Genomic DNA, 56894 nt, shown 5'->3' on the forward strand with positions numbered 1-56894 from the left:
AATTCCTTGATGCGCCGGTAGAATTCGTCAGCTCTGCATGCGGGAAGGTGATTGGCGCCGGGGCCGACTTCAACGACTACTGGTGTCAAAACCTTTGCAACACGGTGCGGTTCGACCGGGCGGTGACCGCGGCTAGCGAACGCGGCGTCGACGCGTTCGTCGAACTGTCGGCGCACCCGTCGCTGCTGGCTGCCCTGGCCGACTTGGTCGACGAGTCGGCCGTGATCGTTGGCTCTGGGCGCCGCGACGAGCCCATTGCCGGCCAGCTTTCCGCCAACATCGCCGCGATGGCGGTCGCCGACCGCGGATACCGGTGGGGCGATTTGGCCGGTGTCGACGACCTCCCGCCACTGTCCGGATTCCCGAACGCGCCGATGAAGGCGATACACCTGTGGGCCAAGCGAGAACCGCTGCCGCCGGTTCCAGGATCGGTGGTGACCGTGGCCGCTGAACGCTGGCAGTCGCGGCGCACGCCGCGGCCGAGCAACGTGAGGCGGCGGCGCATCGCGATTCTTAAGCCCGCGATAACCGACACACCCTTACCTCGTCGTCTCGCCGACGCTGTTGCGGCTCACCAAGATTGCGAGCTGGCAGGCGTCGACGATGCAGAGATCGTCGTCGCGATTGCCCCCGCTCTGCTCGGACATGACGTGCGGGCCGCGGCGGCCGAGATCACCGCGCGCCCCGACATGGTGCTGCCCGACTACGCCAGCGCCGTCGGGCGAAGCGGCCGCAGTGTCTGGCTGGTCACTGTCGCCGGCGAGCAGGTCGAACCGGGCGATCCGGTCGGTCTGCCGGCGCAGGCGGCATTGGCTGCCATGCACCGCAGTGTCGGGTTCGAGTATCCCGACCACAGGTTCGCGCATCTGGACCTGCCGTCGCCTGATATCGACGCTGACACTGCGCGGGCCTGCGTCGACCTGGTGCTCAGCGACGCCGTCGAGGTGGCCGTGCGCGGCAGCCGCTGCTATGCCCGAACGCTGGTCGAGTGTCGTGATTCGGTTTCGGAGCGCGCGCTCGGTACGGCGGCGCTGGACAATGTGGTGATCACCGGCGGCAGCGGAGTCATTGGTCGCCGGTATGCCCGCCACTGCATCGAGCATGGCGCGCGAAGGCTGACCTTGTTGAGCCGCAAGGGCTTAAGCTCCGCTCAGCTCGACTGCTTGGCCGATGGCTACGCCGCGGAAGTGCACGCCCCGAGGTGCGACATCACCAATCGCGACGCGCTGTCCGCTGTTGCTGCCGAATACGCCGGTGACGGCGCGTCGCTGCTGGTCCACGCCGCCGGTGCAGCCAGTTTCGCGCCGCACGACCAGATCACGAGCGCAGATCTGGATCAGGTTTTCGCCGCGCGAATAACCGGGCTGGCCTCGATGGTGGAGTTGTGGCCGTTACGCCCGAACTCACGAGTCCTGTTGTGTTCCTCGGTATCTGGAGTTTGGGGTGGCCATTCGCACGTCGCGTACGCCGGGTCCAATCGAATGCTCGACGTGCTCGCCGGTCAATTGCGGGCCACTGGCCTGGATTGCACGGCGATGCGGTGGGGATTGTGGCGGGGCACCGAGATCGGCGGTGCCGACGAAATCGCCCGTGTCGAGCGGTCCGGTCTGGTCGCGATGGATCCCGACGCGGCGATCACCGCAAGCCTGCGCCACCGCGGCGACGATCCGATCATCCTGGCCGCCGACTTCGACCGGTTGCGGGTGTTCTTTGAAACACGGGGCATGCCAATGCCGTTCACCGCACCAAGCCAGGAAGCGCAGCCGGTGGCCGACAGCGATGGACCCGAAGACAGGCCGGTCGCCGAGGTGGTGCGCGCGGAGCTGGCCGCGGCGTTGAGCCTGCCCGAGCCAGCTTCTGTCGACTTGGGCGCGGCGCTGATCGACCTGGGGGTGGATTCGCTGCTGGCACTCGACCTGCGCAAGCGGCTGCGCCGCCGCACCGGCCGCTCGGTTCCGCTGGCCAGGCTCCTCGGCGGCATCACCGGCACCGAGCTGATCGACGCTTTGCAGCCAGGGTCACAGCCCAAGCCGCCACCGGCGGCTGCAGAAGTGATAGAGACCGGAAAGGGTTGAGACGACGCGTGACTGACACCGATAGCCGGCTCGAGGAGCAGCGCCTGGAGTTGCTGCGGCGCAAGCTGGCCGAGAAAGGCCTGCTGTCCGAACCGGGCACGGCCACTGACGGCGGACGCCCTGCCATGTCCGACGGCCAGCGCCGGATGTGGTTCGTGCAGTCGGTCGACCCTACAGGTGCACTGCTCAACGTCTGCGTGTCCTACCGTATCACCGGCGCGGTGGACGTGGCTCGGTTACATCGCGCGGTAGATGCCGTCGCGATGCGGCACCCGCTGCTGCGCACCACCTACCACACCGCAGACGACGGCGAGGCGTACCCGATCACCCACGAGGATCTGCGGCCCGGCTGGGCGCTGCACGACCTGTCCGGGCTCGGCGATCAGGCCCGGCGGTTGCGACTGGAAGTGTTGGCGCAGCGGGAGTTTCGCCGCCCGTTCGACTTGACGGCAGAAGCGCCGCTGCGCATCACCCTGGTGCGTCTCGGGCCCGACGAGCTGATGCTGCTGCTGACTGCGCACCACATTGCCTGGGACGACGGATCGTGGGTCCCGTTCTTCACCGACTTGACACGAGCCTACGTTGACCCGGAGGCACTGGACGGCACGGTGTCGGTGCCGCGTGAGCGCGCCGGCAACCTGGACGAGGACCTCGCCTACTGGCGGGCGCTGATGTCGGATCTGCCGGAGCCGCTTGAACTTCCGGGACCTCACGGTTCGGCGGTGCCTACTACCTGGCGCTCCCAGCTGGCAGCGACACGATTGTCACGGGCGACAGTTGACCGGGTGAGTGCGCTGGCCCGTGCGAGCGGCGCTACGCCGTATATGGTGCTGCTCGCCGGGTTCACCGCACTGGTGCACCGCTACACCCACGCCACCGACTTTTTGATCGCCGCCCCGGTGCTGAACCGTGGGGCGGGGACCGAAGGCGTGATCGGCTATTTCGGCAACACCGTGGTGTTGCGGGCGCAGCCGCAGTCTCGGCAGACCTTCCGCGAATTGCTGGATCAAACCCGCGAAACGGCGGCGGGTGCGTTCGCCCACCAGCGGGTGAACCTCGACTGGCTGGTACGCGAATCCAACCCCGATCGCCGCCACGGCGCCGAGCGGATGACCCGGGTGGGGTTTGGCATGCGGGAAGCCGACGGCGGAGCTTTCTGCCTGCCCGGCGTGCGATGCGAGCGCGCTGATCTGCGCGGCCAATTCAGTCAGTTGCCGTTGAACTTCATGGTCGAAATGGACGATGATGGCGCGCTCGTCGAAGCCGAGTATCTGGTGGAGGTGCTCGATGGCGGGCTGGTGCACCAGCTGCTGAACCACTACACGGTCCTGCTCGAGAGTGCACTGGCCCACCCCGACGCCGCATTATTTCAGCTCGCACTCTTGGGTGAAGCCGACGCCGGCTGGCTGCGCCGCGTCTCGGGTGGCGAGAATTTCAGCACGGCCCCAACCACGTTGCCCGCGTTAGTCAGCCAGCGCGCCTCGATGAAACCCGATGCCGTAGCGGTGGTGTACGAGGGACGCCAATACAGCTACAACGAAATCAACCAGCAAGCAAACCGGGTGGCGCACTGGCTAATCGAACAGGGCATCGGCACCGAGGACCGAGTCGCGGTGCTGCTGGACAAATCTCCCGAGCTGGTCATCACGGCGCTGGGCGTCCTCAAGGCCGGGGCGGTGTACCTGCCTGTCGATCCCACCTATCCCGACGACCGGCTCTCGTTCATCCTCGGCGACGCGGACGCCAAAATTGTGCTGCGCGAACCAGTCCCGGGCCTGTCGCAATACTCGCCGGAAAACCCCACCCGCCTGGTTCGGCCCTTGCATCCCGACAACACCGCCTACCTGATCTACACCTCGGGTTCGACCGGCTTGCCCAAGGGCGTACCGGTGCCGCACGCACCGATCGCCGAGTACTTCGTGTGGTTCGGCGACGAATATCAGGTCGACGAAACCGACCGGCTGCTGCAAGTCGCTTCACCTAGCTTCGACGTGTCCATCGGGGAAATTTTCGGCACCTTGATTTGCGGTGCGCGCCTGGTGATCCCCCGTCCGGACGGGCTGCGCGACGTTGGTTACCTCACGGATCTGCTGCACCGCGAGGGGATCACCTCGATGCACTTCGTGCCGTCGCTGCTTGGTCTGTTCCTGTCGCTGCCCGGCGTCTATCAATGGCGTACGCTGCGCCGCGTACCAATCGGCGGGGAAGCGCTGCCCGGCGAGATTGCGGACAAATTCCACGCCACCTTCGATGCATCGCTGTACAACTTCTACGGGCCCACCGAAACCGTGGTCAATGCCACCAGCTATCCGGTGGAGGGCGCGCAAGGCACCCGGATTGTGCCGATCGGCCGGCCCAAGATCAACACCCAGGTGCACCTGCTAGACAATGCGCTGCAGCCGGTGCCCGTCGGGGTGATCGGCGAAATCTACATCGGCGGAACGCATGTGGCGCACGGTTACCATCGACGGCCAGCGCTGACCGCGGAACGCTTCGTGGCTGACCCGTTCAATCCCGGTGCCCGGTTGTATCGCTCCGGGGACTTGGCCCGCCGCAACGCAGACGGGGATATCGAGTTCGTCGGGCGCGCCGATGAGCAGGTCAAGATCCGCGGCTTCCGCATCGAGCTCGGTGAGGTCGCTGCCGCGATCACGGTCGACCCCAGCGTCGGGCAGGCCGTCGTGGTCGCCGCGGATCTGCCGCAGCTGGGCAAGAGCCTGGTCGGCTACGTCACCCCTGCCGACGGTGCCGGCACGGACAGCGTCGACGTCGAGCGCATCCGCGCCTGGGTGGCCGCCGCGCTGCCGGATTACATGACGCCGGCCGCCTATGTTGTGCTTGACGAAATCCCGATCACGACACACGGCAAGATCGATCGGGATTCCCTGCCGCAGCCACAGATCACGGCCACCGTCGACTACCGCGAGCCGACCACGCCGACTGAATCCCGGATCGCCGGCATGTTTTCCCGACTGCTCGGGCGCGAGCAGGTGGGAGTTGACGATTCGTTTTTCGACCTGGGCGGGCATTCATTGGTGGCCACCAAGCTGGTCGCCGCGATTCGTTCGGAATGCGGTGTGGAACTGGGTATCCGGGACGTCTTCGAGCTGGCGACGGTGGGCCAGCTGGCCGAACGCATCGACCAGTTGAAGTCCGGCGCGGTGACGCTCAGGCGGCCGAAGCTGGTTCGGACATCCCACGATGGACCGGCGCCGCTGTCGGCTTCTCAGTTGCGTACCTGGTTCGCCTATCGCATCGACGGACCCAGCGCGGCCAGCAACATTCCGTTCGTCGCCCGGCTGACCGGGCCCTGCGACGTGGACGCACTGGTCGCAGCGGTCAGCGACGTGGTGTGCCGCCACGAGATTCTGCGCACCACCTACACCGAGATCGACGGTGTCCCTTACCAAGTAGTCAACCCCACCCGTAAGTTTCCGGTGCGCCGGGCGGTCGGCAGTGGGGAGGAGTGGCTGCAGGCGGAGCTGGAAGCCGAGCGCAAGCATTGCTTCGACCTCGAACGGGAGTGGCCGTTGCGCGCCGCCGTACTGCGCACCGGTGAAACCCACGTACTGTCGCTGGTGGTGCACCACATCGCCATCGATCACTGGTCGGGCGGTGTGCTGTTCGCCGACCTGCTGACCGCCTACCGGGCCCGCCGCACCGGTCAAGCTCCGTCGTGGGCGCCGTTGCCCCTGCAGTACGCCGACTACGCGGTCTGGCAAGGCGCGCTGCTATCCGAGCCGACCGGCGCGCAGGCAAGTATCGCCGCGATCCAACGCGACTACTGGAAGCGCCAATTGGATGGGCTTCCCGAGGACACTGGGCTGCGGCCGGACTTGCCGCGACCGCCGGTCCCCGGTGATGCCGGTGACTCCGTCGGATTCACCGTCGACTCGCGAACCCGCGCCAAGCTCGTATCGCTGAGCCGCGAGCTCGGGATCACCGAGTTCATGCTGCTGCAGTCGGCTGTAGCGGTGGTGCTGCACAAAGCCGGTGGCGGCGTGGACATTCCGCTTGGTACGCCGGTGGCGGGGCGAACCGAAGCCGAACTGGATCAGCTGGTCGGCTTTCTCGTCAACATCCTGGTACTGCGCAATAACCTGGGTGGCAACCCGACGCTGCGCGAAGTGCTGCGCCGGGCCCGCGAGACGGCGTTGGCCGCATATGCACACCAGGATTTGCCGTTCGACCGGGTGGTCGACACGGTCAGCCCGGTGCGCTCGCTATCCCGTAACCCGTTGTTCCAGGTCGTTATTCACGTCCGCGATCAGCTCCCTGCTGCGCGCGTGGTCGACTCCGGTCCCGGCGGGAAGACGCTTTTCACGGCGCTGGAGCCTCCGTTCGACATGGCTCACGCCGACTTGAGCGTGAATTTCTTCACCAGCGGTTCCGGGCAGCACGGTTACACCGGTTTCATCCTCTACCGAACGGAGCTGTATCGGCGGGCCACCATCGAGCGGTTTGCCGGCTGGCTTACGCAAGTGGTCAACGCGTTTGCCGATAACGTCGATTCGACGTTGCGCGACGTACAGCTGATCGACGCCGCAGACCAGCGGCACATTCTGACCCAATGGAGCCGCGGCGCTGAACCGCCCGCCGATCGTCCGCTGACCATCCCCGAACTGCTCGAGCCCAGCCGGGAATTCGGTGCCGACCGCATCGCCTTGCGCTGCCGGGACGAACAGCTCGATTTCCCTGCGCTGCACCGCCGTTCAGACAACTTCGCGCAGCTGCTCGCCGATCACGGCGTGGGGCCGGGATCGTTGGTCGGCCTCTCGACGCGCCGCGGCATCGACATGGTGGTCGCGCTGGTGGGCATCATGAAGGCCGGGGCGGGCTTTTTCCCACTCGATCCCGCTTACCCCCGCGCGCGCAAGCAGTTCATGCTCGACGACGTCGAGCCGCGGGTCGTGGTGGTCACCGCCGAAGCTCTCGACACCATGCCGGACGTGCCCCAAGTGACGCTGATTTCGCTCGACGACCCGGCCGTCCAGCACGCGATGGCCGCCGATGGCCGGCCGCGCCGGCTACCGCTGCCAGATCCCGAGGACCCGATGTATCTGGTGTTCACGTCGGGATCGACCGGCAAGCCCAAGGGTGTGCTGGGCACTCACCGAGCGATGACGACCCGACTGAACTGGCAGCTATGGCATTACCCGGTGTCGGGCAACGACATTCGGCTGGCACAGGCGTCCATGACGTTCCTCGAAGGGTGCATGGAGACGTTGGCCGGAGTGGCCGCCGGGGCCACCACGATCCTGGCCGACGATGCCGAGCACCGCGACCCCGAAGCGCTCGCGGCTCTGATACGACGCCACGCGATAGCACAGGTGACCGCGGTGCCCAGCCTGGTTTCCACGCTGGTGGACGAATGGCCCGACGCACTGCGCTCGCTGACCCGGCTGGTGTGCGGCGGCGAGCCGATGACGGTGTCGCTGCAGGAGCGGTTACTGGCTAAATGCGGTGGGCCGCACGGGCCGGAGCTGCTGAACAACTTCGGCGCCACCGAGACTTCCGGCGCCTTGGTCCGCGGGCCGCTGACCCCGCCGGTGCCGATTCTGGGTAGACCGCTCCCGGATTCCCAGGTTTATCTGCTCGACGAAGGCCTCAAGGCGGTGCCCGTCGGCGTGGTCGGCGAACTGTACTACGCGGGCGGACAGCTGGTCCGCGGCTACTGGAGGCGACCCGCCCTGACCGCTTCTCGGTTCGTGGCCAACCCGTACGCCACCGAGCCGGGTGCCCGGTTCTACCGCAGCGGCGACCGGGCCCGCTGGACCCAAGACGGGCGATTGGAATTCGTGGGCCGCACCGACCACCAGGTGAAGGTGCGCGGATTTCGTGTCGAACTCGGTGAGGTCGAGGCCGCGCTCAAAGCGGCGGACGGGGTGGCCGCCGCGGCGGCGCGCACCTGGGAGGTGGACGGCAGCACGACGTTGGCCGGGTACGTGGTGCCCCACCAGCCGCCCGCCGACGAAATTGAGAAGTCGACGTTCGCCGCCACGGTGCGCGCGCATATGGCCTCGACCCTGCCCGGATACATGGTGCCGTCGTCGATCACCGTGCTCGACGCGATGCCCAAGACCGAATCGGGCAAATTGAACCGGCCCGGGCTTCCCAAGCCGGCGGTGAGCACGACAGGCCGAAGCGAACCTCCGCGCACCGAAACGGAATCCGCGATCGCCCGGGTGTTTGCCGAGGTGCTGTCGGTGTCCGAGATCGGGCGCTTCGACGACTTTTTCGCACTGGGCGGAGACAGCATCTTGTCAGTGCAGGTCGCGGCGCGGGCGCGCGGCGCCGGTCTGCCGGTCAGCCCCCGGATGGTATTCGAGAACCCGACGGTGCAGCAGCTGGCCGCGGTCGTAGAGATCGGGGCAGAGACGCCGGAAACGGCGGCACCCGAGACGGGCGATACCCGGTTCGAACCGATGAGCACCTCCGGGCTTTCGGCCAAGGATCTCGCGGCGGCGACCTCGTCCTGGGCCAGGGAGCGCAAGTCGTGACGGCGGTTCACGCCCAAACCGGCGCGGCGGAAATCGAGGACGTGCTGGCGCTGAGCCCACTGCAGCAAGGTTTCTTTTCACTGGCCAGGCTCGCCGGCGACGGCGTGGATCTCTACACCATGCAGTTCGTCGCCGACATCGAAGGCCCGCTCGACGTGGGGCGGCTGCGCCGTAGCGCCGAGGCGATGCTGGTGCGCCATCCGAACTTGCGGGCCTCATTCTGGGACCGCGATCTGCCGCATCCGGTACAGATCGTCCCGGCCGAGGCGACGCTGCCGTGGCGCGAACTGGACGCTGAGTCAACCGAATTCGATGCTATCGCGGAAAAAGAGCGACTGACCAACTTCGACCTCGCCGAAGGCCCGCTGATGCGGTTTCTGTTGCTTCGCTCGCTCGGGCAGGCCCAGCGGTTCCGGTTGATCCTTACCGTGCACCACATCCTGATGGATGCGTGGTCGTTGTCGGTGTTTTTCCGCGAGCTGATCGCGGCCTACCAGTGCGGGGGTGACACCAGCGGGCTGCCGACTCCGCGGCCCTACCGTGACTACATCGGATGGCTTGGAAGACAGGATATTTCGGATACCACCCAGCGCTGGATCGACTACGTCGCGCCACTGCGAAGTCCGACCATCCTGGCTGAGGCCGGCTATTCGCGGCTGGGCACGGTGATCCCGCAACGCACTGCGCTGTCACTGGATCGGGCGGCTACGACGCGATTGACCGGTTGGGCCCGCGAGCACGGCCTGACCCTGAACACCGTGCTGCAGTTCGCGTGGTCGGTGGTGTTGGGCCGGCTCACCGACCGGCGCGATGTCGCGTTCGGCACCGTCGTCTCCGGCCGTCCGCAAGAGCTGGCCGGTGTCGAGACGATGGTCGGGCTGTTCATCAACACCGTGCCGGTGGTCGTGGAACTCCGGCCAGGGGCATCGGTTCTCGAGCACTGCCGGGTGTTGCAGCAGCACAGCGCCGCCATGCGCGATCTCGGCTTCCTCGGACTGTCCCAGTTGCAGCGCGCGGCCGGCCGGGGAGCACTATTTGACACGCTGCTGGTGTTCGAAAACGTCGCCATCGGGCCGACCGCGGAGACCGTGGTCAGTGGGGACGGTGTCCGGTTCCGGCCGGTGGGCGCCGAAAGCCTGGCGCACTATCCGCTGACCATCGTCAGCTGCCCGCCCGACGACCGGTTGATGCTGATGCTCGAGGCGGTGCCGGAAGCGCTACCGCATCTGTCGGTGGCCGATATCGGCGAACGGATTCTCGGCGTCCTGCGCCAGCTGCCGGAGTCGGGAGGTCGCGCCGCGGATCGTCTCGACGCGCTGTTGCCTGCTGAACGGCGCCGGCTCGCCGTGGTCGAGCCGGTCGTCGCGGACGCCGAATCGTCGACCGTCGCAGCGGCTTTCCTGCGTCAGGCCGACGCCACACCCGACGCGGTGGCGCTGTCGTTCGCGGAGGGCGCGCTGACCTACGCGGCCTTGCGTGATGCGAGTGCGCGGCTGGCCCACGTGTTGGCCGAGCGCGGAGTCGGCCCGGAAGACCTTGTCGCACTGGCGCTTCCACGCTCGCCGGCTTCGGTGATCGCGATCTTGGCGGTGCTGCAGGCCGGGGCGGGATATGTGCCGGTGGACCTCGACCTGCCCGAGCAGCGCATCGCGTCGATTCTGCGGCAGTCGGCGCCGCGGCTCACCGTGACCGTCACGCAGACCGCTGCAAGTGTCGGCGGGTATCCAGACCACGGCGAATTGCTGGTACTCGACGATCCCGCCGTGGCTCACCACATCGCCGGCCACGATGCCGACCCGCTGCCCGAGCGGGCCGACCCCGACAACGCCGCCTACGTCATCTTCACCTCCGGTTCGACCGGTGAGCCCAAAGGCGTCATCGGCACCCATCGCGCCCTGCTGTCCTATTTCGCCGACCACCGCGAACGCGTATACCGCCGGGCCACAGAGACTTTGGGTCGCCCGCTGCGGATCGCCCACGCCTGGTCGCTGAGCTTCGACGCGTCATGGCAGCCGCTGGTCGGGCTGCTCGACGGCCACGCCGTGCACCTTTTCGGAGCCGCCGATATGCGCGACGCCGCCCGGCTCGTCGACGGCATCGACCGCTGGCGCATCGACATGATCGACACCTCTCCGTCGATGTTCGGCCAGCTGGCCGCGGCCGGGCTGCTAGAGCTGCGAGCCGCCGAATGTCCCGGCCGGCCGCGGCTGGCCGTGCTCGCGCTCGGTGGGGAGGCCATCGCCGCCGACGACTGGGCGCGGCTGCGCGCACTGTCCGGAACCGCGGTGCACAACTGCTACGGCCCCACCGAGACCACCGTCGAATCGGTGGTGGCCGAGGTCGCCGATTCGCCGGTGCCCAACATCGGTACGGCGGTTCGCGGTGCAAGGGCCTACGTGCTCGACTCGGCGTTGCGGCCGGTGCCCGACGGCGCCGCGGGGGAACTGTATCTGGCCGGAAACCAGCTCACCCGTGGCTACTTGGGGCGCCCGGGCGCTACGGCGGCAGCGTTCGTCGCAGACCCCTTTGGCGCCGGTGAGCGGATGTATCGCACCGGCGATCTGGTGCGGCGGTTGGCGTCGGGCCAGTTGGCCTACCTCGGCCGCGGCGACGACCAGGTGAAGGTGCGCGGCTACCGCATCGAAGTCGCCGAAGTGGTGTCCGCGCTCTCGGCAAGCCCGGGTGTGGCCGGCGCCGCGGTGATTCCGGTGCGCGGCGCCACCGGCACCCGGCTGCTGGGTTTTGTCACCGCCGATGGTGATGCCGTGGATGTCGCGGCGGTGCGGGCCCATATCGCGCGGCGGCTGCCCGCCTATATGGTGCCGGCGCGGATCATCGCCGTGGACGCAATGCCGTTGACCCCGCACGGCAAGCTCGACACCGAGGCGTTGCTGGCCGCTGCCGGCGACCCGCCCGAACCGGGTGCCGGCGCGGGCCGCGCCCCGGCCACCGATACCGAGCGAACGCTGGCGGCCGCGCTGGCCGAGCTGTTCGACGGCGCCACACCCGGCGTGCAGCAGGACCTGTTCGAGTTCGGCATGGACAGCATCGTGGCGATATCGCTGGCCAACAAGACCCGCCACCTCGGGGTAACGCCGCGGATGGTGTTGGCCAATCCGACGATCGAACTGCTCGCGACGGCCGTGGACGCGGGCCACGTGACACCCCGCGCCGCGGCGGCCGACGACCCAAACCGATTCGGCGAGGTTGTCGCGCTGCCGATCGTGTCATGGATGTACGAGTACGGAAGCTTCCGTCGCTTCGTCCAGACCCCGCTCATCGCGTTGCCACCGAATATCACTGCGGCACAACTAGAATCGCTGCTTCAGGCGATGCTTGACCGCCACGACATGCTGCGTGCCCAGCTCGAAGTCAGCCACGACGGCTATCGGTTGACCACTCGGCCACCGGGCGTTGTGCGCGCCGCCGACATCCTCACCCGGGTCACCGGAGCGGTGGAGGCCACCCTGAACGTGCACGCACACAAGGTGATCAACCGTATCGATCCGTTCGCCGGGGCGATGGTTCGCGCGCTGTGGTGCGACGACCCGGCTGGCGGATGTCTGCTCTTGGTCATGCACCACCTGGTGACCGACGCGGTGTCGTGGTTTGTGCTCATGGCTGGGCTGGCGGCGGGCTGGAAGCAGTTGTGTAGTGGCGAAAAGCTGTTTTTGCCAGGCGAATACACCACCTATCGAGAATTCTCGCGGCTGCTGGCGGAGCGCAGCCGCCGCCCTGAAGTCGCGGCGCAGCGCGGCTTCTGGCTGGCGCAGCTGCGCGGCCCGGACCCCGCGCTGGGTTCCCGGCGGCCCGACCCACGCCGTGACACCTGGGCCTCGCTGCGCCTGACCACGGCGCGCAGCGAGGTCGCCGACACCCGGCTGATGCTGGACAAGGTCGCATCGGCGGGCGCGGGCATCGGTGTGCGGGAGTTTCTGCTGACCGCGCTGACGATGACGCTGACGTCATGGCGAGTAGGTCGCGGCGACCCGGTGGGCAACGGATTGGTGGTGGCGCTGGAAGGGCACGGACGCGAAGACGAGCTCGTCGATCCTGGTGGAGCGGTGGATACGTCGAACACCGCCGGCTGGTTCACTACTGTCTTTCCCGTCAGGCTCCGTCACCCCGGGCAACCCGTTGACATCGACACCGCACGCCGCGACCCGGCCGCCGCCCGTGACCTGCTTCGCGCGGTGGCCGATCAGGTCGCCGCGGTGCCCAACAACGGGCTGGACTACGGACTGCTGCGCTACCAGCGTCGCGACCCGGCACTGGTCGCCGCGCCGCACCCGCAGGTGCAACTCAACTATGTCGGCCGACTCGACCTCAGCCCCCAGCACCAGGGTGTCGCACCGTGGACACTGGTCACCGACCCGGCGCGTCACGCGTGGCTGACCCGAGCACCCGAACCAGAACTGCCGCTGCGCTACACCTTCGACGTGGTGCCAGTGGTACATCCCACCGCGGCGGGCCCGCAGCTGATGACCAGCTGGCGTTGGAGCGAACAGCTGAGCACCGAAGACGACGCCACCCAGTTGGCCGCGTTGTGGTGCGACGCGGTAGCCACCCTGGCGGGTGCGCTGTGAGCCGAACCGAGGAGGCACCATGACCACACTCGCGGTGCTCGGCGCCGGCGCCAAGGCGGTGGCCGTCGCCGCCAAAGCATCGGTGCTGCGCGACATGGGTGTCGGCACACCGGATGTGGTCGCCGTCGAACGCATCGAGGTCGCCGCCAACTGGCAGGCCAGCGGGGGGTGGACCGACGGCGCCCAACGGCTGGGCACCAGCCCGGAAAAAGATGTCGGCTTTCCCTACCGATCCTCGCTGGTGCCGCGCCGCAACGCCGAACTCGACGAGCGGATGACCCGCTACAGCTGGCAGTCCTACCTGATCACCACCGGTCAGTTCGCCGACTGGATCGACCGCGGCCGACCCGCACCCACGCACCGGCGGTGGGCCCGGTACTTGCGCTGGGTGGCCGAGCAAGTCGGTATGACAGTGGTGGAGGGCGAGGTCGAGCGGCTCTCCGTCGACGGGGACAGCTGGGCGCTGCACACGCACGAAACCACTGTACGGGCAGATGCTTTGATGATCACCGGACCAGGTCAAGCTGAAAAGTCTTTGCTGCCCGGTAATCCGCGAGTGCTCTCGATCGCCCAATTCTGGCACCGCGCAGCCGGACCGGACCGGATCTGCGCCGACCGGGTGGCGGTGATCGGTGGCGGCGAGACCGCAGCGTCGATCCTCAATGAGCTTTTCGGACACCGGGTTTCGACGATCACCGTGATCTCGCCGCAGGTGACACTGTTTACCCGGGGCGAAGGCTTTTTCGAGAACTCGCTGTTTTCCGACCCGACCGACTGGGGCTTGTTGACGCTGGAGGAGCGTCGCGACGCGGTGGCCCGCACCGACCGCGGTGTGTTCTCAGCGAGTGTGCAGGAGTCGCTGCTGGCCGACGATCGGATCAGGCACCTGCGTGGCCGGGTGGCTCACGCGGTGGGCCGGGAAGGGCAAATACGGTTGACCCTGAGCACCGATCGGGGCACCGAAAACCTGGAAACCGTACACGGTTTCGATCTGGTAATCGATGGGTCGGGCGCCGATCCGCTGTGGTTCTTGACGCTGTTCAGTCAGGACGCTCTTGATCTGCTGGAACTTGGGCTGGGTGGACCGCTGACGGGCGAGAGCCTGCAGGAAGCGATCGGGTACGATCTTGCTCTCACCGGAGTCACGCCAAAGCTGTTCCTGCCCAACCTTGCTGGTCTTACCCAGGGCCCCGGCTTTCCCAACCTTAGCTGCCTGGGGCTGCTATCCGACCGCGTGCTCGGTGCCACCATCGCCCTCCGCCGTCACAGGGCCGTCACCGCCGACCCCACCAGAAACCATGAGCACCAATCGATTCGATGACGACCACACCATGGGACGCGCCAGAGGTTAGGCAGACCGTCCGGCGGATGCAAAGCCGGGGAGACGCCAACCGCCTTGGCTGACGGCAGGCTAGGCCGCTGACGCAGCCTGCAGCAGCGTCATCGCCGAACTGCGGGACAGCACCCAGTTGCCCTGATTGACGAACATGATGTTCTCGGTGACCGGGGCCGCGAGTTTCGGACCGGAGACGGCCACATCGGCGGTGGCGGAGCCGGGGCCGGCGGGCTGGATATTCGAGATGCTGAACGACAACGGCAGCTGACCGCGTTTGGCCGCTTTTTGCAGCGCGTGATCGGCTGCGTGCGCCTCGACCGGGCTGATGCCGCCTTCGACCAAGCTGCTCTTACTCGCGAACGAAACATTAGGGTTGGCAAGGCTATTGAGAAGGCTCGACAACTGGTCAGCGCTTGGCAGGTTGGCGGTTTGGTCCTGTGGCATCGGTGTGCCGAAGACGACAGGCTGCACCGCTGGGTTCACCGGCGACGTGGTGGCTGCCAGGAAGGTCAGGCCGGCGGCTGCGGTGCCGATGGCGGCCATCGCTGTAACGCCGGTGACGAACTGCTTGACGGGCATGGTTGTCCTTGTCTGTGCTGGGGTCCCGTTGCCGGGCTGTTGTAGTTGTTAACGCTGATACCTGTGTCGTCTTGCGGGCCGTTTGTGTTACATGTGCAGCACGGGTCGGCGGCCGGTAACGCCATATCCGGGACACGCGCCGCATAGGATCAGCCGGCGCCGAGCACCAGACCGGCACAATGACACCGACGTGGACAACCAACGAGAAGGGACAGCCATGACCGTGAAACCGCTCGCCACCGGTGTGGCGACCATAGCTGCGATCACCGCCGCCGCCGCGGGCCTGACTTCCGTCGCCGACTCTGTCTCGTCCCAGCCGCAGCCCGTGGCCGTCAGCGCACCATTGCCGCTGGACCCGCCGCCGGCACCGAACCTGCCCAGCGCCGAACAGCTGACTGATCTCTGCAACCAAGTGACCAACCCGGGCGTGTCATACACGACCAAGATGAACCTCGTCGAAGGCGGCATCAGCCCGAGTGAAGGCCATGACGCCGACCACAAACTGAGAGAGGCGTACCGGCACGGGTACTTCCCGGAGAACTTCAACGTGGCGAACATTCAGCAGGCCGGTCCAAATGTCACCGCCGACGTGACCACGACCGGTCCGAAACTGGCGGCACCGGTTACGCAGAACTACACGTTCGTCAACCAGGGCGGCAACTGGATGATGTCGCACGACTCCGCAGTGGCGCTGCTGCAGACGGCCACAGCCGGAGTCGACTAACGGCCCACCGCGCCCAGGTCGAGCCTGGCCAGGCGGGCCGGGTCGGCGAGCACGTCGATCGCGGCAATCAGCCCCTCGCGCACGACGAAACCCATGACCGCGGTGGCCCGTCCCGCCACGAAGACCACCGCGCCGGCGGCGCCGTTGACGGTGGCCGGACGCACTTCCCGTTCGGGTAGCGCGTAACTTTGCGCCAGTCCAGCCACGGCGGAGGCCCCCCGCACCGAGCGGACCGCACCGGGACCGAAGTCGCCGCGCAACGCGACGTCGGGATACAGCACCGACACCAGGCGGTCGAAGTCGCCGGCGCGTCCGGCGGCGAAGAACGCGTCGACCACTTCACGCTGAGCCACCAGGTCCGCGTCCGGAGTCGGGCCCGCATCGTTGATGCGACGCCGTGCCCGGCTGGCGAGCTTGCGGGTGGCCTGCGGTGTCCGGTCCACGATCGGCGCGATCTGGTCGAACGGGATCGCGAAGACGTCGTGGAGCACGAACGCCAGCCGCTCAACCGGAGCCAGGGTGTTCAGCACCGCGAACAACGCCAGCCCCACCGCGTCGGCCAGCATCGCCTGATGTTCGGGATCGAATTCCCCGACCGCGTCCACGATCGGGTCGGGAACCTGGGCGACCAGCTCTTCGGCGCGACGGACCCGCCGAGCGCGCAGCGTATTCAGGCAGATCCGGGCCACGACCGTGGTCAGCCACGCGCCAAGATTCGCGATCTCGTCGGTACCCACCTGGTCACGGGTCAGCCGCAGCCAGGCTTCCTGCACCGCGTCCTCGGCGTCGTGAACCGAACCCAGCATCCGGTAGGCAAGAGCGCTCAATTGCGGGCGCGCCGCGTCGAATTGCGCCGCCAGCGACGCGTCTGCGGTCACTGCTCGCCGGTGTCCGGCAACGCGCAGACCATGCCCTCGGAGAAGCCCGACGAACCGATGCCCAGCGCCAGGTTGAACCGGGCCCGCAAATTCTCCAGGGCGATGACGTAGGTCAGTTCGACAAGTGCGGCGGTAGTGAAAAAGCTGCGCAGGGCGTCGACGAGCTCGTCACTGACTTCCACGGGTGTGCGGCTCATCGCCGCGGCGTAGTCGAGCACCAGCCGGTCCTGTTGCGAGAAACACGCGGCGGTCCGGTATGTCGGCAGCGCTAGCAGTTCCTCGTCGCTTAGGCCCCACCGGCGCGCGATCTGCGAACCGAGGTCGATGCAGTACTCGCAACGCACGGTGGTCGCGGCCTTCAGCTCGGCCAGTGCTCGATGCCGCCGGTCGAGCAGATCGAGCTTGGCCGACGCCTGCTCGAGTCTGCCGTAGGCGTTCAACAACCGCGGGACGTGGGCATACATGCGCAGCGGCTCGAGCATCGTCGCGGTTTGGCGGCCCGCCAGTTTGGTCAGGTGGCGCTTGGTGAAGAACAAGGCGATCTTCGTGGCTAGCCCGGCGTCACGGTCGGAAACTCCGGCAAGTCGCGGCATGGCATCCCTCCTTAATGGTGGTCTTACCTACCCCGACACCCGAGGGCGCCACACTGTGACCGCGTTATGCCCGCTGGCTCAGCGGCAGGTCCATATCGAGCAGGCGCGCGTGCAGCACGGTGCGATTGCGCAGCGCCGCACGCACGGCCCGGTGCAGACCGTCCTCGAGATAGACGATTCCCTTCCATTTCACCGCGTGCGGAAAAAGGTCACCGTAGAAGGTCGAGTCCTCCGACAACAACCGGTCCAACGCGAGCACCGTTGTGGTGGTGACTAATTCGTCGAGCCGGATTTGCCGTGGCGGTATCCGCGACCAGTCCCGGTAGGACAGGCCGTGATCCGGATACGGCTTGCCCTCCCGCACACCTTTGAAGATCATCTCGCGGCGACGCCCCGGCTCGACGTGGGCATGGTTGACAAGGTTAGCGCGGCAAGAATGCGGGCCGAAATGGCGAAGACCGTGAGGCGCTGGTCGTGGCCCTAAAATGGAGCCGTTCAGGGAAAGGTGATCGCGATGGGAAGTGCCGAGGAGCGTCGCTTTGAGGTGCTGCGCGCCATCGTCGCCGACTTCGTTGCCACCAAGGAGCCGATCGGCTCGAAGGCCCTGGTGGAGCGGCACAACCTTGGCGTGTCCAGCGCCACCGTCCGCAACGACATGGCCGTGCTCGAGGCCGAGGGCTACATCACCCAGCCGCACACCAGCTCAGGCCGGGTGCCGACGGAAAAGGGCTACCGCGAATTCGTCGACCGGCTCGAGGACGTCAAACCGCTGTCCGCGGCCGAGCGGCGGGCGATCCAGAAATTCCTGGAGTCCGGTGTCGACCTCGACGACGTGCTGCGCCGCGCGGTGCGGCTGCTCGCCCAGCTCACCCGCCAGGTGGCCATCGTGCAGTATCCGACGCTGTCGACGTCGACCGTGCGGCACCTGGAAGTGATCGCGCTGACCCCGGCGCGGCTGCTGATGGTCGTGATCACCGACACCGGCCGGGTCGACCAGCGCATCGTCGAACTCGGTGACGTCATCGACGAGCACCAATTGGCGCAGCTTCGCGACATGCTGGGCCAGGCGCTGGAGGGTAAGAAGCTGGCGGCGGCCTCGGCGGCGGTGGCCGAATTGGCCGAACACCTCGACGGCGCCGGCGGGCTGGGCGACGCGGTCGGGCGGGCCGCGACCGTGTTGGTGGAATCGCTGGTGGAGCACAACGAGGAACGGTTGCTGATGGGCGGCACCGCCAACCTGACCCGCAACACCGCCGACTTCGGCGGGTCCTTGCGGTCCATCCTGGAAGCCCTCGAGGAACAGGTGGTAGTGCTGCGGCTGCTCGCGGCCCAGCAGGAAGCCGGCAAGGTAACCGTGCGCATCGGTCACGAGACCGAGGCCGAGGAGATGGCCGCCACATCGGTGGTGTCGACCGCTTACGGCACCCATGACACGATCTACGGGGGCATGGGCGTGCTCGGTCCGACCCGAATGGACTATCCGGGAACTATCGCTACCGTTGCAGCAGTTGCTATGTACATCGGCGAAGTGCTGGGTGCCCGATGATCGCGCACCTGCTGCAGAATTTGTGGACAGCCGCGTAACGCGGCCCAAGAGCGGCTTGGGAAAGGTTAGGCGTGGCACGCGATTACTACGGTCTGCTCGGCGTGAGCAGGAACGCGAGCGATGCGGAGATCAAACGCGCGTATCGCAAGCTGGCGCGCGAACTGCACCCTGACGTCAACCCCGACGAGGAAGCCCAGGCGAAGTTCAAGGAAATCAGCGTCGCCTACGAGGTGCTGTCCGACCCGGAAAAGCGCCGCATCGTTGACATGGGTGGAGACCCGATGGAAAGCGCCGGGATGTCGGCCAACGGGTTCCCCGGCTTCGGTGGGTTGGGCGACGTGTTCGAAGCGTTCTTCGGCAGCGGTTTCGGCAGCGGCTTCGGCGGGGGTTCGGCGTCGCGAGGCCCGGCTGGACGGGTTCGGCCGGGCTCGGACTCGCTGCTGCGTATGCGCCTGGATCTCGAAGAGTGCGCAGCGGGTGTCACCAAGCAGGTCACCGTCGACACCGCGGTGCTGTGCGACCGCTGCCACGGGCGCGGCACCAACGGCAACTCCGGCCCGGTGCGCTGCGACACGTGCGGTGGGCAGGGAGAAGTCCAAACCGTTCAGCGTTCGCTGCTCGGCCAGGTGATGACGTCGCGGCCGTGTCCGACCTGCCGCGGTGTCGGGGAGGTCATCCTCGACCCGTGCTACCAGTGCGGCGGCGACGGCCGCGTGCGGGCGCGTCGAGAAATCAGCGTCAAGATACCCGCCGGTGTCGGCAACGGGATGCGGGTGCGCCTGGCCGCGCAGGGCGAGGTCGGACCGGGTGGTGGCCCGGCTGGCGACCTGTACGTCGAGGTGCACGAGCAACCGCACGACATCTTCCTCCGCGACGGCGACGACCTGCACTGCACGATCTCGGTCCCGATGGTCGATGCGGCGTTGGGCACCACGGTCACGATCGACGACATTCTCGACGGCCCCACCCAAGTCACCATTCCAGCGGGCACGCAGCCGGGCGCAACGATCAAACTGGCGGGCCACGGGATGCCGCACCTGCGGTCGGGCGTGCGGGGCGATCTGCATGTGCATGTCGAGGTGGTGGTGCCCACGCGGCTGGACAACCGCGAGACGCAGCTGCTTCGGGAGTTCAAGAGCCGCCGCAGCCACGACGTCGCCGAAGTGCGGTCGGCTCACGGCAGCACGGGCAGCGGACTGTTCAGCCGGCTGCGTGAAACGTTTACGGGCCGCTGACCTTCGGTGAGCCGCGCCTGTGGTGGCCACCCTGTTCTATGTCGACGCGCTGCCCGGCACCGGCGCGCTGGCCGAGGTGTGCGGTGACGAAGGATTTCATGCCGCCACGGTGCGACGGATCCGTTCCGGCGAACGGCTGGTGCTGGGGGACGGCGCTGGCGGCCTGGCCGACTGCGTGGTGGAGGAGACCAGCCGCAACCGGCTGCGAGCCCGGGTCCTGAGCCGCTGGACCGTGGCACCCGGACAGCCGCCGGTGACAGTGGTGCAGGCGCTGCCCAAGTCCGAGCGTTCAGAACTGGCGGTCGAGCTGGCCACCGAGGCCGGTGCCGACGCATTCCTGGCGTGGCAGGCTGCGCGCTGCGTGGCCCGCTGGGACGGCGCCCGGGCCGACAAGGGCCTGCGGCGCTGGCGCGCCGTCGCCCGCAGCGCTGCCCGGCAATCGCGGCGGGCATATATCCCGCCTGTCGACGGTGTGGTCTGCACCGCGGCGCTGACCCAGCGGATCCGCGCCGAAGTGGCCGCGGGGACGACCGTGCTGGCGTTGCATGAGTCGACCGCCGCTCAGCTCACCGATGTGCCACTGGCACAAGCTAGTTCGTTGATGCTCGTGGTGGGCCCCGAGGGTGGCATCGCCGACGACGAGATCGCCGCGTTGACTGACGCGGGCGCGGTCGCGGTTCGGCTGGGCCCGACGGTGCTGCGGACGTCGAGTGCAGCCGCCGTCGCACTCGGTGCCTTGGGCGTGCTGACGCCGCGGTGGGACCAGCCTGCGAATGGGTTGCGGTGAGGCTTGCTGCGCACCGAGATCGAAAGCAGCGCAGTATTTTTGTCTTTCTTGCCCGGACAAGCCGCGTGGATGGGACTCTCGAACCCAACGTGAACGGAGTGCCCGATGAGCGAGAACACCTATGATTTGAGCGCGATTTTCGACGAGCACGTTGCCCGAGAGTTCGTGACCAAGGACGTCGCCGCAACCATGGCGACGTGTCTGCGGACGCTTTTGTTAACCACGTGCCCACCATGATGGGTGGGGTCGGCATTGACGAGCTGACGAGCTTCTACGACAAGTATTTCATCGGCAACTGGCCCGCTGACGCCACGATCATCCCGGTGTGCCGTACCGTCCGCGCGGATCGCGTCGTCGACGAGATGATCATGTCCTTCACTCGTGACATCGCGGTGCCGGCGTTTCTTCCGAACGTGGCACCGACCGGGCGCACGGTGCTGTTGCCGGTGGTCGTTGTGATGGGCATTGACAAGGGCAAAGTCGCTTATGAGCGGATCTGCTGGGACCGGGCGTCGCTGTTGGTCCAGGTTGGTCTGCTCGACGAGACACAGTTGCCGGTTACCGGTGCTGTCCAGGCCCACAAGGTGCTCGACAAGGACTTGCCCGCCAACACGCTGCTGCGGTGCTGACCGCGGCTGACCGCTGAGCATTGGGGCGTGACGGTGCTCGGCGGTAGACTGGCAAACCGACACATCCGCAACGAAAACCCAGAAAGCAGGCATAAGACACCACGTGACGCCCCGCGAAACCAACGCTGCTGATCCCGCCTCCGCTCAGGTTCGCAGCAGCATCGACGTTCCGCCCGACCTCGTCGTGGGCCTGCTGGGTTCGGCCGACGAGAATCTGCGCGCACTGGAAGGCACACTGGCCGCCGATCTGCATGCGCGCGGCAATGCCATCACCCTCTCCGGCGAGCCCGCCGATGTGGCGCTCGCCGAACGAGTGATCGCCGAACTGGTCACGATCGTGGCCAGCGGCCAGCCGTTGACCCCGGAAGCGGTGCGCCACAGTGTGGCGATGCTGGTCGGCTCCGGCAGCGAGTCGCCGGCCGAAGTGCTCACCCTCGACATCTTGTCGCGGCGCGGCAAGACAATTCGACCCAAGACGCTCAACCAGAAACGCTACGTCGACGCGATCGACGCCAACACCATCGTGTTCGGGATCGGACCGGCCGGCACCGGCAAGACGTACCTGGCGATGGCCAAAGCGGTCAACGCGTTGCAGAGCAAACAAGTCACCCGGATCATCTTGACCCGGCCGGCCGTGGAAGCCGGTGAGCGCCTTGGCTTTCTGCCGGGCACCCTTAGCGAAAAGATAGACCCCTACCTACGGCCGCTCTACGACGCCCTTTACGACATGATGGATCCCGAGCTGATCCCAAAGCTGATGAGCGCCGGGGTAATTGAGGTCGCACCGCTGGCATACATGCGGGGCCGAGCACAACCGCTGTTCACCAAGGTGTTGACACCCAACGGTTTCCGCCCGATCGGCGACCTTCACGAGGGGGATTTCGTCGTCGGCTCAGACGGGCGCCCGACGGAGGTGCTGGGCGTCTATCCGCAGGGCTTCAAAGAGATTTACCGCATCCACGCCCAGGACGGTTCGTCGACACTGGCCTCCGGCGACCACCTGTGGTCGGTGTACACGCGCGAAGACCGGTCGCGTGGCAAGCCGCCACGGGTGCTGCAGACCAAGGAGATGATCGGCAACCTCCGCGCGGCGGACGAGCACCGCTACGAGCTGCCGCTGCTAAGCGCTCCGGTGCGCTTCACCGCCCGGCCCGTGCCGCTCGACCCGTACGCGCTGGGTCTGCTATTGGGCGATGGTGACAGCCGTCCAGGTGATCGACATGGGCTCGCGGGCGTCCGGTCGAGCACGGAGTTCGTCCCCGAGGACTACCTGTTCAATGCCCCCGATGTGCGGCTGGCCGTTCTGCAAGGCCTGCTCGATAGCGAGGGCGGGCGGGTCAGCCGGCAGGGACGCGCCTGCCGCGTCCAGTACACGACGGCCTGCGATCGGCTGCGTGACGACGTGGTGTTCCTGGTCCGCTCGCTCGGCGGCGTCGTCTGCCAGCACGCCGGGACTGCGCAGGGGCGAGAGCCCGGCCTCACCCGCGGCGCACACCATCGATCCGACGCGCACATCCTCGATATTCGTCTTCCGGAGGGCATTGCCCCGTTCCGGCTGGCCCGCAAGGCCGCGAAGTACGACGCCGCGGGTGGCCGACCGATGCGCTTCGTCGACCGTATTGAGCCCGCAGGAACCGAGGAAGCTGTGTGCATCCAGGTGGCGGCTGCCGATTCGCTGTATGTCACCGAGGATTTCCTGCTCACACACAACACTCTCAACGACGCGTTCATCATTCTCGACGAGGCACAGAACACCACGGCCGAGCAGATGAAGATGTTCCTGACCCGTCTCGGGTTCGGCTCGAAAGTCGTTGTTACCGGCGATATTACGCAGATCGACCTGCCGGGCGGCGCAAAATCGGGGCTGCGGGCGGCAGTCGATATCCTCGAGGGTATCGACGACATCGACATCGCCGAGCTCACCAGCGCCGACGTGGTCCGGCACCGTCTGGTTTCCGAAATCGTGGATGCCTACGCGAAACACGAGGAGCCTGGCCTGACCATGAACCGGGCTGCGCGGCGGGCGTCGGGTGCGCGTCATCGCCGGTGAGCGGTGAAGCCATGAGCATCGAGGTATCCAACGAGTCTGGCATCGACGTCTCGGAAGCCGAGCTGGTCAGCGTCGCGCGGTTCGTACTCGACAGGATGAACGTCAACCCGGCGGCCGAGTTGTCGATGGTGCTGCTGGACACCGCGGCGATGGCCGACCTGCACATGCGTTGGATGGACCTGCCCGGTCCGACCGATGTGATGAGCTTCCCGATGGACGAGCTCGAGCCCGGCGGACGCCCCGACGCCCCGGAGCCGGGACCGGGCATGCTGGGCGATATCGTGCTGTGTCCGGAGTTTGCGGCCGAGCAGGCCGCTGCTGCCGGGCATTCACTGGGTCACGAGTTGGCGTTGCTGACCATCCACGGCGTGCTGCACCTGCTGGGCTACGACCACGCCGAGCCGGACGAGGAAAAAGAGATGTTCGCCCTGCAGCAGCAGCTGCTGGAAGAATGGGTTGCCGATCAGGTCGAGGCCTACCATCAGGATCGGCAGAGTGAACGGGACCGCCGGCTGCTGGACAAGTCGCGGTATTTCGACCAACCGTGAGCGGGTTTGCTCCGCTGCTCGGCGCGATCGTGTTGATCGGTCTGGGCGGGCTGTTTGCCGCCATCGACGCCGCGATCAGCACCGTGTCGGTGGCGCGGGTGGAAGAACTGGTGCGCGACGAACGGCCCGGCGCGGTGCGGCTGGCCAGGGTGATGGCCAATCGGCCCAGCTACATCAATCTGGTAGTGCTGCTGCGGATCGTCTGCGAGATCACCGCGACCGCCCTGCTGGTCGTCTTCCTCCGGCACAATCTGAGCCTGGACTGGGGCCTGTTCGCCGCCGCGGCGATCATGGTGGTGACCAGCTTCATCGTCATCGGGGTCGGGCCGCGCACCCTGGGCCGCCAGCACGCGTACTCGATCTCGCTGGTCGCGGCCTTTCCGCTGCAAGTGATTTCGTGGCTGCTGATGCCGATCAGCCGCCTGCTGGTTGTGCTGGGTAATGCCCTGACCCCGGGCCGCGGGTTCCGCAACGGGCCGTTCGCCTCCGAGATCGAGTTGCGTGAGGTCGTCGACCTGGCTCAGCAGCGTGGTGTCGTCGCCGCCGACGAGCGCAGGATGATCCAGTCCGTCTTCGAACTCAGCGACACGCCGGCCCGCGAAGTGATGGTGCCCCGCACCGAGATGATCTGGATCGAAAGCGACAAGTCGGTTCGCCAGGCGATAACGCTGGCGGTGCGCAGCGGGCACTCGCGGATCCCGGTGATCGGCGAGAACGTCGACGACATCCTCGGTGTGGTGTATCTGAAAGACCTTGTCAAACAGACCGATTACTCGGCCAACGGTGGCCGCGGCACCCCCGTCACGCGGGTGATGCGCCCGGCAGTGTTCGTGCCGGATTCCAAGCCGCTGGATGGGCTGCTGCGGGAAATGCAGCGCGACCGCAACCACATGGCGCTGCTGGTCGACGAATACGGCGCGATCGCTGGGCTGGTGACCATCGAAGACGTGCTGGAGGAGATCGTCGGCGAGATCGCCGACGAGTACGACGAGGCTGAGACGGCGCCGGTAGAAGACTTGGGCAACAATCGGTTTCGAGTATCGGCGCGACTGCCGATCGAGGATCTCGGTGAGCTCTACGGCGTGGAGTTCGAGGAGGATCTCGACGTCGACACGGTCGGCGGCCTGCTTGCGCTGGAGCTGGGCCGGGTTCCGCTGCCTGGCTCGGAGGTGGTGTCGCACGGGCTGCGGCTGCACGCCGAAGGCGGCCCTGACCATCGTGGGCGGCTGCGGATCGGTACGGTCTTGCTCAGCCGCGCCGGCGACGATGCAGAGCGAAGCGATGAGGAGGAGCGGCGCAGTTGAGTTGAGCGGCGACGATGCAGAGCGAAGCGATGAGGAGGAGCGGCGCAGTTGAGTTGAGCCGGCGACGATGCAGAGCGAAGCGATGAGGAGGAGCGGCGCGCATGATTCCCGCAGACACCGACGGCCACCACGCTGGGGAGGCCAATGGCGACGGGTGAGCAGCTCGACGCCGAGGATGCGAAGCTGGTGATGCTGGCGCGGGCGGCGATGGCCCGAGCCGACGCCACCAGCGGCGCCGCGGTGCGTGATCTCGACGGCCGCAGCTACGCCGGTGCGCCAGTCGCCTTGTCGACGCTGCAACTGAGTGCTTTGCAGTCGGCGGTGGCCGCGGCGGTGTCCAGCGGCGCCACCGGGCTCGAGGCCGCGGTGCTGGTGGGGGTCCGCCGACGATGCCGGCGTCGCCGCGGTGCGCGAGCTGTCGCCGACGGCAGCGGTGATCGTCACCGACCGCGACGGTGTGGTGCTATGACGGCGCCGTGAGTGAATTCCGTTCCGGCTTCGTCTGTTTCGTCGGCCGACCCAACACCGGCAAGTCGACGCTGATGAACAGGCTGGTCGGCGCCAAGGTGGCGATCACCTCGACCCGCCCGCAGACCACCCGTCACACCATTCGCGGGATCGTGCATCGGGAGAACTTCCAGATCGTCCTGGTCGACACCCCGGGGCTGCATCGACCGCGCACCCTGTTGGGCAAGCGGCTCAACGACCTGGTCCGCGGCACCTACGCGGAGGTGGACGTCATCGGGCTGTGCATACCCGCCGACGAGGCGATCGGCCCGGGGGACAGGTGGATCGTCGACCAGATTCGCTCCATCGCGCCCAAGACCACGCTTGTGGTCGTCGTGACCAAGATCGACAAGGTATCCAAGGATCAGCTGGCCGCCCAGCTGGCCGCGGTCGGCGAGCTGGTGGGGTCTGGCACCGAGGTCGTCCCCGTTTCCGCAGTCACCGGCGCCCAGATCGACGTGCTGATCGACGTGCTGGCCGCCGCGCTGCCGCCCGGGCCGGCGTATTACCCCGACGGTGAGCTGACCGACGAACCCGAAGAAGTGCTGATGGCCGAGTTCATCCGGGAGGCCGCCCTGGAGGGTCTGGGCGACGAGCTGCCGCATTCGCTGGCGGTGGTGATCGACGAAGTCGCACCGCGGGAAGGCCGCGACGACCTGATCGACGTGCACGCAGTGCTCTACGTCGAGCGCGACAGCCAAAAGGGCATCGTCATCGGCAAGGGCGGCACCCGGCTGCGCGAAGTCGGCACCGCCGCGCGTACCCAAATCGAGAAGCTCCTTGGCACCAGGGTCTATCTCGACCTGCGCGTCAAGGTCGCCAAGAACTGGCAGCGCGACCCCAAACAGCTTGGTCGGCTTGGGTTTTGAGCGTAGTCTGAACGAATATGCGCGAGACGGTCGCGCTACTTGCCGCATTGGCTGCGACGGCTGTTGTCGCCGCCGCCCCGGCACACGCCGACCCGGAGGCCGAGTACTTGGACACGCTGGCCGGTCAAGGCTTCGACCTGACGGCCGTCAATACCCGCCGGCTTGTCAACTTCGGCAAGGTGGCCTGCGCCGACATTGGCACCGGCGGCGAAGAGCAAGCCGTGCGACACCTGGCGTCGTTTCCCGGCGCCAATCCGGCGCGGGTGCGGGCGGTGGTCAGCACTGCACACGAAAAGCTGTGTCCGGGCGCATGAGTCGTTCAGCGCATCGGGGGTCCGCTGGAGACCGGTGGGGTGTCGGTGCCCGTGTTCCACCACGCGTCCGGCTGCTTGGCGGCCCAGCCCATGACGGCCTCCAGCTCGGCGGCCAGCGACACCAGCAGCGGCTCGCTGTTCGCCGGCCCCATCAGCTGCACACCGATGGGTAGACCCGCGGAGGTGAATCCGGCCGGGACGTTGATCGACGGCCATCCCAGCAGATTCCACGGCCAGGTCACCGGGCATGCCTTGATCATGGTCCGGTCGGTGGCCAGGCCACCCAGGTTGTCGAAGGCGTGTACCGGCGGCGGCGGCTGGGCGGTGGTCGGGGCCAGCACCACGTCGACGATATGGAAAATCGAGCCGACTCGGCGCTGATCCGCGGCTTCGTGGGCGCGCGCGCGACGCAGCACCGCCCCGGACAGCAGCCGGCCCATCCGCATGTTGGACAGCGTGCGACGGTCGTAGTCCACGCCGTCCCCGAGCCGCTCGGCCCAGTCGAGCAGCCCGGCGGTGGACCGCGACAGGAAATTCACCGACAACCGCACGCCGTAATCGGGGTTACCGGTCATCACGGTGTGCCCGAGCAGCCTGAGCTGTTCGGCGACCGAGTCGAGTGCGGCCTTGATCTCGGGATGCAGTGTGGCCCGAAAACCCGTGAACGGGAACAAGGTTGACACCGCGATCTTCAGCGGGCCCGGCGCGGTCCCGACGTAGTCAGACACTGTCACCGGGGGCGGTTTATGCAGGTCGCCGTCGACGTTGCCCGACACGGCGTCCAGCACCAGCGCGGCGTCCTCGACGGTGCGGGCCAGCACACCGTTGACCGTGATCCCGTTGAACGCCTCAGGCAGCGGCCAGGTGGAGATCCGGCCGCGTTGCGGCTTGATGCCCACCAGGTGCGTCCACGCCGCGGGAATGCGAATGCTGCCCGCCCCGTCGGAGCCGATCGCCGCGGCAACCAGGCCCGCGGCCACCGCCGCTGCGCTGCCGCCCGAGGATCCGCCGGGCGTGTGCCTGCGCGACCACGGGTTGCGGGTGTGCCCGAACGCGGGTCCGCTGGTGAAGGGCCATTGGCCGAGCTCACAGGTGTTGGTTTTGCCGACGATGACCGCGCCCGCTGCCTTGAGCCGGCGTACCACCTCGGAATCGGCGACCGCCGGCGGGACGTATCCGGAGGTGCCGAAAGCGGTCGGTACCCCAGCGATGTCGACGTCGTCCTTCACTGCGATGGGAATGCCCAGCAGCGGCGCCTGCTCCCCGGCTGCGCGCCGCCGGTCGGCTTCGGCGGCGTCGGCCAGCGCCGACTCGGCGAGCACCACCCGAAATGCGTTCAACGTGGGCTGGCTGAGGTCGATCGCGTGCAGCGAACGACGCACCAGCTCTTCCGACGTCACCTCGTGGGTGGCCAGCTGGTAGAGCTGGTCGGTCAGGGTAGGGAAGCGGAAAAACGACGTGTCTGCCATCGCTGACCAGGGTATCGGCGTGCCGTAGCGGCCATGTCCCAGCGATGTCTCGGTGCGATGCCAAACTGGTGTGATGCGGCTCTACCGGGACCGGGCGGTGGTGCTGCGCCAGCATAAGCTCGGCGAAGCCGACCGCATCGTCACCCTGCTGACCCGCGACCACGGGCTGGTGCGCGCGGTGGCCAAGGGGGTGCGCCGCACCCGTAGCAAGTTCGGGGCGCGTCTGGAGCCGTTCTCGCACATCGATGTGCAGCTGTACCCCGGCCGCAATCTGGACATCGTCACCCAGGTGGTCTCGATCGACGCGTTTGCCACCGACATCGTCAGCGATTACGGCCGCTACACCTGTGCGTGCGCGATGCTGGAGACCGCCGAACGCCTCGCCGGTGAGGAGCGGGCCCCGGCCCCGGCGCTGCACCGCCTCACAGTGGGGGCGCTGCGGGCGGTGGCCGACGGGCGGCGGCCCCGCGAACTGGTGTTGGACGCCTATCTGCTGCGTGCCATGGGCATCGCTGGATGGGCGCCGGCGCTAGAAGAGTGTGCCCGCTGCGCCACGCCCGGTCCGCATCGGGCGTTTCACGTCGCCGCCGGCGGCGGCAGTGTCTGCGGTCACTGCCGCCCGGCTGGTTCCACCACTCCTCCGTTGGGAGTGCTGGAACTGATGTCGGCGCTGCGCGACGGGGACTGGGCGGCGGCGCTGGCTGCGCCGCAATCGCACCGCAGCCACGTCAGCGGGTTGGTGGCCGCCCACCTGCAATGGCACCTGGAACGACAACTGCGAACATTGCCGCTGGTGGAGCGGATCGACCGGGTCGACCGTGTGGTCACCGACCGTCGCGTCTCGCTGCTCAGGCAGGATGTGGCCCATGGCGAGGAACCGGGCCAACAGCTCAGCGCGGACGGCTGAGCAGGCGACCTTTCCCCAGCTGCCTCCGCCGCCGGCCGACTACCCGACGTTTCCGGACAAGTCGACGTGGCCGGTGGTCTTCCCGGAGCTGCCGCCCTCACCCGACGGCGGCCCGCGTCGGCCGCCGCAGCACCCGTCGAAGGCGGTCCCGCCACAGATTCCGGCCACGCAACTGCCGACCCATGTCGCGATCGTGATGGACGGCAACGGCCGGTGGGCTACTCGGCGTGGCCTGCCGCGTGTCGAAGGACACAAGATGGGCGAGGCCGTCGTCATCGATATCGCCTGCGGTGCAATAGAACTCGGTATCAAGTGGCTAAGTCTTTTCGCATTCTCGACCGAGAACTGGAAGCGGTCTGCCGAGGAGGTCCGGTTTCTGATGGGCTTCAACCGCGACGTGGTGCGGCGCCGCCGTGAGAGCTTGAACACGATGGGGGTGCGGATCCGATGGGTGGGGTCGCGACCGCGGTTGTGGCGCAGCGTCATCAAGGAACTCGAGATCGCCGAGCAGATGACCGCCGACAACGACGTCATCACTGTCAACTACTGCGTGAACTACGGGGGGCGCGCCGAAATCACCGAAGCTGCGCGGGGTATCGCGCGGGAAGCGGCCGCCGGCAAGCTGAATCCGGATCGGATCACCGAGGCGACGATTGCCCGTCACCTGCACCGGCCCGACATACCCGATGTCGACTTGTTGCTACGGACGTCGGGGGAGCAGCGGTCGAGCAATTTCATGCTGTGGCAGGCCGCCTACGCCGAATACGTCTTCTCCGACAAGCTGTGGCCCGACTATGATCGCCGCGACTTGTGGGCGGCCTGCGAGGAATACGCATCTCGCCATCGACGATTCGGGAGCGCCTGATGCCCTCATTGCAAGAGCGGCTGGCGTCGGTGCTTCGCGACGTGTTGCCCGTCGAGGAGGAGCCCGACGGCGCGCTGACGATCCGCCACGACGGCACCTTCGCGTCGTTGCGGGTAGTGACCATCGTCGAGGATCTCGACCTGGTGTCGCTGACTCAGGTTTTGGCGTGGGATCTTCCGTTGAGCAAGAAGATTCGCGACAGGGTGGCCGAGCACGCGCAGGGCGTCCAGTTGGGTTCGCTGACGGTGGTGGAAAAGGTCAGTGACACGTCCGCCAAACGCAACTCCGGTAAGACCGCCGATGTGATGTTGCGCTACAACTTCCCCGGCGCGGGCCTGACCGACGACGCGTTGCGCACCCTGATCCTGATGGTGCTCGACACCGGCGCCGAGATACGGCGCGCGCTAACCCGTTAATTCGCGCACTGCGAGCACGTGCCGAAGATCTCGATGGTGTGGCTTGGATCGGAAAAGCCGTGTGCAGCAGCGACTTCGGCGGCCCAGGTCTCCACTACGCGGTCGCCCACCTCGACGGTGGAGCCGCAGTTGCGGCACACCAGGTGGTGATGATGGTCGGTCGAGCAGCGGCGGTAGACCGATTCACCGGTGTCGCTGCGCAGGGTGTCGAGCAATCCCGCCGCCGCCATGGACTGCAGCGTGCGATAGACGGTGGTGAGGCCGATGTTTTCGCCGCGGCGGCGCAATTCGTCGTGCAGTTCCTGGGCGGAGCGGAAGTCGTCGAGGGTTTCCAGCAACGTCGCGATCGCGGCCCGCTGCCGGGTGGAGCGAACACCGGGGTTCATAGCCGCCGTTCCTCGCCGGCGTGCGCGACCGCGTCGATGACGATGTGGGCCAGGTGATGGTCGACCAGTCGATAGAGGACTTCGCGGCCCGACCGTTCACCGGCGACCACGCCCGCCGCCTTCAGGATTTTCAGATGCTGGCTCACCAGCGGTTGTGGTACGCCGAGTGCGTCGACCAGTTCGTGCACACAGCGCTGCGACTCGCGCAGCTGCAACACGATGGCGATGCGCACCGGTGCGGCCAAGGCGCGCAGCAGCTCACCGGTGGCCTCGAGGATTTCCCGCGGCGGCGGGGCGGGGCATGCCGAGAACTCCCGCTCGTGCTCGCCCACCAGCGCGGGCGCCGGCATGGAGGCGCCGTCGGCGACCGGTGACGTCGAGCGGGACATGGGATATCACTTTCAAGCAGTCCAGCGATGTTGGGAACCGTTGTCGGTTCGCTTTCCACTGTCACATGCATATTGATGCATGTCAAAGGCCGCGCGCGGCGGTCGCTACGATGACTGGTGCTCGCGGCTCACCACCGTCCGCGTTCCTCCCCACCCGAGACAGGAGTACACCAGCCCGTGGCGTCCGTCATCGACACCGTGGTCAACCTCGCCAAACGGCGCGGTCTGGTGTATCCGTGCGGCGAAATCTACGGCGGGGTCAAGTCAGCGTGGGACTACGGCCCCCTGGGCGTGGAGCTCAAGGAGAACATCAAGCGACAATGGTGGCGCTCGATGGTCACCAGCCGCGACGACGTCGTCGGTCTGGATTCCTCGATCATTCTGCCCCGCGAGGTGTGGGTGGCTTCCGGCCATGTCGACGTGTTCCACGACCCGTTGGTCGAGTCGCTGATCACCCACAAGCGCTACCGCGCCGACCATCTCATCGAGGCCTACGAGGCCAAGCATGGTCATCCGCCGCCGAACGGCCTGGCCGACATCCGCGACCCCGACACCGGCGAGCCCGGCCAGTGGACCGAGCCGCGCGAGTTCAACATGATGCTCAAGACCTATCTCGGGCCGATCGAAAGCGAAGAGGGCCTGCACTACCTGCGCCCGGAAACCGCACAGGGCATCTTCATCAACTTCGCCAACGTGGTCACCACTGCGCGCAAGAAGCCGCCGTTCGGAATCGCTCAGACCGGCAAGAGTTTTCGCAACGAGATCACGCCCGGCAACTTCATCTTCCGCACCCGCGAGTTCGAGCAGATGGAGATGGAGTTTTTCGTCGAACCGTCCACCGCGCCGGAATGGTTCGACTACTGGGTCGACAACCGGCGGCAGTGGTACATCGATCTCGGCATCAATCCGGACAACCTTCGGTTGTGGGAACACCCGAAAGACAAGCTGTCGCACTATTCGGCGCGCACCATCGACATCGAGTACAAGTTCGGCTTCGCCGGCAATCCGTGGGGGGAGCTGGAGGGTATCGCAAACCGCACCGACTTCGACTTGGCCACGCACTCAAAGCATTCCGGCGTCGACCTGTCGTACTACGACAACGTCACCGACACGCGTTACATCCCGTACGTGATCGAGCCGGCGGGCGGTCTGAGCCGGTCGTTCATGGCGTTTTTGATCGACGCCTACAGCGAAGACCTGGCGCCCAACGCGAAGGGGGGGATGGACAAACGCACGGTGCTGCGGCTCGATCCCCGGTTGGCGCCCGTCAAGGCCGCGGTGTTGCCGCTGTCACGGCACGCCGACCTGAGCCCCAAGGCCCGCGACCTGGCCGCAGAGTTGCGCAAGTGCTGGAACGTCGAATTCGATGACGCCGGCGCGATCGGACGGCGCTACCGGCGCCAAGACGAGATCGGCACGCCGTTTTGCGTGACGGTGGACTTCGAGACGCTCGAGGACCACGCGGTCACCGTGCGCGAGCGTGACGCCATGACGCAGGACCGCATCGCGATCGACGCGGTCGCCGACTACCTGGCGCCGCGGCTGCGGGCCTGTTAGCGGTCGCGGCAGCTCAGAATCGTCCGCCGCCGCCCATGAACCCGTCGTCGGAGGGCCCCGACGAACCGCCGAACGAGGTGGGGCTCCAACCGCCGTCCCAGCCGCCACCCCAGCCGCCCCAGCCGCCGCCGAAACCGCCGAAACCGCCGCGCATCGCGCCGCCCAGCAGGTCGCCGATGATGATCCCACCCATCATCGCGCCCAAGTCGCTGCCGCCGCTGTAGCGGCCGGCGTAGGCCTGCTGGGCGGACTCGACGTCGGCGTTGGCCAGCGATTGGGCCTGGTCCGCCAGTGTCGCGGCGGCGTTGGCGTGGGCGATCGCCTCGTTGACATCGGTGCACCGTTTGTCGTGTGCTGCCTGCAATTGCCGGTTCGCCTCCGCTAGCCGGGTACGCGCTTGCGGGCCGATGCTGCCGCGGCGGGTGTCGATGTAGTCGGAGACGGCGCGCACCCGTGCCTGCGCGGTGAACAACGCCTGCTCCAAGGCGCGGTTGAGGCGCTCGGCGCTGGCCCGCTCCTCGGCGACGACGGCCAGCAGCCGGTCCAGGTCGGCGTCGGCCTTGGTCAATTGGGTGAACGCGCCCAGGGGATCGGTGGTGCCGCTGGTGCGGGCGGCATCGACGGCCTTGACCGCGGCGTCACGCACCGTCGCCAGCTCAGCGGTGTGCGCGCCGTCGGCTTTCTGCAGGTAGGCGTTGGCCTGGGCGATCCCTGTTTGAATGTCAGCGATGACGGACGGCAGCTGTTCGGCGGCGCGACGGATGTCGTGTGACGCGTTGTCGATGGCGTCGAGCAGCGAACGGGCCTGGGCCAGAGCCGATTCCGCAGCTCGTACCGCATCGACCAGGGCACTCTGCTGTCCACTGACCGCCTGCGCCGCCAGTTGGCGCGCCCGGCTGATGTTTTGCTCGCCGAAGGCCAGTCGCTCTTTAGCTGCGTCGACGTTGCCTGACACCGAAGTCAGTGCAGCAGCGTCGAATTCGCCATGCAACTCGGCCAGCCGCTGTTCTGCTGGGCCGATGCGGGCGGTGAGCTCGACGACCTGCCGGGTCAATCCGTCGAGGCGGGCCGGCGCGTTGATCACCAAGTCGCGCAACTGCTCGAACGCCTGTCGCTGCGATTCCAGTTCCCGGTCAGCCTGCGCCGCCGACACGATCACATTGGTCAGCAGCTCGCGCCGCTGCGCGGGCGTCTCGGGTATCGCGTCGTCGAGTTGCTGGCGGACGTTGAACGCTTGGGTCAGTGCGGCTTTGGCGTTGTTCACCGCACGAGTGAACGGTTCAGTGCGCTCCTGGCCGAACTCGTCGACGGCCAGGGCCAATTCGTTGGCGCTGGTGCGCACCGCGTTGTCGACCTCGACCACCATCGACCGCGACAGATCGTCGAGCACATCCAGCGGCAACGCGGCAAGCGCATCGGGATCGGTTGGGTCGGCCCGCCGCGCCGCGGCCAACGCGGCCGCGCGGCGTCGCCGGCGCCGGTAGCGCATCACCACCACCAGCGCCAGCATCGCGACCGCGATGACGCCCAACGCGATCACCAGCGGCGCCCATGGCGACCACCCGGATGTTTGGTCGAGCCCGGTGGCCGCGGCCACCGCAGCGCCGCTCCAGTCGCCGCGATGCAGCGCGGGTTCGATCTGGGTGCGCCGCAGGTCGTCGATTCGGCTCGAGTCCAAGTTCTTCACCGTCGGCGGCACGAGGAAGGCATACGCGCGGTCGGCGGTGGCCACGGCCAGCAACGCGTCGTAGTCGCCGAGGTCGCTGGCGCGACGGGTGCTCTGCGCCCAGCTCACCGCGGCCTGCCCGGAGAAGGTGTCGACGTAGACCACCCACAGCCGGATGTGGCGATCGGAGTAGAGCTTGTCCACCGCGGCCTCGACGGCGCTACGGTCCGCGCCGGTCAGTGCGCCGGCGTCGTCGGTGACGTAGTCGGACAACCGGAATGGCGGTTGCGCGGCGGCTGCCGGGCCGAGCAGTAGCGCGCCAGCCAACGTCACCAGAATCACGGCGAACAGGCGAGCGATGCGCATGCTCGCCAATGTAGCCGGGCGACGGCGGTCGGCCCTGGCAGACTGTCGTTCGATGAATCAGCGGGATCCCTACGACGATTTCGACCGCCAGCGGCGGGTGGCCGAGGCGCCGAAGACCGCGGGGCTGCTGGGCACGCAAGACCAGCACCGTAGCGACTTCGCCCGCGACCGGGCCCGGGTATTGCACAGTGCCGCGCTGCGCCGGCTGGCCGACAAGACCCAGGTCGTCGGGCCGCGGGAAAGCGACACCCCGCGCACTCGGCTGACCCATTCGCTGGAAGTGGCGCAGATCGGCCGCGGGATGGCGATCGGACTGGGATGTGATGCCGACCTCGTCGACCTGGCCGGGTTGGCCCACGACATCGGCCATCCGCCCTACGGCCACAACGGCGAGCAGGCGCTCGACGAGGTCGCGGCCGACTGCGGGGGCTTCGAGGGCAATGCGCAAAACTTCCGGATCCTCACCAGCTTGGAGCCCAAAGTTCTTGACACTCAAGGCCGTAGCGCTGGGCTGAACCTGACTCGGGCCGCGTTGGACGCGGTCACCAAATATCCGTGGACGCGCACCCAAAGCCGCGGCAAGTTCGGTTTTTACGACGACGACCGCGACCCCGCGGCCTGGGTGCGCGACGGTGCACCGGCCGAGCGGGCCTGCCTGGAAGCCCAGGTGATGGACTGGGCCGACGACGTCGCATATTCGGTGCACGACGTCGAAGACGGCGTCATCTCCGGCCGCATCGACCTTCGTGTGCTCGCCGACGACGACGCCGCGGCTGCGCTGGCCGAGTTGGGTGAGACCGCGTATCCGCGGCTAAGCGCCGACGACTTGGTGGCCGCTGCGCAGCGGCTGTCCGGGCTGCCGGTCGTTGCTGCGGTCGGTAAGTATGACGCCACGCTGGCGGCGTCGGTTGCGCTCAAGCGGCTGACCAGCGAGCTGGTGGGCCGGTTCGTCTCCGCGGCGATCGCCGCGACCCGCGCGGCCGCCGGACCCGGGCCGCTCGCGCGGTATGCGGCCGACCTGCACGTGCCCGACCTGGTGCGCGCCGAAGTGGCGGTGTTGAAAACGCTGGCGCTGCAGTTCATCATGTCCGATCCGCGGCACCTGGACAGGCAGGCCCGCCAGCGCGAACGCATCCACCGGGTGGCGCAGTGGCTGTTGGCGGCGCGCCGCGGACCCTGGACCCGATCTTCGTCCCGGCGTTCAACACCGCCGCCGACGACCGCGCCCGGCTGCGGGTCATCGTCGACCAGATCGCGTCCTACACCGAAGGACGATTGGAGCGCATCGAGGCGCCGTAGCCGTCGCTGAACCGCGGCGCCGTCGGGCCGGCGAGGCTTATCCGGCGCCGATCACCCCGCACGCCATCCGCTTTTCGGCGTCCGGGGAGTGCTCGGCGCCGTGCAGCACGAGCGCGGTCTTGTTGCCCGCCAACAGGTCGTCTTTGGTAAACGCGTCGCTGGTGGTCACCAGCAGCGCCGCGCCGTCCTTGCGCACCTGTAGCGCAGGCAGATCCCCGCTGGCCGGTTCCCCGGTATGCCCGGGCGCCTGATAGTGCTCGCCGGCGGAAAAGAAATCGCCGGCCGGCCCCCCTCCCGGTGCCACGGAGTTGGGCTCGCACTTGCCCACCGAGTGGATGTGCATCATGTGGAAACCCGGCGTCAGGATTTCCGTGGCGACCGTTTTCACGGTGACGGTGGCGTACCCGTTGGCGAAATCGAAGCTCGCGGTGGCGACGGGCCGGCCGTCGGCCGTTTTCATTTGCGCGGTAAGCGTTTCGGTGCCGGGTGCCGCGCTGGTGGGCGAAGTCGCCGCCGACGCGGTGTGCACGGGCGGAGTGGTGCCGGGTTCACTGCTGGGGTGCTGGTTGGGGCTGCATGCAACCAGCGAGGCGACGGGCACGGTCAGCAAGGTGGTGGTCTTGGTCATGGATCGACCGTAGTCGGCAGGGCCGCGATCATGGCGCGCGGCCGCTCTACACTAAGCCGATGGCCGGGCGTATCTCCGATCGCGATATCGCCGCCATTCGCGACCGTGTCCGCATCGACGAGGTCGTCGGCGACTACGTCCAGCTGCGACGTGCCGGCGCCGACTCGCTGAAGGGCCTGTGCCCGTTCCACGACGAAAAGTCGCCGTCGTTTCATGTGCGGCCCAATCACGGGCATTTCCACTGCTTCGGCTGCGGGGAGGGCGGCGACGTCTATGCATTCGTCCAGAAAATCGAGCACGTCAGCTTTGTCGAGGCCGTCGAACTGCTGGCCGACCGGATCGGCTACACGATCACCTACACCGGCGCGGCGACCCGCGTCCAGCGCGATCGCGGCACCCGCAGCCGACTCGTCGCCGCCAACGCCGCGGCTGCAGCGTTCTACGCCGAGGCCCTGGAGTCCGAGGAGGCCGCCCCGGCCCGCCAGTACCTGGAGGAGCGCAACTTCGACGGCGACGCCGCCCACCGCTTCGGGTGTGGGTTCGCGCCCGCGGGGTGGGACTCGCTGACAAAGCACTTGCTGCGCAAGGGCTTTGACTTCAAGGAGCTGGAAGCCGCGGGACTGTCGCGGCAAGGGCGTCGCGGCCCCATCGACCGGTTCCACCGGCGATTGCTGTGGCCGATCCGCAGCACGGCGGGCGAGGTGATCGGGTTTGGCGCCCGCAGGTTGTTCGACGACGACCCGATGGAAGCCAAATACGTCAACACCCCGGAGACTTTGCTGTACAAAAAGTCGTCGGCGTTGTTCGGGATCGACCTGGCCAAGCGCGATATCGCCAAGTGCCATCAGGCTGTCGTGGTCGAGGGCTACACCGATGTGATGGCGATGCATCTGGCCGGAGTCACCACCGCGGTCGCGTCATGCGGCACCGCGTTCGGTGACGAGCACATGGCGATGCTTCGCCGATTGATGATGGACGACAACTTCTTTCGAGGCGAACTTATCTACGTGTTCGACGGCGACGAGGCGGGCCGGGCGGCGGCGCTGAAGGCGTTTGCGGGCGAGCAACACCTGGCGGGCCAGTCGTTTATCGCGGTGGCCGGCGACGGCATGGACCCCTGCGACCTTCGGTTGGCGCACGGTGACGGCGCGCTGCGAGATTTGGTGGCGCGGCGAACCCCGTTGTTCGAGTTCGCGATTCGCTCAGCACTGGCCGAATTCGACCTGGACAGTGCTGAGGGCCGCGTGGGTGCGTTGCGCCGTTGTGTGCCGATGGTCGCCCAGATCAAGGACCCCACACTGCGCGACGAGTACGCGCGCCAACTCGCCGGCTGGGTCGGTTGGGACGACGTCGCCCAGGTCGTCGGCCGGGTGCGTGATGAGGCGAAGCAGCGCCGCCGACCGCGCCGTCCGGCTTCGGCGCCGACCGAGACCGGCGTGGCTGAGCAGGCCGCCCTTCGTCCCGATCCGCGGGATCCGACGTTGTGGCCGCAGCGTGAGGCGCTCAAGTCGGCGCTGCAATATCCGGCGCTGGCCGGCCCGGTGTTCGATGCGCTGCCGGTGGAGAGCTTCACCCACGCCGGCTACGCGGCCGTCCGCGCGGCCATCGACGCCGCAGGCGGCACCGGCTGCGGCGTCACGGGTGCCGAGTGGATCGATGCGGTTCGCCGGCACGCCACATCGGCCGTGGTGGCCGGGCTGGTCAGCGAACTGGGCGTGGAGGCGATCCGTGTCGACGACGACGACAAGCTGCCGCGCTATATCGGCGGGGTGCTCGCCCGCTTGCAGGAGGTGTGGATCGGTCGGCAAATCGCCGAAGTCAAGTCGAAACTGCAGCGCATGTCGCCGGTCGAGCAAGGCGACGAATACCACGCCCTGTTCGGAGACCTGGTGGCGATGGAGGCCTACCGGCGCAGCCTGCTCGAGCAGGCCAGTGGCGACGACTTGAGCGCTTAGGTCGCGCTACCGCGCTGCTGCGGCTCGACGACGCTGGTGGTGTCGTCTATCTCGGTCAGCGTCACCATCCCGGCGTCGGGGGAGACCCGGTTGGCGATCTTGCGCCGCCCCGCTTCGATCATCGACTTGACCGCGGGGCTGCCGGTGATGGCGCGGTAGGTGCCGACGATCTGCTCGTAGCGGCGCCGACCGGCCTTTGCGCCCAGCACGTAGCCCAGTCCCAGCACGACGGCATACCGGATCAAAGCGGTCCTCCCGACGACGGTGCGATTGCATTCCATCCTGCCCTATCGGGGCGGGCCCGATCCGTCTGGTTGGGCGACAGTGGCTCAGTAAGTTAGAGTCATCCCCCGATCCGCGCGGATCGGGCAGTCCCCTGTAGCTCAACTGGCAGAGCGTTCGGCTGTTAACCGAAGGGTTGAAGGTTCGAGTCCTTCCGGGGAGCGACCGGCTGGGGTCCGCTAGGGTCGTCAACGTCAACCTCCGGTATTAGATCGGCGACCGGCACGCCTAGCCATCGGGCTACCACGGCAATTTCCACAGCAGTCCAGTTGGTCTTGCCGCGCAAGCGATTCGAGATTGAGCCTTGGTCCACGCCGAGGATTGCGCCGAGCTGCTTTTGGGTGCGCCGACTACGCCACATCAGCGCATGAACGCGCTCTCCAATGAGCTCGTTGCACTGTCTCATATGGTCGGCGGCCTGATTTGTTGCACCTGTCATAGTCGCCACCATACGCCATAAGCGACGTTAGCGACAATTGGTGTGTCGTGATTGACATCTTATGGCAATCGGCCATACCTTTTAGCGCATGGCCGATTGCCATATTCATGATGACAAAGCAACGAATCCCACCCTCACAGTGGCGCAAGTCGCAGCGCAGTTGAACACCAGCTCACGAACTGTTCAGCGTTGGATCAAAGCCGGCAAACTGCGTGCGATTCGGCTCCCTGGTGGCCGTAGCTACCGCATTTACCAGCGGGATATCGACGCAGCCCTCGAGATAGTCGGGATCAGCGCATGAGCGCGGTGGAGCTTTTCGCGTACGCCGACCACCAGGTCCGCGTCGTGCTCGTCGACGGCGAGCCGTGGTTCGTCCTCGCCGACCTCGCGCGTGTCCTAGAGATTGTCGATGTCAGCCGCCTTGCGTCGCGGCTTGACGATGAGGTGCGCCAGACGCACCCCATCTCCGACAGTCTCGGCCGGACGCAGCAGACGACCGTCGTCAATGAGCCGGGCATGTACGAGGTCGTGATCCGCTCCGACAAGCCCGAGGCGGTCGCGTTCCGGCGGTGGATCACCAGCGAGGTGCTACCCGCTATCCGCCGCACCGGCTCCTACTCGACATCACCTGCACCTGCACTCGAAGGCCCCGAGCTGCTGGCCCATGCGGTGATCGAGGCGCAGAAGATGCTCGCCGCGGCCGACAAGCGCATAGCCGAACTCGAGCCCAAGGCCGAGGTTGCTGACAAGCTGCTCGACGCCGAAGGCGACTTATCGGTGCGTGACGCCGCCCAGTCGTTGACGCGGGCCGGCATCAAGCTCGGGGAGCGGCGCCTGTTCGCCGAGCTGGACCGCCGCGGCTGGATCAGACGCGCTGTCGGCGACGGCCGCTACCGCGTCATGCAATCCGCCATCGACGCCGGATATATGTCTGTGCTCCCGCAGTCGCACTACCACCCGAAAACCGGCGTGCTCGTGCTCGACCCTCCGCAACCCCGAGTGACGCCGAAGGGGTTGCAGCGGCTGCTGTCTGACTACACCAGCCGAGTCGGGGTGGTCCAGTGATCGCCGATCTGCTAACTGCCGCGCTGGCGGCGGTGAGCGCGGTGGCTTGCCTTGTTGGTTTCGAGTGGCTGCGCAGGTCGGCATGAAACCGGCGGTGGATGTTGATTCGCTGGCGCTCAACGCGGCTGAGTGCCGAATCCTGGCCGCAGTGTTCGGGTTTGCCGACACCGCCGAGTTTCAGGTGTTCGCGCGCAAACAGCAGCGCAAACACGCGTCAAAGCAACTGAGGGGGCAGGTGGCGCGGTGAATGTCCTCGACTCGCTGATCTCGCAGTGGCGGCGATGCGGTGGTGACAAATGCCGGCTGGCGCGGCACGGCAAGTGCAAACGCTGCAAACGGGGAGCGCGGATCACAGCCGAACGCGCAAAGGAGGCGGCGTGAGGTTCAACGACTGGTTGCGGTTGCCGTGCGACTTGCTCACCGAATACGGCTGCTACCCGATCCGTTTCGCCCAGGCTGTTGCCGAGGGTGTCGCGCTCGGGTTGCGGCGCGCGTCTTCCCCTGCCGCGGCTGACGTGTCCCTCGCCGCGGCGGGGGACCACCAACCACGGCAACCGTCGTCACCGCCGCGCTTCGGCAATCCGAAGGTGTTGCGTGCCGCGGCGATCCAGCTGGACGAATGGTCGCGGCACCCCGACTGTGAAGCGCCGTATTACTGCCGGGCGCTCTCCGACCATCTTCGTGCCGCGAGCCGAAACGCAACCGACCCGCACTACTGAGCGCGGGCCGGCCGGTCACAGAGAAGAAAGGAATGAAAGGAGGTCGCTAGGAATGGTAGCACGCAAGTTCACGAAACTGGTCGAGCACGCGAAAAAGTGGGCTGGTTTGCCGGTGATGCCGCAACCAGCGGGTGTCGCGTACCCGGCGCACGATGGTGACATCGCGCTGCTTGAGGAGATGGCCGACCGCGTGTTCTACGCGCTGAACGATCTGCCGCGAGGCGATCGGCTGGCCGCAGTGGTGACGTTGATCTGCCGGGGGGAGGCGCTGGCGTGAGAGACCTGACCGCGCGCACAAGCTCGATTCTCGGCTTCGACTGTCTCCACCAGCTCTCAGCTCACCGTCGCCGAAGCCTCGAAACTCATTGACACGCTGGATCAATGGTGGACCGGTGAATGCTACGACGACGCCGGAAACAAGATCAGCACGGACGACAAGATCCGCGAAATCCTCAACGCCGCCACGCTCGCAGAAGTCGAAAACGATACCGCCGCAACACAGGAAGGAAACTGACCGATGATCGACCTCGACCGCATCACGCATCCGCTGCGCCTTGCGAAAGGCTCGCACCAACCCGGCAGCGGCAAAGGCTGCGCCATGAACGTCATCAGCTACATCAACGGCGACACCCAGATCACCGACTACCCGCAGTGCTCGGCGCGCCCGCTGGCCGCGCTGGTCCAGATGTGCAACGACGAACTAGCCGACGACGACGGGATGCTGTCACCTGAGAACAGTGTGCTCGTGCTGGATTTGGGTTGGCAGACAGTCGGAACCGCGGATATGCCTGACGCCGGTTATGCGTTGTGGATCGCGGAGGTTCTCGACAACCCGGAATGGGGAGTCGTGCGCTTCGCGAAAGGCGATGGCGTCGCTGCTGTGAAGCGGATCGCCGAGTTGCACCGGGATTCGGCGGCCAGTGTGATTCCGTTCGCATGGGAGGCCGTGAGCGCGGCCGAGAGCGCGGCCTGGAGCGCGGCCAGGAGCGCGGCCTGGAGCGCGGCCGAGAGCGCGGCCGAGAGCGCGGCCATCGTCGACTTCGCCGGCCACGCCATCGCCTACTGGCGGCAAATCCAGGGACTCGACCAACCCGCTGAACTCAACCCCGACGCAATCAATTCCGCACTCGACAAGATCGGAGTCTGAACCATGACAGGTTCGAGGCTGCGCCAGTACATCTTGGAGGCCGGTGCATGATCCGGAACACCGTCATGCCACTCGCATGGCTGATGCTGGCCAGCGTGATCATCGGTGCCGCAATCGCTTTCGCCAGTCCCGCGCACGCCGACCCGGTATCGAACTATGCGGAAATCTCCGCTGGCCCGATCTGCTCCACGTTGGACAGCTACCCGTCGTTGGCGGGTTTGTCCGGTGTGTTCAGGGCCGTTGAGGAGGATTCCGGTTTCGGCCCGTACGATGCGGGCCGGATCGTGGCGATGGCGGTAATCGATCACTGCCCAAGGCATCTCGCGTTGTTGCGCCGGTATGTCGCCGTCTACGCGCCGCAGTCGCGGCTGGTCGCCAGCCAACGTGAGGCGGTGTCCGCCAACGAAGAAACCGCAGCCATGCCTGCGGCGAACGTACCCGCACACCATCCCAAGAGACAGGACGCCCCGAAGTGACCTACCGTGACTTGTTAGCCGATGTCATCGCACCCGAATACACGCTGCCCGACGGCTACGACTCGTGGGGATTGAAATCGGTTCACCCGGATTTGCGGACCCGCAACGGTTTCCGCTGGCCGTTCCCCGGAAATGAAACGCCGCGAGTCGAACTGGACGATCACGACGGCCCGTGCCCGTCACGACCGGGTGACGGCGTGTGTGTGGCGAAAACCTGGGCGGGCATGGCATCCGGTGGTATCCCTGCCCGCACGTGGCATAGACATATGACCACGAACGTCGTTGAGGCGGTGACATTGTGAGCGCTCTCCGAAACCGGCCAGAGGCCAGCCACCGGCCGCCACGCCTCCAAACCAACGAGCAATGGCAGGAGCTCGCCCTGTGCGCACAAGTCGACGCAGAAACGTTCTTCCCCGACAAAGCAAACGCGGCACGTGCACGGGAGGCGAAAAAAGTGTGCTCCGCGTGCGAAGTGAGGGTCCAATGCCTCGAATACGCGCTAGCCAACCACGAGCGGTACGGGATTTGGGGCGGCCTATCCGAGCGGGAACGTCGTCGATTGCGCCACAAGGGCGCACCGAAATCTATTGACCATCAAGCGTTTCGGAGCAGAGCGTTGTGATGTTCGCGGCTGGTGACAAGGTTTCGTGGTGGCACACGCCAGCGTGCAAGCGGCACGGCGTGGTGGTTGAGCCGTCTGAGCGGCTTGTGGGCGTGCGGCCGGCCGGGGAACGCGAACTGCTGTATGTGGACGCATGCCAACTGTATAGCGAAAACAGTCCGATCCCGCTTGAGGACGGGGTTTATGCGGGCATCCCCACCAGTGACTATCAGAGTGATCGTGACAGCCTGTCCGCGTCCGGGGCGCGGCTGCTGCTGTCCGCGCCCGCGAAATACGCGTGGCAGCTTGATCACCCACGCGAGCCGGCGACCCACTTTGACATCGGGACTCTTGTGCACACGCTGGTGCTCGGCTGCGGGGACGAGATAGAGGTTGTTGACGCCGAGGATTGGCGTAGCAAGCATGCTCGGGAATGCCGCGACAAGGCCCGGGAAACAGGTCGCGTCCCCATCCTGCGCGCCGACTATGACGCTGCGGTCGACATGCGTGACGCTGTCAAAATCCATCACCGGCTCGCAGCCGAGCTGTTCGATGCTGGCGAGCCGGAAATGTCGATGTGGGTGCGCGACCCGGCGACGGGTGTGCGGCTGCGCGCCCGACCGGATTGGATGACCCAACGCGACGGCAGGTTGTGGCTTGTGGACCTGAAAACCTGTCAATCCGCTGACCCGCGCGAATTCGGCCGCACCGCAAACCATCTCGGCTACCACGTGCAAATGGCGTGGTATGTCACGGTGGCGCGCCTGCTTGAGCTCGACCCGAACCCGGTGTTCCTGTTCGTGCTGGTCGAGAAAACACCACCGCATCTTGTGTCCGTTGTAGAGCTTGACGCTGACGCCTACCAGCTCGGCTACCGGCGCATGCGGGAGGCCATCGACGTATTCCGGGCCTGCCGGGACTGGGATGAATGGCCCGGTTACGCAGCTGACAGTGAAATCGTTCCGGTTGCGTTGCCGCAGTGGGTATTTCGTCATCAGGGAAAGGAGTCGCAGTGAGCGGTTACCAGCCGATCGTCTCGAAAACACCGACGCGTATGGGCGCGTTCGACGAACGGGACACTGATTTGATCCGCTACCTGGGGCTGAATCCGGCCAAACCGGAGGATCGGGCCGCGGTCGCGGTGTGCCGGCACTACGGGTTCGACCCGCTGCTCAAACACGTTGTCGTGATTCCCCGATCCGGGGTGTACATCACCCGCGACGGGTTGCTGCACGTGGCGCACCGTTCCGGCCAGCTCGACGGTATCGTTGTCGAGCAAGAACCCGTTCTCGACGGTGAGCGCGGCGAGTGGGTGGCACGAGTGTCGGTGTGGCGCAAAGACATGAGCCACCCGTTCACCTATCCCGGCCGCTACCCGGCTAACGGCGGCAACGACCGTTACGCGCCTGAGATGGCGCTGAAAGCCGCTGAGGCGCATGCGCTTCGCCGAGCGTTCGAGGTGGCTGGGCTGCCTGCTTTGGATGAGCAGCGTGAACCCGCCAACGAAACACCACACACGGGCCGATCGTTCGCTGACGTTAGTGGCGACGCCGAACAGCCTGCGTCGAAAGCCGCCGAGTCGCACCGCCGCAAATGGCTGAACCGCATGTTCGCGCTACTACACGAGGTGGACTGCAATGATCGCGAAGACCAGCTGATTGTGCTGCGCCACCTAACCGGGCGTGACCTTGAACACCGCGACGATCTCACCGACGAGGAACTACGCGAGGTCGTCCACACGCTCAACGACCTTCGCAAACGAGGCAATCTCAGTGACCGGGTGACAGAGATCCTCAACACCGCGGCGATTGCTGCTGAGGAGCAGCTGGTTAAACGGGAAAGCGAGCTGGAATGAGCCGGCGCGCCACCGAACGAAACCCATTCTGGACCGGCCGCGACAACGCGGCCGTGCAGGATGCCCTGTCCCGCAAATGCGGGATGTGCGGCGCGAACGTTGGCGAGGACTGCAACAGCATCATCGACGGCGGTCCGCTGCCCGGAAGAATCGTCCACCACTACCGGGTGGGGGCGACATCGGCTCGTTGTTCAGCGGGGCCGGCGGCCTAGACCTCGCCGTCGAGGCCGCGTTCGGTGGTCGCATCGAACCTGACCCCAACCCAAGGAGGAGAGCGCCTAATGCCGCGTATTCGCACGATCAAACCGGCGTTTTGGGATTCGCCCGACACCGCAGCAGCCGACCTGCGGACGCGGCTGCTGTACATCGCCATGTGGAACTGGGCCGACGACTACGGCATCGGCGATGCGACCCCGGTTCGGCTGATCGGGTTCGCGTTTCCCAACGACGAGATACCAGTGTCGGATTATCCGAGGATTCTCTCGGAAGTTTCGAGAGCTTACGGAGTGGTGTATTTCGAGCACGCCGGGCGCCGATATTTCGTCATTCCTGAGTGGGAAAAGCATCAGCGTACCGAGAAGCGCGCCAAACCGGACGAGGCTCTCATCGAAGCCGCGAATGCGGCTATTTCCGCAGCTCAACGGCCAGACGCGGAATCTCCGAGGAATTCCGCGGAGATTCCGCCGCTCAGTGACGGAACTCCCGGCGCTGGAACAGGGGAACAGGGGAACAGGGGAACAGGGGAACAGACGACGACCGCGCGCGAAAACGACGAACCCTGGCCACCCGAACCGCAAGACGCCGTCGACGCCGAAGTGCTCAACTCCGCTCCCAAGTTCATCGACAATCCCAGCCGGCCAACACCACCCAAGCCAACCGACGCCGCAAGGACCGTCGTGCGCACAACGCTCGGCACCGGCTACCCCCGAACAACGATCGACCGGCTCGCCGTCCAAGTCATCAAACTGGCGCGCGAAGGCCACCCCGACGCACTCATCCGCGAGGCATTGCACGAATGGGACCACCGCGCCGACTGCATGAAAGCGGAGTTCCTGCCGACCGTGCTAGGCGACATCGTCAAACGATCCCGCGCCGCCCCAGCCGCCAACGGCCACCAGCTGCAAGGAGCAGACCTCCGCGCAGCCGAAAACGAAAAATTCAAACGCCAGCTGCGACAGCTACGACAGCAACAGGAGCTGCCATGATCACCGCCGAAGACGTGCTCGACGCACTCACCAAAGCCGCCGCATACGACACATCCCACACACCACGCACCTCGCAAATGCTCATCGCCGCGTGGGTCGAGCACTTCAACCGGTACGCACCAGCCGTGCAACGCGAAGACCTGCTGGCCGCAGTCAGCGAATACCACCGCGAACCCCGCAACCGGATGCTCCAGCCAGCGGACCTGTCGGCGATCGCCCGCGCGTTACGCCGCGACAACACAAGCGACGAACCGCCGCCCGCGCCGCCTGCGGCCGAAACTGCCGACTATCCACCGCACTGGACAGCCCGGCAACGCATTGACGCCTACTGGACAGCGCTGCGCAACCACGCCACCCCAGCCAGCCAAGACGAGTGGGAAAACCTGCTCAAACAAGCCGCCAACCAGGAGCACGCCAATGACAGCGCAGCATGACACGCACCGCAAAAAACTCACAAACGCCAGTTGTGGCGGCACTCATCACCGGCCAAAACCTCGCATGAGGATTCGCAGCACCATGATGAGAATCGGGTCGCTTTTCTCAGGTGCCGGTGGCCTCGACCTAGCCGTGACCAAATGACAAGCAGCACTCACCGAAGGAGTCGACCAGCGAGCGCCGCACGCAAACCCAAACCGGCAGCCGAGGACACCAACCTCCCCGCCGCGCGCCGCCAGCTCGAATACGCCATCAGCGCTCTCATCGACCCCAAACCACAGCACACCGGCACTGGAATCGTGTGGCTCGATCCCCTCTACGAGCAGCTGCGCGACGCCGTCCCCGGCTCCAAACGCGACCGCACAGGAGTCCCAGCCTCCCAACCCCCGGCCTGGATCGACGCCCTCGACCTCCTGCGTGAAATCGACACCACAATAGCCCGCTGGGAGCCCTCCTGGCCGCAAAACCCACGCGACCCAACCGAACTATCCACCCCGGTGACAATCTTTCGTCTACGGGCCATACAGAGCCGAAAATGGCGGCCCCACGACGGGGCCGACATCCACCACAAAACCAACACGCTCAAAAAGTGGGTCGAACGCATCACCAGCCTGCTCGCCAACACCCACGTCAAACACCTGCCCGCAGCCTGCCCGGCATGCGGAAAAAAAACCGTCTACCGCCGCGACAACGCCGGCGACCTCGTCCGCCAGCCAGCACTGCAAATCACCACCCAAGGCTGCGTGTGCCAGCACTGCCGCACCGTGTGGGGACCGGAGCGATTCATGCTCCTCGCCAAGGTGCTCGGCTACGACCTGCCGCCCGGCGTGCTGGAATAAACGAGCAGCATGAGACTGATGATGGACGCCGACAGCTCGCTCGCGCAGGAAATCCGCGCCCGCCACGACATGGAAATCTTGTGCGTCAAGAGTGCTAACGTTGTAATTTGTTCTCTGACTGTGTCTATTCATCACAAACAGAGTGTACGCTTCAAATGCGTTCGTTAAACCTGTATAATTCATCGCAGGAAAGCAAGCTTTACCGCGATCAATCATGAAAGTCATTCTATGGAACGCATACCAGTAGAACCTCTGGTTTTGCAGTGGGCGCGCAAGAGCGCCGGCTTTCATGATATCTCACTGGCGGCTAAACGCCTGGGCACCAGTGAAATGACGGTGAGCAAATGGGAAGACGGATCGCTCCAACCCACGATAAAGCAATTGCGCAAGATCGCAAAGACATACAAGCGCCCGTTGGCGGTTCTATTACTTCCTGAACCACCGAAGGAATTTGACGCCTTGCGCGACTTTCGTCGGATTGCAGGCTCAGAAGACGTCGACATGGTCGCCAGCACTCGAAGGTGAATTCCGGCGGGCGGTTTCTCAGCGGGAGGTCTATCTTGAGCTTCAAGAGGTCGCGCCAGCGACCCTGCCAGAGTCGGTACCGCCCTTTAGCTTTCAAGGTGTCCGACGGCTCGGACGTGGCAGCCGAAAACCTCCGAACAGTGCTTGGTATCAAACACCACACGCCCGTCGTCATCGACGACCGCGACATCGTGGTGATCAGTAGCCCAATCAATTCCACAAAACAGCGCCAAGGCATCCCTCCTGAAATCGGTGATTCTGTTGTCCCCGGGGGAGTTGTGCGGCGCCCTAATCGCAGGACTCGACGGTCCGTCATCTCAGTAGCCGTCCATGACTCCAGCCCACCGCAAGACCTCGTTCTTTCGAAGAGCTCAAGGCTCGGGAACAATATTCGGGAAGTCAACCCCGCAGCGGGCTCGGGCAACGGAATCTCACCCATCACGGCGCGTGATCTACCGCCAGGCGCGCCGTTCTCTCGCAAGTCGTCGAACGACGGGAGACACCAGGCGTCACCCGGCGGCAGACCTCGTCAGGAACAGATCCTGGTCCTCCGACCGCTAACCCATCCCTACCAACCGATTAGGAGAAGCAGAAACGCAAAGAACGCGAAGGCGGTCCGTCCTATTACGTTGTCAAGGCGCGCGACCTCGGGCACGGCTATGTCAGTTCGGTCCTGGAGGCATACCAGAGCAGGGCGATCTCGTCGCTTGACGTCACCGACTACCTGAACGTGCGCTTTGAGCAGCTGCCCAAGGTCGTGTCCTTCCGGCGGTGTAAAAGAGTTCGGACGTAGGTTCCGTCGAAGACGAGCAAGTCTGAAGGAAGGAGCCTACGTCCGTGTCGAAGAGGATATCGCCTGATCAGATATTCCTCAGCGAAGCGCGTGCGGGCGGCCTGGTCATCCTGGACGACTCGGTGGCGGCCGCTGATGCCACGTTGACGGTCGCGGAGCGGAAATCCCGCCGAAACCCTTGACTGCACCCTGTTTTAGGGTGTAGAGTGATGGGTGTCAGGGTCAGGGGGAAAGGCCCCAGACCGAGCCGAAAGGGAAAGAAAGACATGACCACCGTCAAGACCGACCACGGCACCTACACCGGCCGCAGCGTGGACAGCATCGTCCGGCGCGAGTATGGACGCAGCGCGCAGGCCCGCCAGTCGGCGGACCCGAACTCGCCGATCTGGGGCCAGGTCATCAAACCAGGTTCTGACCAGCGGTCACGAGAGCTGCGGGGCCTACAACAGCTCGCCGGCTACGACCACCCACAGCGGGATCTGCAGGTGCTGGCCCGCATCATCTGGGTCGACGGCTGATCCGGACGGTCCGGACGGATGGACGGCGGCGAACTGCAGACGGTCCGCGAATACCTGGGGCTGACGATCGAGTCTCTGGCGCGAATGCTCGATGTCAACCCCAGGACCATCCGGTCGTGGGAGGCCGGCCGCGACCGCATACCCGAACGCATCCGCGTCGAAGTCGAACAGATCGAGGCGATGACCGCAAAAGCGGTCGACGAGCTGGTCGACGTGCTCAACGCGGCGCGCGACCCCGCTGTATACGTGTACAGGCGCGACGAGGACATGCATGCTGCCCGGCCAGATACGGCACATTTGCCGGCGCGGTGGTGGCGCCACGTGGTCGCCCGTGCCTGCCAGGAAGTGCCCGGCGTGGTCATCACGTCGTGAGGTATGCAAACCGGGGCATATCGCCACGACGAGCAGTGGCGGTAGCTTTCCTGTTCGTCCGTGGGAGATTTCACGGTCACCGCTTTGATATGTGTTTCCGTATCGGTCAGCGGCAATATCGGCTGCTGCGACCATCGGCCGCGCACCATGGCCGCCGCGATGACACCCTGAAATCACACGCTTGTAAGACCGCCGGTCAATGCGCTATAGTCAGCTCCACGCCACACGTGTCTCCAAGACCGGGTGGCGTTTCTCACGCCTAGACGTTGAACCGGCCTCGCGCGACCACAGCCCAACACCTGGGAGCTTCCCATGCCCAACGCCGCTGTCGCGGGATTGATCGCCCAACGACTCCCCGAAGGCCTGCTCCATCCCGGCGACCCCAACGCCAATCAGCCGGCCAAGCTCATCCCGCTGCCCGGCCTACGCTCCACCGGCATCCCGCCTGAGATGGCGAAGCAGTTCGCCGCACAAGCCGGCCTGCCCAGCCACGACGTACCGAAGCTGATCGGCGAAGCCATCGTGTACCTGCTCGAAACTGAAGGCTTCGCCATCATCCCCAGCACCGAACTCGAGCAGCTACGCACCCAAGCCGCCGACGCCCCCGACGGCACCAGGATCATCTCCGTGCACTGCCGCTGCGACACCACACGCAGCAAGCCGCTCATCCACCTGACGGTCGACAAGACCGACCAGGTCATCACCGACGGCAAAGCGCTGCTGCAGGGCTTGGCCAAGCGCGGCGCCGACTGCCCACACGAGACGCGCTGATGGCACATCTGCGCATCACCATCGACGGCAACGTAGCGATGAACGGCGACCTGGGCGAGTGGACCACCAACCCGCCCACCCTGCTCACCGAACAACTCAAAGCCAACACCAAACCAGCACCGTGGATGCGGGCACTCATGCTCACCATCGCCGACGCAGCCATGACCAACCGAGACCTACACGCCAACGTGCACACCCGGCCCGACGGCTGGGATCTCTCAGTCACCACCGCCACCTGATGCCAGTTGCACCACCACGCGTCTGCTCTCGCTGCCGCAAACCCGCCGCGCCCGGTAGGCCATGCGCATGCCGACCTGCCTGGGAAGGCAGCACACACCCGCACGATGATGCGCGCATGGCCAAGCTGCGCGCAGCCAAACTCGCAGCCAACCCCGTATGTGAGTGGCCCGGCTGCAGACGACCAGCCGAACGGGTGGACCACATCGTGCCTCTCGCAGAAGGCGGGCCACGATACGCCTGGACCAACCTGCAAGCCCTCTGCAGGCCACACGACATCGAAAAGACCACAGCCGACGCATTGCGCGGCAAGACCAGGGCGAGGTGAGGCATGCCGACGAACACACGCCAAACCCCGAGCGAAACCGCAGGTCAGAGGGGGGTAGGTCGAGATCGTGGCCGCTCCGGCCGCCACGACCGCCGCCCTAGTGATCTGTTCGCGGGCATCGGTTTTGTCGCGAAATTGGATGGGGCTGGTTGCCGTGGGTAGGCGGGGTCCGGCGCCTGATCCGGTGCCGTTGAAGGTGTTAAAGGGTCGTGGGAACGGCAAGGACAGCATGGGCCGGCCGATTCCGCAGGTTCCGAACTTCGAGCGTGGGGCGCCGGACCCGCCCGAGTGGCTCGATGATGAGGCGAGAAATCTCTGGCAGCGGGTGGCCCCGGCGCTGGATCGACTCGACTTGTTGAAGCCGGAAGATCGCGAGGTGTTCGTCGCGTATTGCGTGGCGTGGTCGCGGTTCGTGTCGGCGGTTCAGACGTATCAGGCCGAGGGGATGACGGTCACGAATAAGCGCAGTGGCCGAGTGGCGCTTCATCCGGCTGTGACCGCCGCTCAGCAGGCGAGCCGCGATTTACTGCGGTTTGCGCAGGATTTCGGGTTGACGCCGGCGGCTGAGCTGAACCTTGGCAAGAAGCCTGCTGGCGATGACAGCGAGAGCGACCCGTTCGCGGGCGGCCAAGAAGCCGGTTAGGCGCCGCGGCTGGGCCGATGCCGATCTCGAAAGGCTGAAGCTGAGCCCCGAGGTCGCCTGGTATCTGGAGTCACGCGGATACAGGCCGCCGACGTGCCCGCCTCTGATCAAAACACCGGAGCCGCGCAATGTGCGGGGCGCGGTATTCGATCCGGGTCGGGTGGATCATGTGATCGCGTCGTTTCGGCGGCTGCGCCACACCAAGGGCCGTTTTGCTGGGCAGCCGTTTGAGCCGGATTGCTGGCAGGTCGCCTATTATCTGGCGCCGGTTTTCGGCTGGGTGGCCAAGTCGAGGGACTCTGGCGAGTATGCGCGGATCATCACAACCGCCTGGGTTGAGCTGCCGCGGAAAAACGGCAAGACGCAGACCGCCAGCGGCACCGCGCTTTATCTGACCGGTGCCGACAATGAGCCGGGCGCCCAGGTGGTGTGCGCGGCGACAAACAAGGATCAGGCGAAGTTCGCGTTCGATCCGATGAAGCAGACGGTACGCGGATCACCTGCTTTGACGAAACACTTCGACGCGTTTCAGTCGAAGATCATCCACAAGGCATCGGGCAGTGTTTTCGAGCCGGTGGCTAACGTCGGCGATGCCCAGCACGGCCGCGACCTGCACGGCGGCATCATCGACGAGGTGCACCTGCACAAGACGAATGATCTGATTGAGGCGATCGAGACCGGCACCGGCAGCCGGATTCAGCCGTTGATCCTGTTCATCACCACCGCAGACGCGGGCCGCCGGCACACACCGTACGACGAGAAGCGAACCCGCATCGAGAAGCTGGCCCGCGGTGTGCTCAAAGATCCCACCACCTACGGTGTGGTGTTCGCTGCCGAGCCGGGTGATGACCCATTCGCAGAATCGACGTGGAAGAAAGCCAACCCCGGCTATGGGATCAGCCCGACGAAGCGGTTCATGCAGACCGCGGCGAACAAGGCGAAGGACTCTCCGGCTGAGCTGGCTTCGTTTCTTCGGCTGCACCTGGGGATCCGCACCAAGCAGCAAACCAGGTTCCTGGACCTGGGCGCGTGGGATAACAACGCGAGCATCGTCGATATGTCGCGGCTGAAAGGCCGCAGATGTTTCGGCGGCCTCGACCTCGGCTCCACGAGCGATTTGACGGCGCTGGCGTGGGTGTTCCCCGATGAAGCGGGTTGCTTCGATGTGTTGCTGCGCTGCTGGGCGCCGGAGGATTCGATTGAAAATCTGGACAGCCGCACCGCGGGCGCGGCGTCGGTGTGGGTGAAGCAGGGCTGGCTGGCCACCACGCCAGGCAATGTCACCGATTACGACTTCATCGAAGAGCAAATCAACCGCGACCGTGACGAGTTCCTGGTCCAAGAGATCGCCTATGACCGGTGGAACGCACAGCAACTCGTCAACGACCTGATGGCTGACGGGGCGCCGATGATCACCATGGGTCAAGGATTTGCGTCGATGAGCGCGCCGACCAAGGATCTGCAGCGGCTCATCCTCACCGGTACACCGGAAAACCCGGTGATCCGCCATGGCGGCAACCCGCTGCTTCGGTGGATGGTGGACAACTTCGCGGTCGCGATGGACCCCGCAGGAAATGTGAAGCCGGACAAGGTGAACGCAGGCGACAAGATCGACGGTGTGGTTGCGCTGATCATGGCCCTATCCCGGGCGATCGCCAACCAGCCGCAAGAGACTGAGGTTTGGGGAATGTTGATGTGACTGCCAAACAGGCAATTCTCGCAGCGAGCTTGGCGGCCGGGCCTGATCGTGGCGGGTGTGGCGATGCTGACCGGCCCAGCGTGGGCGCTGATCACCGCGGGAGCATTCGGGCAGGCCTTCGTGGTGCTGTTGTACGACCCAGCCAGCAGGCAGCACGGTAGGCGACGGCCGTGAACCTGCTTGACCGGCTCAAAGGCGGGCGGCGCGACCGGATCTCAACTATCGACGACTACGCGCAACTTTGGGCAGACTTCACCTACAACGGGCTGTCCTACGGCTACGGGCTGACCAGCAGCGGCATCAACCAGACCCTGGTCGGCCAGCAGACCGAGATGGCACCAAACACGTTCGTCGGGCTAGCCTCACACGCCTACGCAGCCAACGGCGTGGTGTTCGCCTGCATGCTGGTCCGGCAACTGGTGTTCTCCAGCGTCCGGTTCACCTACCAGCGTCTGCGCAACGGCAAACCCTCTGACACTTTCGGAACTCCAGATCTGCGGATCCTGGAGCGGCCGTGGCCCAACGGCACGACGCAAGACCTGCTGGTGCGGATGATCCAAGACGCCGACCTCGCCGGCAACGCCTACCTGACCCGGCAGGGCGACGAGATCGTGCGGCTGCGCCCGGATTGGGTTCACATCGCGGTTGAAGAACGCCAGATGCGCGACGGGCGCGGCCAAATCGGCTGGCGCAAGGTCGGCTACCTGTACACCGAGGGCGGCCCCGGCTCGAACAACGACCCGGTCGCCCTGCTGCCCGACGAGGTTGTGCACTTCTGCCCGATACCGGATCCGCTCGCCAACTTCCGCGGCATGTCGTGGCTGACGCCGATCCTGCGCGAGATCCAAGCCGACCAGGCCATGACCCGCCACCAGCGGAAGTTCTTCGACCACGGCGCCACACCGAACATGGTGATCAAGCACGACGCTGGGGCGACTATCGACAAGATCAAAAAGTTCGCCCAGGAGATGAAAGACGAGTTCGGGGGCGTCGAAAACGCTTACAAGACACTGCATCTGTATCCCGGCGCCGACGCCACCGTGGTGGGTGCGAACCTGCGGCAGATCGACTTCAAAACCGTGCGGGGCGGCGGCGAGACACGCATCGCCGCGGCGGCCGGTGTCCCACCTGTGATCGTCGGACTGTCCGAGGGGTTGGCGGCCGCCACGTACAGCAACTACGGGCAGGCGCGTCGGCGTCTCGCGGACGGCACCGCGCATCCGCTGTGGCAGAACTTGGCTGGCTCGCTGCAACCGATCCTGCCCAGCCAGGGCCCCGACACCCGGCTTTGGTACGACGCCTCGGATGTTCCGTTCCTGCGCGAGGACGAGAAGGACGCCGCCGACATCGCAGCAACCAAGGCCGCCACGATCAACTCCTACATCACCGCCGGCTACGAGCCGGATTCCGTTGTCGCCGCGGTCGAAGCCAACGATCTGCGCCTGCTGGTGCATTCGGGCATGTACAGCGTGCAGTTACAGCAGCCGGGCCAGAATTCCGCGCCCGCGGACGCAGGCCAGCTCCAAGGAGGTTCACTCAATGGCGCCACGGTCAACTGAGATGCGCCGCGAAATCCGGCCACCGATGGCCGGGGTGCGGCGTGAGGCGCCGTTCGCCCTGCGCTCGGCCACCGATGGCGAGCCGGACGACGGATTCACCCTCGATGGCTACGGTGCGGTCTTCAACCGCGACACCATCATCGACTCGTGGGAGGGCCGCTTCCGCGAGCGGATCGCGCCCGGCAGCATGAAGCGGTCGTTTCGGGAGACGCCGCCGAAGATCCAGTTCGACCACGGCCGCCACCCGTTGATCGGGTCGCTGCCGATCGCCGAGCTGCGCTCGGTCGCAGAGGAAGTCGATCCAGAGCTTGCACCCGAAGGCGGAGCTCATATCGTCGGCCGGATCTTCGACAACTGGCTGATGATGCCGGTGCGTGACGCGATCGCGGCCCGGGCCATCAACGGCATGTCATTCCGGTTCTCGGTGGTGCGTGAGTCGTGGGAAACCGCCGACGGTAAGCCGATCCGCGACGAAAAACAGCTCATGGAGGAGCTGGAGCGCACCTGGTATGAGGACGTGCCCGACGATCAGCTTCTGGTGCGCACGCTCAAGGAGCTGAAGGTTCCCGAGATGGGGCCGGTGGTGTGGCCGGGCCTACGCAGATACTTCGGTCGCCGTCCGGTCGCAGGTTATCGACCTGGGCCGCCTCGACGACCCCGAGCAGCGCAAGCTGCTTGCACGCGCCGTGTTCATGGTGGACGCGGCGCAATCTACGGATGATGACGCGCAGCAATCCGCCGACGCGCAGCGAACCACTGGCGACAGGCCGGCAGGTGAGCGCCCGTCCGCAGGTGAGCGCCCGGCTGACTCCGGCGACGCGCAGCGAACCACCAGCCAATCACGGCTCGTAGGTGAGCACCCGTCGAAACCGCGCGGTTCCCGCCCCGTCGATCTGGTGTTGCGGAACATGCGCGACGTGTTGCTGACCATCAAAACGGAAGGGAAATCGCTGTGACAGAGCAGCAGACCGAGGAGACGCGCAAGGCGCCGACCCTCACCCACAGCCAGTCGGTCAAGCGGCTGGAAGAGATCCACGCCCGCATGGAAGAGCTCGGCGAGCTCGACCAGCTCAACGAGGACGAGGACCGCGAGTTCCGTGAGCTGACCGCCGAATTCCGCGAGGTCGACGAGCACCGCAAGCGCTTGGAGCGCGCCGCCGAGCTCGCCGCCATCCGCACCGCGGCCGGCCAGGTGCCGTCGCGGCGCCTGCGGGTCGAGGCGGGTTCGCCGTCGCGGTCGCGGGACGACTACGACCGTGACGCGATCCTCGAGCCGGACAGCATCGAGGACCACAGGTTCCGCAATCCGTGGGATTTGAGTGAGGTCCGCACCTACGGCCGGCCGGTGGACGAGGTGGCGACCGAGCTGCGGTCCCGGGCGTTGTCGGCCATCGAGAAGATGCCCGGCGCCAACGACAAGATC

Annotated in this window: 57 protein-coding genes, 1 tRNA gene and 4 pseudogenes (2 of these 62 only partly in view); 51 read left to right on the forward strand and 11 right to left on the reverse strand. The window is 66.3% G+C overall.

Going from position 1 to position 56894, the window contains the following annotated elements; all coding sequences use genetic code 11:
* The 4 genes in view from mbtD to mbtG are tightly spaced (at most 19 nt apart) and all read left to right on the forward strand, a layout consistent with a single transcriptional unit that may run on beyond the window.
* On the forward strand, window positions 1–2075 hold the 3' portion of the coding sequence (gene mbtD / locus MYXE_RS09095; RefSeq protein WP_085193486.1) for a mycobactin polyketide synthase MbtD. The gene continues 922 nt to the left of window position 1, outside the view; 2075 of the gene's 2997 nt are visible here — the last part of the coding sequence; its start codon lies off the left edge, out of view; the stop codon is at window positions 2073–2075.
* Between the two features lie 8 nt (window positions 2076–2083).
* On the forward strand, window positions 2084–8575 hold the full coding sequence (locus tag MYXE_RS09100) for a non-ribosomal peptide synthetase (protein WP_085193484.1): 6492 nt from the start codon (window positions 2084–2086) through the stop codon (window positions 8573–8575).
* Window positions 8572–13161 (forward strand): non-ribosomal peptide synthetase, encoded by a 4590-nt coding sequence (locus tag MYXE_RS09105; protein ID WP_232061766.1) that lies wholly within the window; start codon window positions 8572–8574, stop codon window positions 13159–13161. Before MYXE_RS09100 ends, MYXE_RS09105 begins: the two co-directional genes overlap by 4 nt.
* A 19-nt stretch (window positions 13162–13180) precedes the next feature.
* Window positions 13181–14482 (forward strand): NADPH-dependent L-lysine N(6)-monooxygenase MbtG, encoded by a 1302-nt coding sequence (gene mbtG / locus MYXE_RS09110; RefSeq protein WP_085193480.1) that lies wholly within the window; start codon window positions 13181–13183, stop codon window positions 14480–14482.
* A gap of 90 nt (window positions 14483–14572) precedes the next feature.
* Here mbtG and MYXE_RS09115 read toward each other — a convergent pair whose 3' ends face one another.
* Window positions 14573–15076: an MTB12 family secreted protein gene (locus tag MYXE_RS09115; RefSeq protein WP_085193477.1), complete on the reverse strand. Its 504-nt coding sequence runs from the start codon at window positions 15074–15076 to the stop codon at window positions 14573–14575.
* Between the two features lie 217 nt (window positions 15077–15293).
* Between MYXE_RS09115 and MYXE_RS09120 the strand changes: the two genes are divergently transcribed.
* A complete protein-coding gene (locus tag MYXE_RS09120; protein ID WP_085193475.1) occupies window positions 15294–15800 on the forward strand; it encodes an MTB12 family secreted protein in 507 nt (168 codons plus the stop codon).
* Here the strand turns inward: MYXE_RS09120 and MYXE_RS09125 are convergent.
* The 3 genes from MYXE_RS09125 to MYXE_RS09135 all read right to left on the reverse strand — a co-directional run bounded on the left by MYXE_RS09125 (window position 15797) and on the right by MYXE_RS09135 (window position 17650).
* Window positions 15797–16678, reverse strand: coding sequence for a sigma-70 family RNA polymerase sigma factor (locus tag MYXE_RS09125; protein WP_085193473.1), 882 nt, complete (start codon window positions 16676–16678; stop codon window positions 15797–15799). The two genes, MYXE_RS09120 and MYXE_RS09125, sit on opposite strands and share 4 nt — an antisense overlap.
* Entirely contained in the window at window positions 16675–17271 is a 597-nt protein-coding gene (locus tag MYXE_RS09130) for a carboxymuconolactone decarboxylase family protein (protein WP_085193471.1), read from the reverse strand. Before MYXE_RS09130 ends, MYXE_RS09125 begins: the two co-directional genes overlap by 4 nt.
* Window positions 17272–17335: 64 nt before the next feature.
* The gene (locus MYXE_RS09135; RefSeq protein ID WP_003921122.1) at window positions 17336–17650 is read right to left on the reverse strand and encodes a type II toxin-antitoxin system VapB family antitoxin; all 315 of its coding nucleotides are present in this window, start codon (window positions 17648–17650) and stop codon (window positions 17336–17338) included.
* A 135-nt stretch (window positions 17651–17785) separates the two neighbouring features.
* Between MYXE_RS09135 and hrcA the strand changes: the two genes are divergently transcribed.
* The 11 genes and pseudogenes from hrcA to MYXE_RS09185 all read left to right on the forward strand — a co-directional run bounded on the left by hrcA (window position 17786) and on the right by MYXE_RS09185 (window position 27060).
* Entirely contained in the window at window positions 17786–18817 is a 1032-nt protein-coding gene (hrcA, locus tag MYXE_RS09140; RefSeq protein WP_085193584.1) for a heat-inducible transcriptional repressor HrcA, read from the forward strand.
* A 71-nt stretch (window positions 18818–18888) separates the two neighbouring features.
* Window positions 18889–20052 (forward strand): molecular chaperone DnaJ, encoded by a 1164-nt coding sequence (gene dnaJ, locus MYXE_RS09145; RefSeq protein WP_003921125.1) that lies wholly within the window; start codon window positions 18889–18891, stop codon window positions 20050–20052.
* Window positions 20053–20071: 19 nt separating this feature from the next.
* Window positions 20072–20839 carry a 16S rRNA (uracil(1498)-N(3))-methyltransferase gene (locus MYXE_RS09150; RefSeq protein WP_085193469.1) on the forward strand — a complete coding sequence of 256 codons (768 nt, stop codon included), beginning with the start codon at window positions 20072–20074 and terminating at the stop codon, window positions 20837–20839.
* Between the two features lie 197 nt (window positions 20840–21036).
* Entirely contained in the window at window positions 21037–21468 is a 432-nt protein-coding gene (locus MYXE_RS09155; protein ID WP_197904887.1) for a nuclear transport factor 2 family protein, read from the forward strand.
* A gap of 103 nt (window positions 21469–21571) precedes the next feature.
* A pseudogene (locus tag MYXE_RS24355) lies at window positions 21572–22276 on the forward strand (PhoH family protein); the annotation flags it as partial.
* A 903-nt stretch (window positions 22277–23179) separates the two neighbouring features.
* Window positions 23180–23518, forward strand: a pseudogene (locus tag MYXE_RS24360) (PhoH family protein); the annotation flags it as partial.
* 11 nt (window positions 23519–23529) lie between these two features.
* Window positions 23530–24066 (forward strand): rRNA maturation RNase YbeY, encoded by a 537-nt coding sequence (gene ybeY, locus MYXE_RS09165; protein WP_003921130.1) that lies wholly within the window; start codon window positions 23530–23532, stop codon window positions 24064–24066.
* On the forward strand, window positions 24063–25370 hold the full coding sequence (locus tag MYXE_RS09170; protein ID WP_003921132.1) for a hemolysin family protein: 1308 nt from the start codon (window positions 24063–24065) through the stop codon (window positions 25368–25370). The genes ybeY and MYXE_RS09170 overlap by 4 nt, the downstream gene beginning before the upstream one ends.
* A gap of 144 nt (window positions 25371–25514) precedes the next feature.
* Window positions 25515–25839, forward strand: a pseudogene (locus tag MYXE_RS09175) (cytidine deaminase).
* 7 nt (window positions 25840–25846) lie between these two features.
* Entirely contained in the window at window positions 25847–26746 is a 900-nt protein-coding gene (era, locus tag MYXE_RS09180) for a GTPase Era (protein ID WP_003921918.1), read from the forward strand.
* A 17-nt stretch (window positions 26747–26763) separates the two neighbouring features.
* The gene (locus MYXE_RS09185) at window positions 26764–27060 is read left to right on the forward strand and encodes a DUF732 domain-containing protein (RefSeq protein WP_003921919.1); all 297 of its coding nucleotides are present in this window, start codon (window positions 26764–26766) and stop codon (window positions 27058–27060) included.
* Between the two features lie 5 nt (window positions 27061–27065).
* Here MYXE_RS09185 and MYXE_RS09190 read toward each other — a convergent pair whose 3' ends face one another.
* Entirely contained in the window at window positions 27066–28529 is a 1464-nt protein-coding gene (locus tag MYXE_RS09190; RefSeq protein ID WP_003921920.1) for an amidase, read from the reverse strand.
* 73 nt (window positions 28530–28602) lie between these two features.
* On the opposite strand from MYXE_RS09190, the gene recO reads away from it, so the two are divergent.
* The 3 genes from recO to MYXE_RS09205 are packed head-to-tail and all read left to right on the forward strand — an operon-like array spanning window position 28603 to window position 30717.
* Entirely contained in the window at window positions 28603–29436 is an 834-nt protein-coding gene (gene recO / locus MYXE_RS09195; RefSeq protein WP_161552065.1) for a DNA repair protein RecO, read from the forward strand.
* On the forward strand, window positions 29396–30301 hold the full coding sequence (locus MYXE_RS09200; protein WP_003921922.1) for a decaprenyl diphosphate synthase: 906 nt from the start codon (window positions 29396–29398) through the stop codon (window positions 30299–30301). The genes recO and MYXE_RS09200 overlap by 41 nt, the downstream gene beginning before the upstream one ends.
* Window positions 30301–30717, forward strand: coding sequence for a hypothetical protein (locus tag MYXE_RS09205; protein ID WP_003921923.1), 417 nt, complete (start codon window positions 30301–30303; stop codon window positions 30715–30717). The genes MYXE_RS09200 and MYXE_RS09205 overlap by 1 nt, the downstream gene beginning before the upstream one ends.
* Here the strand turns inward: MYXE_RS09205 and MYXE_RS09210 are convergent.
* Window positions 30714–31103, reverse strand: coding sequence for a Fur family transcriptional regulator (locus tag MYXE_RS09210; protein WP_003921924.1), 390 nt, complete (start codon window positions 31101–31103; stop codon window positions 30714–30716). The genes MYXE_RS09205 and MYXE_RS09210 overlap by 4 nt on opposite strands.
* Window positions 31100–31453 carry an ArsR/SmtB family transcription factor gene (locus tag MYXE_RS09215; RefSeq protein WP_050947758.1) on the reverse strand — a complete coding sequence of 118 codons (354 nt, stop codon included), beginning with the start codon at window positions 31451–31453 and terminating at the stop codon, window positions 31100–31102. Before MYXE_RS09215 ends, MYXE_RS09210 begins: the two co-directional genes overlap by 4 nt.
* Before the next feature lie 156 nt (window positions 31454–31609).
* Between MYXE_RS09215 and MYXE_RS09220 the strand changes: the two genes are divergently transcribed.
* Entirely contained in the window at window positions 31610–33049 is a 1440-nt protein-coding gene (locus tag MYXE_RS09220) for a glycine--tRNA ligase (protein WP_085193465.1), read from the forward strand.
* 13 nt (window positions 33050–33062) lie between these two features.
* Here the strand turns inward: MYXE_RS09220 and MYXE_RS09225 are convergent, their stop codons facing one another.
* Complete coding sequence (locus tag MYXE_RS09225) at window positions 33063–35081, reverse strand: TPM domain-containing protein (RefSeq protein WP_085193463.1); 2019 nt, start codon at window positions 35079–35081, stop codon at window positions 33063–33065.
* Window positions 35082–35133: 52 nt separating this feature from the next.
* On the opposite strand from MYXE_RS09225, the pseudogene MYXE_RS09230 reads away from it, so the two are divergent.
* Window positions 35134–36380 (forward strand): annotated as a pseudogene (locus tag MYXE_RS09230) (deoxyguanosinetriphosphate triphosphohydrolase).
* Between the two features lie 37 nt (window positions 36381–36417).
* On the opposite strand, the gene sodC reads toward MYXE_RS09230, so the two are convergent.
* The gene (gene sodC, locus MYXE_RS09235; RefSeq protein WP_085193461.1) at window positions 36418–37008 is read right to left on the reverse strand and encodes a superoxide dismutase[Cu-Zn]; all 591 of its coding nucleotides are present in this window, start codon (window positions 37006–37008) and stop codon (window positions 36418–36420) included.
* A 59-nt stretch (window positions 37009–37067) separates the two neighbouring features.
* Between sodC and dnaG the strand changes: the two genes are divergently transcribed.
* On the forward strand, window positions 37068–38963 hold the full coding sequence (gene dnaG / locus MYXE_RS09240) for a DNA primase (protein ID WP_003921931.1): 1896 nt from the start codon (window positions 37068–37070) through the stop codon (window positions 38961–38963).
* Here dnaG and MYXE_RS09245 read toward each other — a convergent pair.
* Window positions 38960–39208, reverse strand: coding sequence for a hypothetical protein (locus tag MYXE_RS09245; RefSeq protein ID WP_039890788.1), 249 nt, complete (start codon window positions 39206–39208; stop codon window positions 38960–38962). The two genes, dnaG and MYXE_RS09245, sit on opposite strands and share 4 nt — an antisense overlap.
* A gap of 126 nt (window positions 39209–39334) precedes the next feature.
* Here MYXE_RS09245 and MYXE_RS09250 point away from each other — a divergent pair.
* A tRNA-Asn gene (locus tag MYXE_RS09250) sits at window positions 39335–39409 on the forward strand.
* On the opposite strand, the gene MYXE_RS25250 is transcribed toward MYXE_RS09250, so the two are convergent.
* Window positions 39370–39696 carry a helix-turn-helix domain-containing protein gene (locus MYXE_RS25250; RefSeq protein ID WP_161552163.1) on the reverse strand — a complete coding sequence of 109 codons (327 nt, stop codon included), beginning with the start codon at window positions 39694–39696 and terminating at the stop codon, window positions 39370–39372. The genes MYXE_RS09250 and MYXE_RS25250 overlap by 40 nt on opposite strands.
* A gap of 76 nt (window positions 39697–39772) precedes the next feature.
* Between MYXE_RS25250 and MYXE_RS09260 the strand changes: the two genes are divergently transcribed.
* The 28 genes from MYXE_RS09260 to MYXE_RS09390 form a co-directional block, all read left to right on the forward strand.
* Window positions 39773–39985, forward strand: coding sequence for an excisionase family DNA-binding protein (locus MYXE_RS09260; protein ID WP_071700212.1), 213 nt, complete (start codon window positions 39773–39775; stop codon window positions 39983–39985).
* A complete protein-coding gene (locus MYXE_RS09265) occupies window positions 39982–40749 on the forward strand; it encodes a BRO family protein (RefSeq protein WP_085193459.1) in 768 nt (255 codons plus the stop codon). Before MYXE_RS09260 ends, MYXE_RS09265 begins: the two co-directional genes overlap by 4 nt.
* A gap of 82 nt (window positions 40750–40831) precedes the next feature.
* Window positions 40832–40996, forward strand: coding sequence for a hypothetical protein (locus tag MYXE_RS09270; RefSeq protein ID WP_161552066.1), 165 nt, complete (start codon window positions 40832–40834; stop codon window positions 40994–40996).
* Window positions 40997–41126: 130 nt separating this feature from the next.
* A complete protein-coding gene (locus MYXE_RS09275) occupies window positions 41127–41468 on the forward strand; it encodes a hypothetical protein (protein ID WP_085193455.1) in 342 nt (113 codons plus the stop codon).
* 52 nt (window positions 41469–41520) lie between these two features.
* Window positions 41521–41745, forward strand: coding sequence for a hypothetical protein (locus MYXE_RS09280; protein ID WP_085193453.1), 225 nt, complete (start codon window positions 41521–41523; stop codon window positions 41743–41745).
* 240 nt (window positions 41746–41985) lie between these two features.
* Window positions 41986–42615 carry a hypothetical protein gene (locus tag MYXE_RS24365; RefSeq protein WP_161552067.1) on the forward strand — a complete coding sequence of 210 codons (630 nt, stop codon included), beginning with the start codon at window positions 41986–41988 and terminating at the stop codon, window positions 42613–42615.
* Between the two features lie 47 nt (window positions 42616–42662).
* Entirely contained in the window at window positions 42663–43091 is a 429-nt protein-coding gene (locus MYXE_RS09290; protein ID WP_085193449.1) for a hypothetical protein, read from the forward strand.
* Window positions 43088–43393 carry a hypothetical protein gene (locus MYXE_RS09295; protein WP_085193447.1) on the forward strand — a complete coding sequence of 102 codons (306 nt, stop codon included), beginning with the start codon at window positions 43088–43090 and terminating at the stop codon, window positions 43391–43393. The genes MYXE_RS09290 and MYXE_RS09295 overlap by 4 nt, the downstream gene beginning before the upstream one ends.
* Entirely contained in the window at window positions 43390–43713 is a 324-nt protein-coding gene (locus tag MYXE_RS09300) for a WhiB family transcriptional regulator (RefSeq protein ID WP_178031405.1), read from the forward strand. The genes MYXE_RS09295 and MYXE_RS09300 overlap by 4 nt, the downstream gene beginning before the upstream one ends.
* Before the next feature lie 59 nt (window positions 43714–43772).
* Window positions 43773–44708 (forward strand): PD-(D/E)XK nuclease-like domain-containing protein, encoded by a 936-nt coding sequence (locus MYXE_RS09305; protein WP_161552068.1) that lies wholly within the window; start codon window positions 43773–43775, stop codon window positions 44706–44708.
* Complete coding sequence (locus tag MYXE_RS09310; protein WP_112649932.1) at window positions 44705–45547, forward strand: recombinase family protein; 843 nt, start codon at window positions 44705–44707, stop codon at window positions 45545–45547. The genes MYXE_RS09305 and MYXE_RS09310 overlap by 4 nt, the downstream gene beginning before the upstream one ends.
* Window positions 45544–45759 (forward strand): zinc finger domain-containing protein, encoded by a 216-nt coding sequence (locus MYXE_RS09315; protein WP_085193439.1) that lies wholly within the window; start codon window positions 45544–45546, stop codon window positions 45757–45759. Before MYXE_RS09310 ends, MYXE_RS09315 begins: the two co-directional genes overlap by 4 nt.
* A gap of 69 nt (window positions 45760–45828) precedes the next feature.
* A complete protein-coding gene (locus tag MYXE_RS09320) occupies window positions 45829–46752 on the forward strand; it encodes a hypothetical protein (protein WP_085193437.1) in 924 nt (307 codons plus the stop codon).
* Entirely contained in the window at window positions 46749–47186 is a 438-nt protein-coding gene (locus tag MYXE_RS09325) for a hypothetical protein (protein ID WP_085193435.1), read from the forward strand. Before MYXE_RS09320 ends, MYXE_RS09325 begins: the two co-directional genes overlap by 4 nt.
* Window positions 47187–47327: 141 nt before the next feature.
* Window positions 47328–48026, forward strand: coding sequence for a DUF7341 domain-containing protein (locus tag MYXE_RS09330; RefSeq protein WP_197904888.1), 699 nt, complete (start codon window positions 47328–47330; stop codon window positions 48024–48026).
* Between the two features lie 228 nt (window positions 48027–48254).
* Window positions 48255–48551 carry a helix-turn-helix domain-containing protein gene (locus tag MYXE_RS09335; RefSeq protein ID WP_085193433.1) on the forward strand — a complete coding sequence of 99 codons (297 nt, stop codon included), beginning with the start codon at window positions 48255–48257 and terminating at the stop codon, window positions 48549–48551.
* A gap of 837 nt (window positions 48552–49388) precedes the next feature.
* A complete protein-coding gene (locus MYXE_RS09340; RefSeq protein ID WP_161552069.1) occupies window positions 49389–49526 on the forward strand; it encodes a hypothetical protein in 138 nt (45 codons plus the stop codon).
* A gap of 84 nt (window positions 49527–49610) precedes the next feature.
* The gene (locus tag MYXE_RS09345) at window positions 49611–49862 is read left to right on the forward strand and encodes a hypothetical protein (protein WP_085193431.1); all 252 of its coding nucleotides are present in this window, start codon (window positions 49611–49613) and stop codon (window positions 49860–49862) included.
* Window positions 49863–49880: 18 nt separating this feature from the next.
* Entirely contained in the window at window positions 49881–50234 is a 354-nt protein-coding gene (locus tag MYXE_RS09350; protein ID WP_085193429.1) for an Aca2/YdiL-like domain-containing protein, read from the forward strand.
* Window positions 50235–50546: 312 nt separating this feature from the next.
* Window positions 50547–51005, forward strand: coding sequence for a hypothetical protein (locus tag MYXE_RS09355; protein ID WP_085193427.1), 459 nt, complete (start codon window positions 50547–50549; stop codon window positions 51003–51005).
* Window positions 51005–51244, forward strand: coding sequence for a hypothetical protein (locus MYXE_RS09360; protein ID WP_085193425.1), 240 nt, complete (start codon window positions 51005–51007; stop codon window positions 51242–51244). Before MYXE_RS09355 ends, MYXE_RS09360 begins: the two co-directional genes overlap by 1 nt.
* A 116-nt stretch (window positions 51245–51360) precedes the next feature.
* Window positions 51361–51570, forward strand: coding sequence for an HNH endonuclease signature motif containing protein (locus tag MYXE_RS24370; protein WP_232061767.1), 210 nt, complete (start codon window positions 51361–51363; stop codon window positions 51568–51570).
* Between the two features lie 184 nt (window positions 51571–51754).
* On the forward strand, window positions 51755–52213 hold the full coding sequence (locus MYXE_RS09370) for a phage terminase small subunit P27 family (RefSeq protein WP_178031407.1): 459 nt from the start codon (window positions 51755–51757) through the stop codon (window positions 52211–52213).
* Window positions 52167–53912, forward strand: a complete 1746-nt coding sequence (locus tag MYXE_RS09375; RefSeq protein ID WP_085193421.1) for a terminase large subunit — start codon at window positions 52167–52169, stop codon at window positions 53910–53912. The genes MYXE_RS09370 and MYXE_RS09375 overlap by 47 nt, the downstream gene beginning before the upstream one ends.
* 170 nt (window positions 53913–54082) lie before the next feature.
* Entirely contained in the window at window positions 54083–55471 is a 1389-nt protein-coding gene (locus MYXE_RS09380) for a phage portal protein (RefSeq protein ID WP_085193419.1), read from the forward strand.
* Window positions 55452–56192 (forward strand): HK97 family phage prohead protease, encoded by a 741-nt coding sequence (locus MYXE_RS09385; RefSeq protein WP_197904889.1) that lies wholly within the window; start codon window positions 55452–55454, stop codon window positions 56190–56192. The genes MYXE_RS09380 and MYXE_RS09385 overlap by 20 nt, the downstream gene beginning before the upstream one ends.
* Complete coding sequence (locus MYXE_RS23960) at window positions 56158–56427, forward strand: hypothetical protein (RefSeq protein WP_197904890.1); 270 nt, start codon at window positions 56158–56160, stop codon at window positions 56425–56427. Before MYXE_RS09385 ends, MYXE_RS23960 begins: the two co-directional genes overlap by 35 nt.
* Window positions 56424–56894: the 5' end (the start) of a phage major capsid protein gene (locus MYXE_RS09390; RefSeq protein WP_232061768.1), read on the forward strand. It continues 1053 nt past the right edge of the window; the window shows 471 of its 1524 coding nt (coding positions 1–471); it begins with the start codon at window positions 56424–56426; its stop codon lies beyond the right edge, outside the window. Before MYXE_RS23960 ends, MYXE_RS09390 begins: the two co-directional genes overlap by 4 nt.

This window comes from Mycobacterium xenopi (assembly GCF_009936235.1).
GTDB classification, from domain to species: domain Bacteria; phylum Actinomycetota; class Actinomycetes; order Mycobacteriales; family Mycobacteriaceae; genus Mycobacterium; species Mycobacterium xenopi.

What these genes read in the sequence shown, in the direction of transcription:
- MYXE_RS09215 (WP_050947758.1), bottom strand. Translation starts at nt 31,453, where the DNA reads ATGCCGGCGCCCGCGCTGGTGGGCGAGCACGAGCGGGAGTTCTCGGCA.
- MYXE_RS09330 (WP_197904888.1), top strand. Translation starts at nt 47,328, where the DNA reads ATGACAAGCAGCACTCACCGAAGGAGTCGACCAGCGAGCGCCGCACGC.
- MYXE_RS24370 (WP_232061767.1), top strand. Translation starts at nt 51,361, where the DNA reads ATGGCCAAGCTGCGCGCAGCCAAACTCGCAGCCAACCCCGTATGTGAG.
- MYXE_RS09320 (WP_085193437.1), top strand. Translation starts at nt 45,829, where the DNA reads ATGCCGCGTATTCGCACGATCAAACCGGCGTTTTGGGATTCGCCCGAC.
- MYXE_RS09205 (WP_003921923.1), top strand. Translation starts at nt 30,301, where the DNA reads ATGCCCTCATTGCAAGAGCGGCTGGCGTCGGTGCTTCGCGACGTGTTG.
- dnaG (WP_003921931.1), top strand. Translation starts at nt 37,068, where the DNA reads ATGGCCGGGCGTATCTCCGATCGCGATATCGCCGCCATTCGCGACCGT.
- MYXE_RS09200 (WP_003921922.1), top strand. Translation starts at nt 29,396, where the DNA reads ATGGCGAGGAACCGGGCCAACAGCTCAGCGCGGACGGCTGAGCAGGCG.
- MYXE_RS09265 (WP_085193459.1), top strand. Translation starts at nt 39,982, where the DNA reads ATGAGCGCGGTGGAGCTTTTCGCGTACGCCGACCACCAGGTCCGCGTC.
- hrcA (WP_085193584.1), top strand. Translation starts at nt 17,786, where the DNA reads ATGGGAAGTGCCGAGGAGCGTCGCTTTGAGGTGCTGCGCGCCATCGTC.
- MYXE_RS09130 (WP_085193471.1), bottom strand. Translation starts at nt 17,271, where the DNA reads ATGCCGCGACTTGCCGGAGTTTCCGACCGTGACGCCGGGCTAGCCACG.
- MYXE_RS09360 (WP_085193425.1), top strand. Translation starts at nt 51,005, where the DNA reads ATGGCACATCTGCGCATCACCATCGACGGCAACGTAGCGATGAACGGC.
- MYXE_RS09270 (WP_161552066.1), top strand. Translation starts at nt 40,832, where the DNA reads ATGAAACCGGCGGTGGATGTTGATTCGCTGGCGCTCAACGCGGCTGAG.
- ybeY (WP_003921130.1), top strand. Translation starts at nt 23,530, where the DNA reads ATGAGCATCGAGGTATCCAACGAGTCTGGCATCGACGTCTCGGAAGCC.
- MYXE_RS09210 (WP_003921924.1), bottom strand. Translation starts at nt 31,103, where the DNA reads ATGAACCCCGGTGTTCGCTCCACCCGGCAGCGGGCCGCGATCGCGACG.
- MYXE_RS09290 (WP_085193449.1), top strand. Translation starts at nt 42,663, where the DNA reads ATGATCCGGAACACCGTCATGCCACTCGCATGGCTGATGCTGGCCAGC.
- MYXE_RS09375 (WP_085193421.1), top strand. Translation starts at nt 52,167, where the DNA reads ATGACAGCGAGAGCGACCCGTTCGCGGGCGGCCAAGAAGCCGGTTAGG.
- sodC (WP_085193461.1), bottom strand. Translation starts at nt 37,008, where the DNA reads ATGACCAAGACCACCACCTTGCTGACCGTGCCCGTCGCCTCGCTGGTT.
- MYXE_RS09335 (WP_085193433.1), top strand. Translation starts at nt 48,255, where the DNA reads ATGGAACGCATACCAGTAGAACCTCTGGTTTTGCAGTGGGCGCGCAAG.
- MYXE_RS09385 (WP_197904889.1), top strand. Translation starts at nt 55,452, where the DNA reads ATGGCGCCACGGTCAACTGAGATGCGCCGCGAAATCCGGCCACCGATG.
- MYXE_RS24365 (WP_161552067.1), top strand. Translation starts at nt 41,986, where the DNA reads ATGATCGACCTCGACCGCATCACGCATCCGCTGCGCCTTGCGAAAGGC.
- MYXE_RS09315 (WP_085193439.1), top strand. Translation starts at nt 45,544, where the DNA reads ATGAGCCGGCGCGCCACCGAACGAAACCCATTCTGGACCGGCCGCGAC.
- MYXE_RS09345 (WP_085193431.1), top strand. Translation starts at nt 49,611, where the DNA reads ATGACCACCGTCAAGACCGACCACGGCACCTACACCGGCCGCAGCGTG.
- MYXE_RS09225 (WP_085193463.1), bottom strand. Translation starts at nt 35,081, where the DNA reads ATGCGCATCGCTCGCCTGTTCGCCGTGATTCTGGTGACGTTGGCTGGC.
- MYXE_RS09185 (WP_003921919.1), top strand. Translation starts at nt 26,764, where the DNA reads ATGCGCGAGACGGTCGCGCTACTTGCCGCATTGGCTGCGACGGCTGTT.
- MYXE_RS09280 (WP_085193453.1), top strand. Translation starts at nt 41,521, where the DNA reads ATGGTAGCACGCAAGTTCACGAAACTGGTCGAGCACGCGAAAAAGTGG.
- mbtG (WP_085193480.1), top strand. Translation starts at nt 13,181, where the DNA reads ATGACCACACTCGCGGTGCTCGGCGCCGGCGCCAAGGCGGTGGCCGTC.
- MYXE_RS09325 (WP_085193435.1), top strand. Translation starts at nt 46,749, where the DNA reads ATGATCACCGCCGAAGACGTGCTCGACGCACTCACCAAAGCCGCCGCA.
- recO (WP_161552065.1), top strand. Translation starts at nt 28,603, where the DNA reads ATGCGGCTCTACCGGGACCGGGCGGTGGTGCTGCGCCAGCATAAGCTC.
- MYXE_RS25250 (WP_161552163.1), bottom strand. Translation starts at nt 39,696, where the DNA reads ATGGTGGCGACTATGACAGGTGCAACAAATCAGGCCGCCGACCATATG.
- MYXE_RS09350 (WP_085193429.1), top strand. Translation starts at nt 49,881, where the DNA reads ATGGACGGCGGCGAACTGCAGACGGTCCGCGAATACCTGGGGCTGACG.
- MYXE_RS09120 (WP_085193475.1), top strand. Translation starts at nt 15,294, where the DNA reads ATGACCGTGAAACCGCTCGCCACCGGTGTGGCGACCATAGCTGCGATC.
- MYXE_RS09135 (WP_003921122.1), bottom strand. Translation starts at nt 17,650, where the DNA reads ATGATCTTCAAAGGTGTGCGGGAGGGCAAGCCGTATCCGGATCACGGC.
- MYXE_RS09260 (WP_071700212.1), top strand. Translation starts at nt 39,773, where the DNA reads ATGGCCGATTGCCATATTCATGATGACAAAGCAACGAATCCCACCCTC.
- MYXE_RS09355 (WP_085193427.1), top strand. Translation starts at nt 50,547, where the DNA reads ATGCCCAACGCCGCTGTCGCGGGATTGATCGCCCAACGACTCCCCGAA.
- MYXE_RS09190 (WP_003921920.1), bottom strand. Translation starts at nt 28,529, where the DNA reads ATGGCAGACACGTCGTTTTTCCGCTTCCCTACCCTGACCGACCAGCTC.
- MYXE_RS09115 (WP_085193477.1), bottom strand. Translation starts at nt 15,076, where the DNA reads ATGCCCGTCAAGCAGTTCGTCACCGGCGTTACAGCGATGGCCGCCATC.